48 protein-coding genes, 1 tRNA gene and 1 pseudogene (2 of these 50 only partly in view) are annotated in these 57,671 nt (G+C 50.7%); 28 read left to right on the forward strand and 22 right to left on the reverse strand.

The window, feature by feature from the left end:
* The 4 genes in view from OXN82_RS08400 to sepS are tightly spaced (at most 28 nt apart) and all read right to left on the reverse strand, a layout consistent with a single transcriptional unit that may run on beyond the window.
* A protein-coding gene (locus OXN82_RS08400; protein WP_013294922.1) for an ATPase domain-containing protein crosses the window boundary here: on the reverse strand, window positions 1–357 show its beginning. The gene continues 372 nt to the left of window position 1, outside the view; 357 of the gene's 729 nt are visible here — the first part of the coding sequence; the start codon lies at window positions 355–357; the stop codon falls past the left edge of the window.
* A gap of 11 nt (window positions 358–368) precedes the next feature.
* The gene (gene ribB / locus OXN82_RS08405) at window positions 369–1,043 is read right to left on the reverse strand and encodes a 3,4-dihydroxy-2-butanone-4-phosphate synthase (RefSeq protein ID WP_013294923.1); all 675 of its coding nucleotides are present in this window, start codon (window positions 1,041–1,043) and stop codon (window positions 369–371) included.
* Window positions 1,044–1,071: 28 nt separating this feature from the next.
* A complete protein-coding gene (locus OXN82_RS08410; RefSeq protein WP_013294924.1) occupies window positions 1,072–1,458 on the reverse strand; it encodes a DUF120 domain-containing protein in 387 nt (128 codons plus the stop codon).
* A gap of 4 nt (window positions 1,459–1,462) precedes the next feature.
* A complete protein-coding gene (gene sepS, locus OXN82_RS08415) occupies window positions 1,463–3,058 on the reverse strand; it encodes an O-phosphoserine--tRNA ligase (RefSeq protein ID WP_013294925.1) in 1,596 nt (531 codons plus the stop codon).
* 228 nt (window positions 3,059–3,286) lie between these two features.
* Between sepS and tfrA the strand changes: the two genes are divergently transcribed.
* Window positions 3,287–4,930: a fumarate reductase (CoM/CoB) subunit TfrA gene (gene tfrA / locus OXN82_RS08420; protein ID WP_321211384.1), complete on the forward strand. Its 1,644-nt coding sequence runs from the start codon at window positions 3,287–3,289 to the stop codon at window positions 4,928–4,930.
* A 59-nt stretch (window positions 4,931–4,989) separates the two neighbouring features.
* On the opposite strand, the gene OXN82_RS08425 is transcribed toward tfrA, so the two are convergent.
* Window positions 4,990–5,661, reverse strand: a complete 672-nt coding sequence (locus OXN82_RS08425) for an HAD family hydrolase (RefSeq protein WP_321211385.1) — start codon at window positions 5,659–5,661, stop codon at window positions 4,990–4,992.
* Window positions 5,662–5,672: 11 nt separating this feature from the next.
* A complete protein-coding gene (locus OXN82_RS08430) occupies window positions 5,673–6,962 on the reverse strand; it encodes an amidohydrolase family protein (RefSeq protein WP_321211386.1) in 1,290 nt (429 codons plus the stop codon).
* A gap of 159 nt (window positions 6,963–7,121) precedes the next feature.
* On the opposite strand from OXN82_RS08430, the gene hisG reads away from it, so the two are divergent.
* Entirely contained in the window at window positions 7,122–7,985 is an 864-nt protein-coding gene (gene hisG / locus OXN82_RS08435; protein ID WP_013294930.1) for an ATP phosphoribosyltransferase, read from the forward strand.
* Between the two features lie 10 nt (window positions 7,986–7,995).
* Complete coding sequence (locus tag OXN82_RS08440) at window positions 7,996–8,769, forward strand: fumarylacetoacetate hydrolase family protein (protein ID WP_321211387.1); 774 nt, start codon at window positions 7,996–7,998, stop codon at window positions 8,767–8,769.
* 112 nt (window positions 8,770–8,881) lie between these two features.
* On the opposite strand, the gene leuS is transcribed toward OXN82_RS08440, so the two are convergent.
* From leuS to OXN82_RS08455, 3 genes are read right to left on the reverse strand one after another with little or no spacing between them, the layout of a single operon-like run.
* A complete protein-coding gene (gene leuS, locus OXN82_RS08445; protein ID WP_321211388.1) occupies window positions 8,882–11,731 on the reverse strand; it encodes a leucine--tRNA ligase in 2,850 nt (949 codons plus the stop codon).
* On the reverse strand, window positions 11,712–12,032 hold the full coding sequence (gene cutA, locus OXN82_RS08450; protein ID WP_013294933.1) for a divalent-cation tolerance protein CutA: 321 nt from the start codon (window positions 12,030–12,032) through the stop codon (window positions 11,712–11,714). Before cutA ends, leuS begins: the two co-directional genes overlap by 20 nt.
* Complete coding sequence (locus OXN82_RS08455) at window positions 12,032–12,817, reverse strand: NAD+ synthase (protein ID WP_321211389.1); 786 nt, start codon at window positions 12,815–12,817, stop codon at window positions 12,032–12,034. The genes cutA and OXN82_RS08455 overlap by 1 nt, the downstream gene beginning before the upstream one ends.
* 129 nt (window positions 12,818–12,946) lie before the next feature.
* Between OXN82_RS08455 and OXN82_RS08460 the strand changes: the two genes are divergently transcribed.
* Both OXN82_RS08460 and OXN82_RS08465 read left to right on the forward strand, forming a co-directional pair.
* Window positions 12,947–13,921, forward strand: a complete 975-nt coding sequence (locus OXN82_RS08460; RefSeq protein ID WP_013294935.1) for a TRC40/GET3/ArsA family transport-energizing ATPase — start codon at window positions 12,947–12,949, stop codon at window positions 13,919–13,921.
* Window positions 13,922–14,181: 260 nt separating this feature from the next.
* A complete protein-coding gene (locus OXN82_RS08465; RefSeq protein WP_321211390.1) occupies window positions 14,182–15,207 on the forward strand; it encodes a H(2)-dependent methylenetetrahydromethanopterin dehydrogenase-related protein in 1,026 nt (341 codons plus the stop codon).
* A gap of 242 nt (window positions 15,208–15,449) precedes the next feature.
* Here the strand turns inward: OXN82_RS08465 and OXN82_RS08470 are convergent, their stop codons facing one another.
* Both OXN82_RS08470 and OXN82_RS08475 read right to left on the reverse strand, forming a co-directional pair.
* On the reverse strand, window positions 15,450–19,565 hold the full coding sequence (locus tag OXN82_RS08470) for an SBBP repeat-containing protein (protein WP_321211391.1): 4,116 nt from the start codon (window positions 19,563–19,565) through the stop codon (window positions 15,450–15,452).
* A gap of 546 nt (window positions 19,566–20,111) precedes the next feature.
* On the reverse strand, window positions 20,112–20,735 hold the full coding sequence (locus OXN82_RS08475; RefSeq protein WP_013294938.1) for a cobalt-precorrin-7 (C(5))-methyltransferase: 624 nt from the start codon (window positions 20,733–20,735) through the stop codon (window positions 20,112–20,114).
* Between the two features lie 92 nt (window positions 20,736–20,827).
* Between OXN82_RS08475 and OXN82_RS08480 the strand changes: the two genes are divergently transcribed.
* From OXN82_RS08480 to OXN82_RS08500, 5 genes are all read left to right on the forward strand, one after another.
* The gene (locus OXN82_RS08480; protein ID WP_013294939.1) at window positions 20,828–22,018 is read left to right on the forward strand and encodes a redox-regulated ATPase YchF; all 1,191 of its coding nucleotides are present in this window, start codon (window positions 20,828–20,830) and stop codon (window positions 22,016–22,018) included.
* A gap of 139 nt (window positions 22,019–22,157) precedes the next feature.
* Window positions 22,158–24,893 carry a cation-transporting P-type ATPase gene (locus tag OXN82_RS08485; protein ID WP_321212181.1) on the forward strand — a complete coding sequence of 912 codons (2,736 nt, stop codon included), beginning with the start codon at window positions 22,158–22,160 and terminating at the stop codon, window positions 24,891–24,893.
* 116 nt (window positions 24,894–25,009) lie between these two features.
* On the forward strand, window positions 25,010–25,282 hold the full coding sequence (locus tag OXN82_RS08490; RefSeq protein WP_321211392.1) for a hypothetical protein: 273 nt from the start codon (window positions 25,010–25,012) through the stop codon (window positions 25,280–25,282).
* Between the two features lie 17 nt (window positions 25,283–25,299).
* The gene (locus OXN82_RS08495; protein WP_321211393.1) at window positions 25,300–25,692 is read left to right on the forward strand and encodes a potassium channel family protein; all 393 of its coding nucleotides are present in this window, start codon (window positions 25,300–25,302) and stop codon (window positions 25,690–25,692) included.
* Window positions 25,659–26,309, forward strand: a complete 651-nt coding sequence (locus OXN82_RS08500) for a potassium channel family protein (RefSeq protein ID WP_321211394.1) — start codon at window positions 25,659–25,661, stop codon at window positions 26,307–26,309. Before OXN82_RS08495 ends, OXN82_RS08500 begins: the two co-directional genes overlap by 34 nt.
* A gap of 9 nt (window positions 26,310–26,318) precedes the next feature.
* Here OXN82_RS08500 and sfsA read toward each other — a convergent pair whose 3' ends face one another.
* Window positions 26,319–27,017 carry a DNA/RNA nuclease SfsA gene (gene sfsA / locus OXN82_RS08505; protein WP_321211395.1) on the reverse strand — a complete coding sequence of 233 codons (699 nt, stop codon included), beginning with the start codon at window positions 27,015–27,017 and terminating at the stop codon, window positions 26,319–26,321.
* Between the two features lie 245 nt (window positions 27,018–27,262).
* Here sfsA and cfbD point away from each other — a divergent pair, with 245 nt between their 5' ends.
* From cfbD to OXN82_RS08550, 9 genes are all read left to right on the forward strand, one after another.
* On the forward strand, window positions 27,263–28,342 hold the full coding sequence (cfbD, locus tag OXN82_RS08510; RefSeq protein ID WP_321211396.1) for a Ni-sirohydrochlorin a,c-diamide reductive cyclase catalytic subunit: 1,080 nt from the start codon (window positions 27,263–27,265) through the stop codon (window positions 28,340–28,342).
* The gene (locus OXN82_RS08515; RefSeq protein WP_321211397.1) at window positions 28,343–29,347 is read left to right on the forward strand and encodes a sugar phosphate nucleotidyltransferase; all 1,005 of its coding nucleotides are present in this window, start codon (window positions 28,343–28,345) and stop codon (window positions 29,345–29,347) included. It abuts the gene before it with no gap.
* Between the two features lie 4 nt (window positions 29,348–29,351).
* The gene (hisH, locus tag OXN82_RS08520) at window positions 29,352–29,948 is read left to right on the forward strand and encodes an imidazole glycerol phosphate synthase subunit HisH (protein ID WP_321211398.1); all 597 of its coding nucleotides are present in this window, start codon (window positions 29,352–29,354) and stop codon (window positions 29,946–29,948) included.
* Between the two features lie 6 nt (window positions 29,949–29,954).
* Window positions 29,955–31,310 (forward strand): AIR synthase-related protein, encoded by a 1,356-nt coding sequence (locus tag OXN82_RS08525; protein WP_321211399.1) that lies wholly within the window; start codon window positions 29,955–29,957, stop codon window positions 31,308–31,310.
* 11 nt (window positions 31,311–31,321) lie between these two features.
* Window positions 31,322–31,699 carry a hypothetical protein gene (locus OXN82_RS08530; protein ID WP_321211400.1) on the forward strand — a complete coding sequence of 126 codons (378 nt, stop codon included), beginning with the start codon at window positions 31,322–31,324 and terminating at the stop codon, window positions 31,697–31,699.
* 58 nt (window positions 31,700–31,757) lie between these two features.
* Window positions 31,758–31,829: transfer RNA gene (locus tag OXN82_RS08535), tRNA-Arg, on the forward strand.
* Between the two features lie 168 nt (window positions 31,830–31,997).
* Window positions 31,998–33,347, forward strand: coding sequence for a coenzyme F390 synthetase (ftsA, locus tag OXN82_RS08540; protein ID WP_321211401.1), 1,350 nt, complete (start codon window positions 31,998–32,000; stop codon window positions 33,345–33,347).
* Between the two features lie 44 nt (window positions 33,348–33,391).
* Window positions 33,392–34,639: a tRNA pseudouridine(13) synthase TruD gene (gene truD, locus OXN82_RS08545; protein WP_321211402.1), complete on the forward strand. Its 1,248-nt coding sequence runs from the start codon at window positions 33,392–33,394 to the stop codon at window positions 34,637–34,639.
* Between the two features lie 19 nt (window positions 34,640–34,658).
* Window positions 34,659–35,063, forward strand: coding sequence for a DUF126 domain-containing protein (locus tag OXN82_RS08550; protein ID WP_321211403.1), 405 nt, complete (start codon window positions 34,659–34,661; stop codon window positions 35,061–35,063).
* Between the two features lie 22 nt (window positions 35,064–35,085).
* Here the strand turns inward: OXN82_RS08550 and OXN82_RS08555 are convergent, their stop codons facing one another.
* Together OXN82_RS08555 and OXN82_RS08560 are read right to left on the reverse strand one after the other, a co-directional pair.
* Window positions 35,086–35,436 (reverse strand): DUF5518 domain-containing protein, encoded by a 351-nt coding sequence (locus OXN82_RS08555; RefSeq protein ID WP_321211404.1) that lies wholly within the window; start codon window positions 35,434–35,436, stop codon window positions 35,086–35,088.
* Window positions 35,437–35,663: 227 nt separating this feature from the next.
* A pseudogene (locus OXN82_RS08560) lies at window positions 35,664–35,852 on the reverse strand (class III signal peptide-containing protein); the annotation flags it as partial.
* 85 nt (window positions 35,853–35,937) lie between these two features.
* Between OXN82_RS08560 and OXN82_RS08565 the strand changes: the two are divergent.
* Complete coding sequence (locus OXN82_RS08565) at window positions 35,938–37,146, forward strand: amidohydrolase family protein (RefSeq protein WP_321211405.1); 1,209 nt, start codon at window positions 35,938–35,940, stop codon at window positions 37,144–37,146.
* 27 nt (window positions 37,147–37,173) lie between these two features.
* Entirely contained in the window at window positions 37,174–39,537 is a 2,364-nt protein-coding gene (locus tag OXN82_RS08570; RefSeq protein ID WP_321211406.1) for a heavy metal translocating P-type ATPase, read from the forward strand.
* Between the two features lie 6 nt (window positions 39,538–39,543).
* Here the strand turns inward: OXN82_RS08570 and polC are convergent, their stop codons facing one another.
* Window positions 39,544–42,822 (reverse strand): DNA polymerase II large subunit, encoded by a 3,279-nt coding sequence (polC, locus tag OXN82_RS08575; RefSeq protein ID WP_321212182.1) that lies wholly within the window; start codon window positions 42,820–42,822, stop codon window positions 39,544–39,546.
* A gap of 123 nt (window positions 42,823–42,945) precedes the next feature.
* Here polC and OXN82_RS08580 point away from each other — a divergent pair, with 123 nt between their 5' ends.
* From OXN82_RS08580 to nrdD, 4 genes are all read left to right on the forward strand, one after another.
* Window positions 42,946–43,104: a preprotein translocase subunit Sec61beta gene (locus OXN82_RS08580; RefSeq protein WP_013294958.1), complete on the forward strand. Its 159-nt coding sequence runs from the start codon at window positions 42,946–42,948 to the stop codon at window positions 43,102–43,104.
* A gap of 11 nt (window positions 43,105–43,115) precedes the next feature.
* Window positions 43,116–44,465 carry an adenylosuccinate lyase gene (gene purB / locus OXN82_RS08585; RefSeq protein ID WP_321211407.1) on the forward strand — a complete coding sequence of 450 codons (1,350 nt, stop codon included), beginning with the start codon at window positions 43,116–43,118 and terminating at the stop codon, window positions 44,463–44,465.
* Between the two features lie 105 nt (window positions 44,466–44,570).
* The gene (locus OXN82_RS08590) at window positions 44,571–45,473 is read left to right on the forward strand and encodes a hypothetical protein (RefSeq protein WP_321211408.1); all 903 of its coding nucleotides are present in this window, start codon (window positions 44,571–44,573) and stop codon (window positions 45,471–45,473) included.
* A gap of 186 nt (window positions 45,474–45,659) precedes the next feature.
* Window positions 45,660–47,975 carry an anaerobic ribonucleoside-triphosphate reductase gene (gene nrdD, locus OXN82_RS08595; protein WP_321211409.1) on the forward strand — a complete coding sequence of 772 codons (2,316 nt, stop codon included), beginning with the start codon at window positions 45,660–45,662 and terminating at the stop codon, window positions 47,973–47,975.
* Window positions 47,976–48,262: 287 nt separating this feature from the next.
* Here the strand turns inward: nrdD and OXN82_RS08600 are convergent, their stop codons facing one another.
* The 6 genes from OXN82_RS08600 to OXN82_RS08625 all read right to left on the reverse strand — a co-directional run bounded on the left by OXN82_RS08600 (window position 48,263) and on the right by OXN82_RS08625 (window position 55,069).
* Window positions 48,263–49,366 (reverse strand): hypothetical protein, encoded by a 1,104-nt coding sequence (locus OXN82_RS08600; RefSeq protein ID WP_321211410.1) that lies wholly within the window; start codon window positions 49,364–49,366, stop codon window positions 48,263–48,265.
* Window positions 49,367–49,370: 4 nt separating this feature from the next.
* Window positions 49,371–49,880: a UGSC family (seleno)protein gene (locus OXN82_RS08605; protein WP_321211411.1), complete on the reverse strand. Its 510-nt coding sequence runs from the start codon at window positions 49,878–49,880 to the stop codon at window positions 49,371–49,373.
* Between the two features lie 15 nt (window positions 49,881–49,895).
* Entirely contained in the window at window positions 49,896–51,470 is a 1,575-nt protein-coding gene (gene lysS, locus OXN82_RS08610; protein ID WP_321211412.1) for a lysine--tRNA ligase, read from the reverse strand.
* A gap of 95 nt (window positions 51,471–51,565) precedes the next feature.
* Window positions 51,566–52,867 carry a phosphomethylpyrimidine synthase gene (gene thiC / locus OXN82_RS08615; protein ID WP_321211413.1) on the reverse strand — a complete coding sequence of 434 codons (1,302 nt, stop codon included), beginning with the start codon at window positions 52,865–52,867 and terminating at the stop codon, window positions 51,566–51,568.
* Between the two features lie 347 nt (window positions 52,868–53,214).
* On the reverse strand, window positions 53,215–54,144 hold the full coding sequence (locus OXN82_RS08620) for a carbohydrate kinase family protein (protein ID WP_321211414.1): 930 nt from the start codon (window positions 54,142–54,144) through the stop codon (window positions 53,215–53,217).
* 70 nt (window positions 54,145–54,214) lie between these two features.
* Window positions 54,215–55,069 carry a LysR family transcriptional regulator gene (locus tag OXN82_RS08625; RefSeq protein ID WP_321211415.1) on the reverse strand — a complete coding sequence of 285 codons (855 nt, stop codon included), beginning with the start codon at window positions 55,067–55,069 and terminating at the stop codon, window positions 54,215–54,217.
* Window positions 55,070–55,200: 131 nt separating this feature from the next.
* Here OXN82_RS08625 and hxlB point away from each other — a divergent pair, with 131 nt between their 5' ends.
* Window positions 55,201–55,785 (forward strand): 6-phospho-3-hexuloisomerase, encoded by a 585-nt coding sequence (gene hxlB / locus OXN82_RS08630; protein ID WP_321211416.1) that lies wholly within the window; start codon window positions 55,201–55,203, stop codon window positions 55,783–55,785.
* 48 nt (window positions 55,786–55,833) lie between these two features.
* Here the strand turns inward: hxlB and fdhD are convergent, their stop codons facing one another.
* Window positions 55,834–56,586, reverse strand: a complete 753-nt coding sequence (fdhD, locus tag OXN82_RS08635) for a formate dehydrogenase accessory sulfurtransferase FdhD (RefSeq protein WP_321211417.1) — start codon at window positions 56,584–56,586, stop codon at window positions 55,834–55,836.
* 130 nt (window positions 56,587–56,716) lie between these two features.
* Between fdhD and nuoE the strand changes: the two genes are divergently transcribed.
* A complete protein-coding gene (gene nuoE / locus OXN82_RS08640) occupies window positions 56,717–57,166 on the forward strand; it encodes an NADH-quinone oxidoreductase subunit NuoE (RefSeq protein WP_147671257.1) in 450 nt (149 codons plus the stop codon).
* A gap of 10 nt (window positions 57,167–57,176) precedes the next feature.
* Window positions 57,177–57,671, forward strand: partial view of an NADH-quinone oxidoreductase subunit NuoF gene (locus OXN82_RS08645; RefSeq protein WP_321211418.1) — the 5' portion only. It continues 1,368 nt past the right edge of the window; the window shows 495 of its 1,863 coding nt (coding positions 1–495); its start codon is at window positions 57,177–57,179; its stop codon lies off the right edge, out of view.

Below are 57,671 nucleotides of genomic sequence, written 5' to 3' on the forward strand. Positions count from 1 at the left end.
GATGTCATGTATTATCTTGGTGAAGTTACCCTTCATGGGGTCCATGTCCATGCTGAGCTCGGCCTCTGTTATCCTGGCCCTTATGCCGGTCAGTTCAATGAAGTTGAGGAGTCCCCTCTCCTCAAGTTCCTGGGTGTTCCAGCCAAAGGAGTTTGCCTGGATGTGGAGGTCGTTGGCGTCCTCCTCGGCTGTGATATAGACCGTGTTGTATCCCTCCATGCAGCTGCTTATTGCAAAACGCAATCCAAAGATTGTCTTCCCGCATCCGGGTTCCCCGGTTATGAGGACGGATCTACCCATGGGGAAGCCGCCTATTGTGTCATCAAGTCCACTGATTCCTATCTTCAGCCTATCCATAAGAAACACCTCTAAGATCTGAATTCCATGTATGAGTCAATGAGGTCTGCTCCGCTCATGAATATGAGGTCGTGTTCCTCCGCATATTTCATGGCATCATCCGTTGAAAGCGCATTACCGGTCCTGTCATCCATCATCTCACAGCAGACCGCAACTCCCTCAAGTCCAGCCATCTCCATGAGTGCTATGCTCATCTCGGTGTGGCCCCTCCTCCTGGTCACATGGCCATCAGCGGCCCTCAGGAGGGTGACATGGCCCGGTGACCTGAAAAGATCCCCGAACTCATGGTGTTTTTTGTTTTTACAGAGCTCTGCAAGCTCCCTTATGGTAAGGGCCCTGTCATTGTCAGTTATTCCTGTAAATGTCCTCCGGTGGTTCACTGTTATGGAGAACGCCGACTTTTCATCGTAGGGTATATCGTGGGGTGAGAGCCTGCTGAGTACCGGGTAGCGGCCTGAGGCCTCATTCATTATATCGGTCATGTAGGGTATCCCGAGACTTTCTGAATTCTCCCAGGATACAGGTACACAGATGAGGCCACCTGCATCGTTCCTCATGACCCTGATATGGTCAGGGGTTGTTTTTTCAGCAGCAACAATCATATCTGTTTCCCGTTCACGGTTGTCCGCGTCGAATACAAGGACCATTTCTCCCTTTCTGAGTGCTTTAAGGGCTTCCTGAATCATATGATCACGACTCTGTTGTATCACTCAATTAATCTGATGATTCATCATCCATTATCTTTAGGCTAACAGTATCTCCATCTCTTAATTTAAGGGTTTTTCTGAGGTTTACAGGGGCAACAAATTCAAGGCACACATCCCTGTGATGGGTTTTAACAGGGAACAGAAGGGCGCCATCAACCTCATTGTTCAGCACGGCCCTCACATAGAGCACATCCCCGAAACCGCCACCACCATGTATTTTATCAGCCTTAAGCCGCAGTTCTCTGACGATTTCAGGGTTACCGGTTTCTATGTTAAGGGTGCCTGGGAATGGCTCGAAACCCAGTTTCTCCCTGAACTGTTCAAGGTAGACGTCCCTTGTCATGAAGTATGCGCCCTCACCGAAACCTGAACTGACCCTTCCGGTTATTATCATCCTCTCACTCCAGCATGCCCCTTACAGTTGAGAAGAGGGGGCCCCTCAGGTCTATCTCACGGTTTCTGCTCGTTATGTACCTCATGGCCACATCATCCAGGATGAGGTTCAGGTCAGAGAGGGACCTTGCTATCGTGCTCCTCACCTCAACCTCATCGGCGCCACTCACAGCCATCTCCTCCACCCTGTAGGCGGCCTCGGCTGCAAGGGCATCCATGTAGGTTATCCCTGTGTTGAGGCCATCCCGCCGGGCGCTGGCTATGAGTTCGTTGTCCAGTTCCGTCCCGGGCGGAACACCCAGTATGTTGCCATCGTGGATGTAGATGGTGTTCCAGACCGCAGGTCCGAGGAGCCGTGTGTTCTCCTCATCCTCAACTGCCTCCACCCTGATCCTCCTGCCAAGGAATTCCCCACTGTAAACCTCAAAGCTGCAGGGTGACTCTGCATCCGCATGGGCCCTCCAGGTTTCAATTATCCTCTCCATGAGCATCCTGCCATCTGAGGTTACAGGGTGGAGGTTTATCCTGAGCATGCCGGCGATGTCCCTGTCGGTGAGCCTCCAGGGTCCATGGATCTGGGGGTAGACCATCTCCCGGACGTCATCCACCTGGTTGAGTATCATGGCCACACGCTCAACACCCACCCCAAGGTTCATGACCTCCTCGTCTATACCGTACATTGAGAGTGCTATGGGGGAGTATAACCCGAAGGTTGCAATCTCAACCCAGTCCCTGAGGCCCGGGTGGTAGGCGTAGACCTCTGTCTGGGTCCCGGGAATGTAGTACTTGGATTTCTTCTCATCAGGCAGAAACTTGAACCTTGAGAAGCCGAAGTGCTCAAGCAGGCCCTCGGCCACTGCCTTCCCAACGTCGAGGGGAACCTCATCATCCACAACGACGCATGAGGCTGAGTGATAGGTCATGAGGTGACTTGAATCCTCCCTCTGTTCCCTCCTGAAGCAGCGGTCAATTGAGAATAGTTTCAGGGGGAGGGGGTACCTGTCATGTATGTTCTGCAGGGATATGAACCACCCGGAGGTCATATGGGACCTCAGGGTTGTCCTACCTGCAACTGGTTTGAGGTCCCTTATCTCAGGGAACACCCTCTCGATGATCCTCAGGGCGTCATGGCTTTCAACCTCAAGGGCCCCGGATACCTCAAGGACGAGGTCGTCCCCTGAGATGTCACCCTTCTTGTAGGACCTGAAGACCTCCTTGAGGCCCTGGATCCTGTCCTCTGTCACCTCAACTCCCATTTCCTCTATCATCCGGATCTTATCAAGGCCAAGGCCTATGTCTGGCCTTGGAAGCCCCCCCAGGTAGAAGCACCTGTCGAGGACCGCCGGGGCCTCGGGGCCGAACTGCCTGTATATGTGTTCCTCGTCTATGAATACCGGGTTCACCATCTCACTGAAACCCAGCCGGAGGTAGGCCTCCCTTATCATCCAGATGGTGTCATAGAGGACGTGGGATTTTCCCACACCAAACCTCAGGCGTGGATACTGCAGGTCATGGTGGGGCTTTTTAAGGAGCTTCCCGCTCTCAAGCCATGCCCTCTCAAAGTCCCTCCTTGATAGTTTAACAATATCCTTCTTCTTCAAATGGAACCCCCGTGATCTTTATGGTATATGTAATCGGGATCATCAGTGTGATGAGCCGGGTTATCACCCCTCAGGAGATACTTCGGTTCTATTAACTTAGCCAGTTAAAGGGCCTCAGTTTTCCCATCATCACCTTCAACAGGAAGGGTGATCTTTCACTTCCCATATTCATCACCTTAACATATTGACTGCCAAACCTTATAATAATGAATGTTGAAAATAATCTCCATGGAAAGCGAGCTTTACGAATGTGATGTTCTCATAATAGGCTCAGGCGGAGCCGGCTGCAGGGCAGCAATTGAGGTTTCTGAACACAAACTGACACCAATCATAGTTTCAAAGGGTTTATCATTCAAATCAGGATGCACAGGAATGGCTGAGGGCGGATACAACGCCGCATTCGCATGTGTTGATCCAGAGGACAGTCCCGATGTCCACTTTGAGGATACAATGAGGGGCGGGGGATTCATCAACGACCCCAGACTTGTCCGTATACTTGTGGACGAGGCCCCTGACAGGCTGAGGGACCTTGAAGAATATGGCGCACTCTTTGACCGCCAGGAGTCAGGCCTCCTGGATCAGAGGCCCTTCGGAGGCCAGACCTACAGGAGAACCTGCTACCATGGGGACAGGACAGGCCATGAGATGATCACGGCCCTCAAGGAGGAGGTTATAAGGAGGGACATAGAGACCATCGATGAGGTGATGATAACCTCACTCCTTGTTGAGGATGGCAGCGTCCTTGGCGCCATGGGCGTATCCATCAGGAATTCAGAGCCTGTGGCCTTCAGGGCCTCCTCCACCATACTGGCATCCGGGGGGGCAGGCCACATATACCCTGTGACCTCCAACACCATGCAGAAGGGTGGTGATGGCTTTGCAATCGCCTGGAAGGCGGGGGCTGACCTCATAGACATGGAACAGGTCCAGTTCCACCCCACAGGCATGGTCTACCCTGAGTCACGGAGGGGGGTCCTTGTGACGGAGGCCGTGAGGGGTGAGGGCGGCATACTCCTCAACAGTGAGGGTGAACGGTTCATGGGCCGCTATGACCCCCGCGGGGAACTTGCAACAAGGGACGTGGTTGCAAGGGCCATCTACACCGAGATAATGGAGGGTCGGGGGACAGAGAACGGCGGCGTCTACCTCGATGTGAGCCACCTCCCTGATGAGGTTATAGAGGAGAAACTTGAGACCATGCTACTCCAGTTCCTGGATGTGGGTGTGGATATAAGGTCCGAGCCAATGGAGGTTGCACCCACAGCACACCACTTCATGGGGGGTGTAAGGATAGATGAGTGGGGCAGGACCAGCCTCAGGAACCTCTTCGCAGCAGGTGAGGTTTCAGGAGGCGTACATGGTGCCAACAGGCTCGGAGGAAATGCCCTAGCTGATACCCAGGTATTCGGGAGGAGGGCAGGTATATCGGCTGCAAAAAACGCCATGAATTCATCCAATAAAAATGTCAGGTCACTCATTGAGGATGAGGAACAGCGGATAAAGGGCATGGTCCGTGATGGATCCATAAGGCCGGCTGAGATAAGGGATGAACTCCATGAGGCCATGTGGAGTGATGTTGCAATTGTAAGGAGCCGGAGGTCACTTGAATCTGCAATGTCCAGGATTTCCACCCTGATGGATAAACTGGGGGACCTTGATGTCCCTGAAAGAGGAGGATTTAACAGCAACCTCCTGGAGGCCCTTGAACTTGAGAACATGCTCATAACAGCTTCACTGGTGACCCGATCAGCTCTTATACGGGAGGAGAGCAGGGGATCTCATTACAGGGAGGATTTCCCTGAAACACGCCCAGAATGGAAAAGGAGCATATTACTGAACAGGAAGGGAGAGCCGCAGTTCATAAAGAGGTGAGCAGTTAAGTTAAAACCACTCAAAGGTCACCATATATTTGAAGAGATAATCAGGTAAAGCTAAAACTGTTCAGAAGTCACTATACTCATTATCTCGGGGTTGAGGTAGTCCCTGAAGACATGGTCAGCCCCCGCCCGTCTGAGCTCTGCCTCCCCGTACCTCCCGGCTGCTATTCCAATCTTAAGGGCACCCACGTGGGCTCCAGCCATCATATCGTGGGGGGTGTCACCAAAGAGGACGATTCTTCCTGAGGCGCCCCTTTCAGTTCCCCTTTTAACCGCGATTTCTGTGAGTTCCTCCCTTATGGGGCTGTCACTCCCAAAGCCCCCAAATGAGAAGTAACCTGCAATTCCAGCCCTTTCAAGCTTCATGAAGGCTATCTCCTCAAGGTTCCCTGTGACAATTCCCATCCAGGCATTGATGGATCTGAGCGCCTCAAGAAACCCCATAACACCATCTATGAGCCTGATATCATCGTACTGGATGTTTTTCTCCACATAAACTGCCAGTTCATGGAGGAAGTCATCCATGCCCTCATTTATATCCTCTGATTCCAGGCCCAGGAGGCCGAGGACCTCCCTGGCTATTGCGGGGTCTGTTTTTCCGTGGTAATCTATGAGGTCAACGGTGGCATCAACACCGTAGACCTCCCTGAAAGCATAGCTGAATGCCTCCTCATGGACCTCTGAGCGGTGTATGAGGGTTTTGTCTATGTCGAATAGTGCAATCATCTTCCCAGATCCTACTGTTTTGAGGCAAGCTCCTCTGCAGCACACTCTGCAAGTTCCATGACGTATTCCTCATCCAGCACCTTCAGTTCACCTTCAAGTAGCAGGATCCTCCCGTCACATATCACAGCATCAACATCAGCGCCACCGGCAGAGTAGACGAGGTGTGAGGCCGGGTTCCTCCAGGGTGTGAGGTGGGGCCTGCGGGTGTTTAAGACCACGAGATCCGCCAGCCTGCCCTCCTCTATGAGGCCAGAATTAACTCCCAGGGCCTCAGCACCGTTCACTGTTGCCATCCGGAATACATCCATTGCCGGGAGTGCTGTCGGGTCATGGAGGCTGACCTTCTGGAGCAGTGAGGCGGTCTTCATCTCCTCAAACATATCCAGGTTATTGTTTGAGGCGGCCCCGTCTGTCCCGATGGAGACGTTGACGCCCCGCCCCATGAGTTCAGGTACAGGTGAGATGCCTGATGCCAGTTTCATATTGCTTGAGGGGTTGTGTGAGACCTTCACCCCCCTCTCTGAGAGGATCTCCATTTCATTTTCTTTCAGCCAGACGCAGTGGGCGGCCACGGTCCCCGGACCAAGTACACCTGTGGCATCCAGGTACTCAACAGGAGACATTCCACGGGCCTCTGAGACCTCCCTCACCTCATCTTCTGTTTCAGATACATGGATATGGATACCAACACCGTGTTCAGCTGCCAGGCGGGCAGTTTCTCTGAGGAGTTCCTCTGAACAGGTGTATGGGCTGTGGGGCCCAAGGGCAACCTTTATGCGTCCATCTGCCATTCCATGGCATTCACGGATTATCCTGAGGCTCTCCCTCATCTCAGCCCGCCTCCTATCATCATCCCCCAGGTCTATCATCCCGTGACTTAGAACGCATCTCAGTCCCGTATCATCCACTGCACAGGCCACTTCATCCATGTAGAAGTACATGTCATTGAAGGTGGTTGTACCTGACCTTATCATCTCCAAGCATCCAAGCAGGGCCCCTGCATAGCAGTATTCACCGTTGAGGTGGGCTTCGGCTGGCCAGATGTGATCGTTCAGCCACCTGTCAAGGGGGAGGTCATCCGCCATCCCCCTGAATAGTGTCATTGAGAGGTGGGTGTGGGTATTCACAAGACCCGGGATGAGGAGTTTCCCGTGGCCATCAATGACGGTGTCAGCGTCACCGGGACTCAGGCTGTCTGAAACCTCCTCTATGGTGTTACCCTCCATCAGAACGGATCCTCTGCGAAGGCCCGCCGCATCAAGGATCTGGGCGCCATGTACCAGTATGCTCTCATTCTCCATAGGATCACCTTATAACTTATAAGTTTTAACTTATAATCCAGATGAATCTAAAGCTATTATATAGGTTCCTTTAAAAGAGATATAAGTGATGTGATTCTGCAGATGAGATACTGATGTGTACGGCATTCACAGTAAATATTTGAGTCATCGAGGGATTGAATGAAGATAAGAATAGCGGTTCCCTCAAAGGGAAGGATAAGCGAACCTGCAATAAGGCTACTTGAAAATGCAGGTGTGGGGCTGAAGGATACAATTAACAGGAAGCTATTTTCAAAGACGCAGCACCCCCAGATCGATGTCATGTTCAGCAGGGCAGCCGATATACCCGAATTCGTTGCAGATGGGGCGGCTGACCTTGGTATCACAGGGTACGACCTCATAGTGGAGAGGGGGAGTGAGGTTGAAATCCTTGAGGACCTCAACTATGGGAGGGCCAGCCTGGTCCTGGCAGCACCTGAGGACTCCCCCATCGATAAACCAGAGGACATACCCGACGGTGCGGTCATAGCAACAGAGTTTCCCAGAATAACAGAGGACTACGTCAGGAAAAGGAACATAGGGGCCGAGATAGTTGAACTCACAGGTTCCACAGAGATAGCACCCTTCATAGGGGTGGCGGACCTCATAACTGACCTCAGCAGCACCGGCACCACACTCCGGATGAACCACCTCAAGGTCATTGACACACTCCTTGAGAGTTCAGTGAAACTCATAGCAAACCCTGAAAGTTACAGACGCAAGGGGCAGCTGATAGAGGAGCTCAGAACAGGTATACGGGGAGTTATAGATGCAGAGGGCCGTAGGCTCGTAATGCTGAACATAGACCGGGAAAACCTGGATCGTGTGAGGGCACTCATGCCAGGGATGACGGGACCCACGGTCTCTGAGGTGCTCTCGGATAACGGTGTTGTGGCTGTCCATGCGGTTGTGGATGAGAAGGAGGTCTTCAACCTGGTGAACAGGCTCAAGTCCGTGGGGGCAAGGGACATACTGGTTGTGCCAATTGAGAGGATAATCCCCTGAGGTGTTATCAATGAAGTTCCTCCGGTTTTCAGATGGCGGAAGGGTTCTCTGCGGCTTTACAGATGGAGAGAAGGTGTTTCAGGTTGAAAGTGATCGCTACCTCCTTGAAGACCCTGAGGTCATCTCGGAATATCATATGGGGGACGTTAGGATCCTCCCACCGGTTTCACCCTCAAAGGTTATATGTGTGGGTCTTAACTACAGGGACCACGCAGCTGAACTTGGAATGGACATACCTGATGAACCCGTTATATTCCTCAAGCCACCAACAGCGGTCATAGGCCATGGAGATGCAATAGTCTACCCTGCAATGTCCTCGGAGGTTGACCATGAGGTTGAACTTGCAGCGGTTATATCAGAAAGGGTGAGGTGCGTTGATGCAGGGGAGGCGGATGAATTCATAGCAGGTTACACGGTCCTCAATGATGTAACTGCAAGGGACCTCCAGAGGCGTGACGGCCAGTGGACCCGTGCAAAAAGCTTTGACACCTTCTGTCCAGTGGGGCCATTCATAGAAACTGATATCAGACCCAGCAACCTTGATATATCCCTTGAACTCAATGGGGTACTCAGGCAGTCATCCAGCACATCCAACATGATATTCACCGTCCAGGAACTGGTTGAGTTCATATCAGAGATCATGACACTGGAGCCCGGCGATATCATTGCAACCGGCACACCACCCGGCGTTGGAGAGATGAAACCAGGAGACACCGTAAGGGCCACCGTTGAGGGCGTGGGGACACTTGAAAACAGGGTTGAATCTTCAGATAACATCCAGTGAAAGCCAGCATCTGATAAAATAAGCGTTATAATCCCCAAGCCAGTATATTAATTTTTTCAATAAAAGGGTCAGGTATTGAATAAACAAAAAAATTAAAATGTCCCCTTTAACCTCATGTCTCAAGATATATTGCGGGTTTAAGGGGAACAGCATTTTTGGCCTTGTTTTCAGGGTCGTAGTCCGCATCACGGTGGATCACCACATCGGCCCCCACCTCTGATTTTATGTAGTCACTGGCATCAACCAGTACACTGTACTCGTCCACCTCAACAACCTCAGATTTACCTGCATCCCGGTGGATCCTCCTCACGAATTCTGAGACCTCCTTCATGTTGCTGTGGACTTTGGAGGCTGAAACCCGCCCCATTATGGCACCCATATCTGGTTTTCCAACCTCAGATGCTATTCTCAGGACATCCCACTTCCAGGGTGGCGATATGTAGAGGTGCACCCTCTCAGGCCGGGCGTCCAGTATCTTCATGATCTCCTGAATATCCCTGACGGTGTTCTGGACCATCTCCTCTGCAACCTGGACCTCCCTGCTTATGGCGTCCTCCCTGAACCTGGGCCAGGGAGCCTCCGATACGAAACCCTCACCACCGTATCTCTCCCACATCTCCTCGGCTGTGTAGGGAGTGAATGGTGCCATGAGCCTTATCCAGGCGCTCAGAACATGTGCAAGCACCATTTTAACCTCCATGTCGGCACGGCCATCAACACGGGCCATGTAGTGGTCCACATCCTTTTTGAGGAGATATAGTGCCTCCTGCACTGCCTTACGGGTCTGGAATGACTCAAGGGCATCTGTGGCCTCGCGTATCCTGTGGTTAAGCTGGCAGATCATCCACTTACCAGCGAAACTTTCAGGCTCAAATTCAGGAAGCTCAGACAGGGCCAGTTTGCCATCCCAGATCTCAGAGACCCTTTCACCGAATTCCCTGAACCACTCGATGCGCCTCCTGGTTCCTATAACCTCCTTCTCCCTCCAGTCAAAGTCCTGCCAGGGCTCTGCAGATGACATGAGGAACAGGCGCACAACATCTGCTCCGTGCCTCTCTATTGCATCCCGCAGCAGTATCACGTTACCCTTGGATGAGGACATCTTGTTACCCTCAAGGAGGCCCATTCCAAATACAACAACACCACGGGGCCAGCGGGATTCAGGGAATATGGCGGAGTGATGGAATATATGGAATGTGAGGTGGTTGCCTATGAGGTCCTTGGCAGACAGCCTCCAGTCAAGGGGGTACCAGTAGCTGAATTCCTCCCTGAGTTCATCCCCCGCTATGGATTCACCAAGGAAGACATTGTCAAAGAACTCATCATCCAGTTTCTCAGGGTCCATCTCCCTCAGTTTATGGGCGATGGTGTAGTAGGCCATGTAGATGGTTGAATCGGTGAGGGGCTCTATTATCCACCTCTCATCCCAGGGGAGCCTTGTACCGAGACCGATCCTCCTGGAGCATGCCCAGTCATTCAGCCAGTCAATGTAGTACTGGAAGTTGGCCCTCACCTCCTCGGGTATTATCTTCATGCTGGAAAGGCACCTGTGGGCCAGTTCCTTCCACTCCTCATCGGAGTACTTCATGAACCACTGGTCCTCCATGAGCCTCACAACGCACCTTCCACCGCAGCGGCATATCACAGGGCGCTCTGCAAACTCGTACATCTCATCGGCCAGGCCCTCAGACTTCAGTTCATCTGCTATGACCTCACGGGCCTCTGAAACCTTCATCCCACCGTAAACAGGGATGTGGCTGCTCATCACACCCTTGGCATGTTCAATCTTGTAGAGTTCCCCTGTGGCGTCCTCCAGGCGTTCATCCTCCTGACTCTCAACCCCGAATTTCTGGATTGCCTCTGTGGCAGGGAACATTCCGTAACCCTCAACGGTGATAACATTGATGGGTTCGAGGCCCTTAATCACATCACCGAGACCATACCTCTCCAGCAGTTCAGAGTTCTTCCTGAGGTCCTCAAGGGCTATGAAGTCTGCAGGGGCATGGGCAGGTACAGAGAATACCACTCCAGTGGCGTATTCAGGGTCAACGAATGAGGCTGGAAGTATGGGGTGCATTTTGCCTGTTACGGGGTTTTCAACTTCCCTTCCAATGAGTTCCTCAGGGTCCACTTCACCCTCAACCTCAAGGTCAAGCTTCTGATGGGAGAGGTTATCAAGGGATGCACGGCTTACTATCCACTCTTCACCGCCTGTCCGCACCCTCACATACTCCTCCTCCGGGTTCAACCAGAGGTTGGTTGCACCGTAGATTGTTTCGGGCCTGAAGGTGGCCGCAACAAGGTATGAATCATCCATTCTGAACTTGAGGAGTGTGAGCTGGTTTATGGCCACACCCTCCCCCTCAAGGAGGTCATGGTCACCCACAGGGTTTTCACAGTCAGGGCAGTACTTCACTGGATGGGCACCCTTCCTCACAAGGCCCATGTCACGGAGCTTTCCTATCTGCCACTGTATGAACCTGCTGTAGGTGGGGTCCGTGGTCTTGAATTCACGCCTCCAGTCTATGGAGTAACCCATATCCTCCATCACAGAACGGTACTCCCTGCTGAAGTATTCAACGATGTATTCAGGGTCACTGAAGAGTTCAAGTTCCTCCTCGGGTACCTTGTGGACCTCCCTGTAAATCTTGAGGGTCCAGGGGTCCTGTCTCTGTATCCTCCTGGCTATCCCTATTACCGGGGCCCCTGTGACGTGCCAGGCCATTGGAAATAGGACGTTGTATCCCTGCATCCTCTTGAAACGTGCATAGACATCCGGGACCGTGTAGGTCCTTCCGTGTCCTATGTGCATGGCACCGCTGGGGTATGGATAGGCAACTGTCAGGAAGATCTTCTCTCTGTCATCGGGGTCAGCATGAAATATTCCTGCATCTCTCCACTTATCGCGCCATTTACTCTCAATATCCACTGAATCACCGCCATCATGGCTTTTTGACTTCATTATTTAACCATTCAAGGTAATCACGGGATCCCCCTGCTGTTATGGGAATTGAAATTATGCATGGATTATCATAACTATGTAGTTCCCTAACTCTTTTAATTATTTGCTGGGTTAGTTCACTGGTTGTTTTAACAATAAGGACCGACTCCTCATCCTCCTCAAGGGAGCCCTCCCAGTGGTAGAATGATTTTATGGAGGGTATGATGTTCACACATGCTGCGAGCATCTCCTCAACAAGTCTACGCCCGATCCTTGCCGATTCCTCCTGGCCGGAGGTCGTTATGTATATCAGCGTGAACATCAGATCACCCAGGGATCGGCTATTTCAGGGGGCCTGAGCTTGTGCCCTGCCGCATTTATCATACCCTGTATCCTCTTAACCTCTTCAACAGGCACTCCAAGTTCAGATGCGACCTCAGGAACCCCCATTTTTTTATCAACCAGCAGAAAGAGGATCTCATCCAGGACATCGTAACTTATCCCCAGTTCCTCCTCATCGGTCTGGCCGGGCCAGAGGCCGGCTGAAGGAGCCTTGGATATTATCTCGGATGGAACACCAAGCTCCTCTGCAAGCATACGGACCTGTTTCTTGTAGAGGCCCCCAATTGGAAGTATGTCGACTCCCCCATCACCGTATTTTGTGAAGTAACCCACAAGGAGCTCTGTACGGTTACCGGTACCTGCCACAAGCCGGTTCATGGAGTTTGCATGGTAGTAGAGGACCATCATCCTTGCCCTTGGCTTGAGGTTTGCCAGAGCGATTTTGCTGGCCCGGTGACCGCATATACCACTGAATGACTCCAGAATGGGTTCAATGTCCACGGTCTCATATTCTATACCGGTTTCCTCTGCAACCAGCTCCGCATGTTTGAGGTCCTCGGGGGGTGTTGTGGCAGACGGCATGATTATGCCAAGGACCCTATCCGGGCCAAGGGCATCTGCTGCAAGGTAGGCGACAGTTGAAGAGTCCACACCCCCACTGAGACCCAGTACAACACCATCTGTCCTGCTATCATCCACCCTGGCCTTTATGAACTCCTCTATCCTCTCCCTCACGTGGGGACCAAGCCCTGGAACATGTCTCATGGAATCACCCTTTCCAAAGTAGCAATGGTTAAAAGTAAGTAGGGTATATTTTATATAACCATATAAATCAATGTAAGGTAACATGTGAAGGTGTTCATCAGCATCACGGATTCTTACAGGAGGAGTACAATGGCATTTAAGGATCTTTTCAAGTTCAATAAGGGCAAAACAACATTCGTGTTCATAGGCGGAAAGGGAGGGGTTGGCAAAACAACCATATCAGCTGCAACAGCACTCTGGATGGCCAGATCAGGTAAGAAGACACTGGTTATCTCAACCGACCCTGCACACTCACTTTCAGATTCCCTTGAGAGGGAAATAGGTCACACACCAACCCTGATAACAGATAACCTCTACGCGGTTGAAATAGACCCTGAGGTTGCAATGGAGGAGTATCAGGCGAAGCTGAGGGAACAGGCGTCAATGAACCCTGGAATGGGACTTGACATGCTCCAGGACCAGATGGACATGGCTTCAATGTCCCCGGGTATCGATGAGGCCGCGGCCTTCGACCAGTTCCTGCGGTACATGACAACCGATGAGTACGATATTGTGATATTTGACACTGCACCCACAGGCCACACACTCCGTCTGCTCTCATTCCCTGAACTCATGGACTCATGGGTTGGGAAGATGATCAAGATAAGGAGGCAGATCGGCAGCATGGCAAAGGCCTTCAAGAATATACTCCCATTCATGGGTGACGAGGAAGAGGAGGACAGGGCCCTCCAGGACATGGAGGCCACCAAGAAGCAGATAAACGCTGCAAGGGAGGTCATGTCAGACCCTGAGAGGACCTCCTTCAAGATGGTTGTGATCCCTGAGGAGATGTCCATATACGAGTCCGAGAGGGCCATGAAGGCCCTTGAGAAGTACAGCATACATGCAGATGGTGTCATTGTCAACCAGGTGCTGCCAGAGGACAGTGACTGTGAGTTCTGCAATGCCAGGAGGAAACTGCAGCAGGAGAGGCTGAAGCAGATACGTGAGAAGTTCAGCGACCAGGTGGTTGCAGAGGTTCCACTCCTCAAGGAGGAGGCCAAGGGTATCGACACCCTTGAGAAGATCGCCAGGCAGCTCTATGGTGAACCTGAGCCAGCCTGATTGGAATATAATATGTTTGGGGCTTATAATATTAAAAAATAATTAACCTCAAACACCATTATTTTTAGATAAAACATGTCTGAAGGCTTTAAAAATCCATAAAATTTTTAATCCATGATTTATCAGATTTCCAGGTTATATTGATACATTAATTTCATTTTAAAGTTATGCCAGGTCTTATTTTTTTTAAAGAATCAAATGCCAAAATTTATAATATTCCTTCAAATTACTTAACAATATATTAACGTTAGGTGAGCACTATGAAAGTTGCAGTTTATGGCGCGGGTAATCAGAAACTTTATGTGGACCAGCTGAACTTGCCTGAAAAATACGGGGGTGAGGCACCCTACGGTGGAAGCAGGATGGCAATTGAATTTGCAGAGGCAGGTCATGATGTTGTGCTAGCAGAGCCAGCAAGGGAAATGCTGGATGATGCACACTGGAAGGTGGTTGAGGATGCAGGTGTAACCGTAACAGACAGCGATGCTGAGGCAGCCAGCGAGGCAGAGGTGGCAGTTCTCTTCACACCATTCGGTAAAAAGACCTTTGATATAGCCAAGGACATAACAAAGCACCTTCCAGAGGGTGCTGTGATAGCCAACACCTGTACTGTATCTCCGGTGGTTCTCTACTACGTCCTTGAAAGGGAACTTCGAAGGGACCGTCAGGACCTGGGTATAGCATCAATGCACCCTGCAGCTGTCCCTGGAACACCACAGCACGGCCACTACGTCATAGGTGGACACTCAAGCAGTGAACTGGACATAGCCACCGATGAACAGATTTCAAGGTGTGTTGAACTTGCAGAAAGCTGTGGTAAGACAGCATACGTTGTACCTGCAGACGTATCAAGTGCAGTTGCTGATATGGGGTCCCTTGTAACTGCCGTAACACTTTCAGGTGTCCTTGACTACTACTACGTTGGTACCCAGATAATCAAGGCACCTGTGGAGATGGTTGAGAAGCAGATCCTCATGACACTCCAGACAATAGCATCCCTTGTTGAAACATCAGGTGTTAATGGAATGCTCAAGGCCATGAACCCTGAGCTCCTTGTGAGAAGTGCAAGGTCAATGCACCTCCTTGAGGAGCAGGAGGAACTGGATGCTGCAATCAACACACTCTCTGACCTCGATGATGAGGTTATCCAGTGGATAAATAAGGGTGAGATCAGGCACACGGATCTCGTTGCAGCCCAGGCCCTTGCAAAGGAACTCAAGAACCTCATGGGTGGAAAGGCAGCAGAGGGTACCATAAGAAGGTGCATGAGGAAGATGTTCGAATAAAACCTTTATTTTTAACTATTTTAAGAGAAATTAAGAAGTGATTGCTTTTTAGATGGACTAAAATCAGTTTTAAAGGTTATTCGCATTATTAAGAAGTGATTGCTTTTTAGATGGACTAAAATCGGTTTTAAAGGTTATTCGCATTATTAAGAAGTGATTGCTTTTTAGATGGACTAAAATCGGTTTTAAAGTTACACATATTTAAGAAGTGATTGCTTTTCAAATAAAAAAATAAATAAAAATCAGGTCACGGTTATTCGCGTATCAACCGCCCTGAATGTTCTGCTTATGTACACGTAACTGTAACCCCTGATTGTCTTTGTGTGGCTGAGGGTTGCTGACAGTGTATCCGCCCTGAAGGTCTCAGATAACCTTATGGTCCTTGTGTACCTGCTTGGGTTGTAGATCTTCCTTGTTGTAACGATTCTTGCATTGTACGGGTAGTATCCGATGGTTGCAGTGTAGGAGCCTCTGGGTTTCAGTGTAAATCTGTAGGTCTTGTATGCCAGTTTCGAACCGCCTGATGAGTAAACTGTGACATAGTAGGTCACCGTTGCAGTGTAACTTCCGGTGTTTTTGAATGTGAATCTGTAGGTCCTTTTGGGGGGGTTCACGTAAACCGTTGCGGTTTTCAGGTTGTTGATGCTGAATGTGTACGTACCTGGGGATGAGATGTACCTCTGGAATCTCAGGACTGCACCCTCATGGGGCCCCACTTTCACCGTGTAGGTACCGATGAGATTGCCGTTGAGGTAGACTGGAACTGTGAAGTCACCCTCAACATCACCGGTGTTCTGGATTTCTGCTTCAACCTCGACGGTGGCTGATCCCACGGCACTGGATGGTGTCACATTGATGAACCCTATTTCAAGTGTGGCCGGTTTCAGTGCATTGACGTTTGCAGCCGGTAGCGTGTCAACGGTAACGGTATGGTTGCCCCGCTGTGTTATGGGGTATCTGAATGTTACGGTGGTCTCTCCACCGGCAGCCACGTTCACGGTCCTTGATGCAACAGGTACCCCGTCTATGTAAAGCCTTGCGGTGTAGTTACCTGGAACGTCACCAACATTGGAGATCCTTGCAGATGCCTCAATGGTCAGGGGAAGAACCCCCTCGTGTGGTGAAACCAGCAGGTTGTCCACTACGAATGTGGCAGGCCTCAGGACCCTCACAGTCACAGGTGCAAGGTCATTAACCGTGACATCATGGATTCCAGGATCACTGAGCTCCACCCTGAAGAGTACCGTGGAGGCACCGGGTCCGGTAAGCTGCACGGTCTTATTCTGAACATTCACTCCGTCTATGTAGAGCCTTGCGGTGTAGTTGCCGCTTCCAGTCTCAGCAGTGCTGATTCTTGCTGTAACGTTGAATATGAGTGGTGAAACACCTGAAGCTGGAGTTACGTTGAGGTTTGAGACTAATGGTTCATTGAGTACCCTCACGGTTATGGGTGCAAGTGCCCCTATGCTGGCAAGGTAGGTTCCTGGAGCATTAAGGGTGTGGTTGAACCTGACCTGAGATGTTCCGCCTGCAGGAACTGTCACCGTTCTTGTATCAACAGCTGCACCATTTATGTAGAGGGTTGCGGTGTACTCTCCATCAACTTCCCCTGTATTTCTGAGTTTAGCGGATGCTGCAAGGTCAAGGGGACTGAATCCTGATGTTGGGGTGACGGTTAAATCTGAGGCGGTTATATTTGCCGGTTTAAGGACCCTGACATTCCCTGTGAATCCATTGATTCCAACACTGTAGTTCCCGGGTAAGAGTGTTGTTTTCATTGATATTTCCTTTGTTTCACCAGGGTTTAGGCTGACCGTGTTCTCCTGTACGGTCTGGTTGTTGATGTGGAGCCTTGCTGTGAACCCTATGACCATATCATAGGGGTTTGTCACGTTTAGGAGTGCTGTGACATTCAGTGTACCCACGCCGGTTCCAGGGGTAACCGCGAAGCCCCCGAAAACGGGGTCAGGGTCAAGCACCCTGATTTTAACCTCTTCACCGGAGTTAACACGGAGATTGTACTCCCCGGGAACAATGATCTGGTTCTTAATTGAAACCTTAACACTTGACCTTCCAGGGACGGTAACCGTCCGGCTGTCCCATGCAACACCGTCAAGGTAGACGGTGACGGTGAAATCCCCTGGAAGGTCTCCCTGGTTCCTGACTGTGGCGTTCACAGTGACATTGAGGGGTGACTTACCCTCCAGTGGCGTTACTGTTACATTGGTGAGAGTGAAGCTGGCTGCACTGAGGGCCCTGACTGTGCCTGAAGTGGCGTTATTGAGTGCTATGGTGTAAATTCCACTTTCGGGGAGTGTTATCATGGCAGAGAACGGTACCGTGCTTCCTGCGGGAACATCAAATGTCTGTTCATGGACATCCACTCCATTGACATAGATTATGGCTGTGTAACTCCTTGTCTTTGAGTCTATGTTGGTGATATTCGCGGTGACCATGACATTCAGTGGTGCAAGACCACTTTCAGGTGTCAGCCTGAAACCGTCCACAAGGAACTTTTCACCCTCCATCACATTGACGGTGAGGGGTTCAAGGTCATTGATGGTTATTTCATGCACACCGGCGGCAAGGGTGCTGTTGAAGGATACCCTGACCCTTGATTTTGCATCAACAGTCACACTCTTGCTATCAACGAGAATCCCATCGACGTAGAGGCCAGCGGTGTATGTGTCAGGCAGATCACCGTAGTTCACAATATCAGCAGTCACGTTAACCCTGAGGGGTTCTGTGCCGGCACGCGGTAGTACTGTGAGATTTTCAGGGATTATGAGCGGGCCGCTGAATGCCCTCACAGTGAATGGCTGGAAGTTGTTCACGGTAACAGAATATGTTCTGCTGTTCCTGAGAAGGTATTCGAAGCTAAAGTCCCTTGTTGCTTTTGAGGCCACCTCTATCCACTGCCATAAGACCTCGTATCCGTTAACGTAGAGCCCGAGGCGGTACCATCCGCTGGCATCCCCGTAGTTGGTGATTTTACCGTTAACTGTAATTGATAGGGGTGCTGTTCCATTCACCGGTGTTACACTGAGGTTACTTATGAAGAAGGGTGTGAACCTTGTTAGGAAACCATCTGATAGTCCTGTGAGTTTCATTTTGATGGCATCTGATGTCACAGGGAAATTGTTTGACCAGGTCTTCCCGGCAACATAGACGTTCTGGTAGGGGTCAACAGCAACAGCATAGCCATGATCTGCTTCGATCCCACCGAGATAGGAACTGTAGAGGACGCTTCGTGGGATGCTGAATTTTGTGATGAAGGCATCCACACCGTTCAGTGACCTGTCAAATGCTCCCTCTGTGAGGGGGAAGTCAGATGAGGATGTTGTACCTGTCAGGTAGAGGTTCCCATACTTGTCTGCTGTGATTCCATATATTGCGTCATCACCGCTTCCACCGAAGTAGGTTGAGTATGTTACGTCCTCTCCATCGAATGCCACGACGAATCCATCAGAAAGGCCCTTCTTTGTCCTCTGGTATGCAGTCACCGGGGTTACGGGGAAGTCCGTGGAGTTGGTTTTACCTGCAATGTAGATAAGGCCACCGTAGGAGGTAATGGCGTGGCACATGTCCTGTCCTGAGCCTCCAAGGTAGGTTGAGTAGTCAAAGCTCATCTGTGGGGTGAATCTTGATATGAAGATATCATTCGTACCCCTCTTATACTGTGAAACCGCATCGAAGGTTACCGGAAAATCATCAGAGTAGGTGTACCCTGCAATGTAGATGTTCCCGTTGTTGTCAAGGGCAAGTCCCTGGCAGTAGTCGTCCCAGGACCCTCCAAGGTAGCTAAGGTACGTAACGGTGAGGTTCCGGTCAAGTTTGGCGATGAATGCATCATAACCACCCTTATTGATTTTCTGGTAGGCGTCATCTGTCGCCTGAAGGTCCTCTGAGATGGTGTATCCGCTCACATAGAGGGTCCCCGACCCGTCCATTGCAATCCCCTTTGCAACGTCATACTTGGATCCACCAATGTGTCTGATCATTTCGATTTTTCCAAGGGGGTCTATCCGTGCCACGAATGCATCCTTAGCCTCAACGCCTGCACTACTTATTTCGCCTGCAACATAGGCGTATCCATCTGCATCTGCGATTATCCTGTGTCCCCAGTCGTCTCCAGCTCCGCCGAAGGTCGTGTAGTATATGATCTTTCTTAATGTGTTGAATCTGGCCACGAAGACGTCCTTGGATCCATTGACGTGCGTTGAACCGGTTACATAGATATAGCCTGATTCATCAACGTAAACGTCACGGGCCTCATCAACCACATCACCACCGAGGTAGGTTGAGTAGTCCACGGTGTAATTTGATTCAGCAAAGGCTGAGCCCTGAAGGACGAGCATGAGAAGGAGCCCGCAGATCAGAGCAGAAAACTTTTTATATGGATCAATGATTATCACCTCCCGAAAACATTACAGTTTATATTCTACTTACAATGAATATAGTTTACTATTTAATTTTAAAACTGAAAAAAGAGATCTATAATGAAATATATTTATTTAGAACTGTTAGAATCTATTAAACATTGAAATATAAGTTTAAAGCGCGAATTTTTGTTAAAAGAATACTCATGTATATTATATGCTTATTATCATGATAAAAGCGAACTTATTTGATTTTTTCAAGAATTTAAGTCATCTTATCAGCTATTAAATAACTTTCTGACTGAAATCTGAATAAAATAGAGTTAGGGCGCGCTCTGACTTACTGGAGTACTCTGGTCTCAATGGATAGGTGTTTGAACTGTGGTGGGGGTACGGTTATCTGTGATCAGTAAGCGCAGAAAAGTTGCGGCCATTCTACACCAATATCAGTGTAGTGTCTGTCCATTATAGCTAATTTTAAAAGATTCGGTTGGTAGAAGGTTCAATATCAGAAGAAAGCTATTATTAGAATACAACAATGACTGACATGTAACTGAATTCAGAGACCGCCACTTCCCTGAGCTTCAGTTTAACAACCCTTTCATCGGGATAGCTGAGCCTTTCACAGACAGCAGCACACCTTTCTGGATCCACACCATTTTCAATAAGAAACCGGGCGGTCTCAGAGGGAGTCCTTGATGGGAGAATTATTGTTGGCCTCCCGTTATCAATTATATCCACTATATTCTCCTCACTGCGGCCGTGAAATGTGACTATGTCAGCTTCATCCCAGGGGATAAGGAGCCTTGCAGCGCAGAGCTGGACGGAACTCACACCGGGAATAACTTGGACTTCAACATCAAGCTTCTTTTCTGATATTATCCTCTTAATTGGTTTCAGAACACCTGAAAACCCGGGGTCACCTGTTGAGAGCACCGAAACCTTACCTGAAACTGCAAGATCGGCTGCCATTTCAAGCTTTTCATCCATATCCCCAGCACCCAGCACGACAGCTTCATTCACATCAGGAAACAGTTCAAGGGCCCTTTTACTCCCAAATACAGTCTCAGAATTCCCCACAGCGGTAGCCGCGGCAGGTGTGATGTAATCAGATGAACCGGGACCTATCCCCACTATATAGAGCACCATGACTATCCACAACCAGCGCATTCAGTTCAACTGGATCTTATTCAGGACCAACATATATAATTGTTCCATGACCATTTATTAATGTGGTAACAATGATTCAGATTGCAGTCACAGGAAAACCCAACGTTGGAAAATCATCCTTCTTCAATGCAGCCACACTCTCCGAGGCAGAGGTGGCATCATACCCATTCACCACAATCGACGCCAATCATGCAGTTGCCTATGCATCCTGCAGGTGCCCCTGCCAGGAGCTTGGAGTTCAGTGCAACCCCAAAAACTCACGATGCATTGATGGCACCAGACTGATCCCGGTGGAACTCATCGATGTGGCGGGTCTTGTCCCGGGGGCCCATGAGGGCAGGGGCCTTGGAAATAAGTTCCTGGATGATCTCAGACAGGCCAGGGCATTCCTGCATGTAATAGACGCATCAGGTTCAACAGACGAGGAGGGAAGGCCTGTTGAGCCAGGGAGCCATGACCCTCTGGAGGATGTGCAGTTCCTTGAGGAAGAAATAACCATGTGGCTCTACGGCATCCTTGAGAAGAACTGGGACCGACTTTTAAGGAAGGCAGCATCAGAGAAGCTTGATATGAATCGTATAATCCATGAACAGCTCTCAGGTACAGGGATAACTCCTGAGGATATCATTGAGGCATCAAGGAAGGTGGAGGCAGATATCTACTCATGGGGTAAGGATGAACTCCTGGAATTTCTCGATGAGCTCCTCAGGATAGCGAAGCCAATGCTGATAGTTGCAAACAAGGCCGATATTCCCGTGGCGCGGAAAAACATTGAACGCCTCATGGATTCTTACCCCCATGTGGTGCCGGCATCTGCAGAGGCTGAACTTGCCCTTAGGAGGGCAGCAGAGGCCGGACTTATTAATTACACTCCAGGTGCAGGGGAATTTGAGATCATCGATGCATCAGGTCTCACCGACAGGCAGAGGGCGGCCCTTGATTATATCCGTGAAAACGTCCTCGAGGTCTATGGAAGCACCGGTGTTCAGGAGGCAATCAACCGGGCGGTATTTGATCTCCTGGACATGATAGTTGTCTTCCCTGTTGAGGATGAACACCACTTCACGGATCAGAGGGGCAACGTTCTCCCTGATGCACTCCTGGTGCCCCGTGGTTCAGGTCCTAGGGACCTCGCCTACCTGATACACACCGAGATAGGGGATTCCTTCATGCACGCGGTGGATGCAAGGAAGGGGATGAGGGTTGCTGCGGACCATGAACTTGAGGATGGTGACATAATAAGCATAATATGCAGCAGATAGTATTACATAAAGTTAATAACATGGGTGGTTAGTTTCAAGTGTAAGTGGTGTGGTATTTACTGCCATGAATAGTATGCTGCAGGAAATCATGGTATTACTGAAAGTTATTAAATTGAGTGGTCAGTTTCAAGTGTAATTGATGGTGAGGACGATGGGGGGTATACACGAGCTTCATGAGGAAGAGGTTTTCAGGAGACTTGAGACGTCACCCTCTGGCCTTGACCCCCCGGAGGCTGAAAGACGCCTTAAGGAATATGGCCCCAACGAACTTGAGGAGGTCAGGGGTAAACCACACATACTTCTCTTTCTCTCCAACCTTTACAATGTCCTGGCCATCCTTCTATGGGTATCAGCTGCCCTGTCACTCATCACAGGCAACACCCAGCTTGCAGCTGCGATTGTACTTGTAATAATCATAAACGCGGTCTTCAGTTTCTGGCAGGAATATGAGGCCGAGAAGGCTGCAGAGGCCCTAAGGGATATTCTGCCGGTTATGGTTAAGGTTCTGAGGGGTTCAGATGAAACTGTGATCCCGGCGGCTGAGGTGGTCCCCGGTGACCTCATCCTTCTGGAGGAGGGTGACACGGTCCCTGCAGATGCAAGGCTTGTTGAATCCAGCCAGCTTAAGATTGACGCATCCACCCTCACAGGCGAATCAAAGCCTGTCAGAAAGGTATCCCATCCAGTTGAAAAATTCGATAATTACATAGACATCGATAACATCGTATTTGCAGGTACACAGGTGGTATCAGGGACAGGAAGGGCCATAGTATTTGCAACAGGAGGGGATACAGAATTCAGCAGGATAGCATCCCTGACACAGGAGGTAAGGGAGGAGCCAAGTCCACTCCAGAGGCAGATATCCCGGGCTGCCAGTATCATAAGCATTCTCGCAGTTTCAATGGGCATCGTTCTTTTTGCAGTCAACCTCTACATTGTTAAACTCCCCCTCGAGACTGCGCTGATCTTTGCAATAGGGCTCATGGTTGCAAATGTACCTGAAGGTCTTCTACCAAGCGTAACCCTGGCGCTTGCAGCATCAGCAAGGAAGATGGCTAGGGAGAACGCCCTTGTGAAGAGACTCTCCAGTGTAGAGACCCTGGGATCCACAACAATAATCTGCACAGATAAGACAGGGACCCTGACAAGGGGTGAGATGACAGTAAGGAAGATCTGGATACCCTACAGGGTCGTTGAGGTCACAGGTTCAGGCTACACTCCAGAGGGGGAATTTCTCTGCAATGGAAAACCCGTAACCCACCGGGAGGTAAGGGAGATAAGGCTCCTCATGAGGGCGGCGTCATTCTGCAACGATGCAAAACTTGTTAGAGACGAAAAGGGCTGGCACGTGATTGGGGACACAACAGAGGGCGCACTCCTCGTGGCCGCAGAGAAGATAGGCTTTGACCTTGAGGGTGAACTTGAAAGGATGCCCAGGGTAATGGAGCTCCCCTTTGATTCAAAGCGAAAGTCGATGACCTCCATCCATCAAAAATCAGGTAAAAGGGTGGCCTACGTCAAGGGGGCCCCGAAAAAGATAATAGATTTATCAGAGAGGATATCAGTGGATGGGAGACCCAGACCACTGGACGATGATGAAAAAAGGAAGATCATAGAGATACATGACAGAATGGCCTCTGAGGGTCTCAGGGTACTTGCATTCGCTTACAGGGAACTCCCGGAGGATCTTGAGGATTACACGCCAGAGAATGTTGAAAGGGAACTGACACTGGTTGGAATGGCTGCAATGCATGACCCGCCCAGGGAGGGTGTGAAGGAGGCTGTGAGGCAGTGCAGAACTGCAGGTATAAGGATAATAATGATAACCGGGGATTATGGGTTAACAGCAGCAGCCATAGCAAGGGAGCTTGGAATCATAGAGGGCGACAGTTACAGGGTGATAAAGGGAAGGGAACTTGATGAAATGGAAGACCCTGAACTTTTAAGGATACTTTCTGAGGAGGAGAACATAATATTTGCCCGGGCAGTCCCTGAACACAAGATGAGGATAGCATCGGTCCTTGAGGGCGCCGAGGAGATAGTTGCAATGACAGGGGATGGGGTAAACGACGCCCCTGCCCTCAGAAAGGCGGATATTGGCGTTGCAATGGGTAGCGGCACCGACGTTGCAAAGGAGGCCGCTGACATAGTACTCGCCGATGACAACTTTGCAAGCATTGTAACTGCGGTGAGGGAGGGCAGAACGGTATATGAGAACATAAGGAAATTCATAACCTACATATTTTCACATGAAACCGCGGAGATAGTCCCGTTTGTCCTTATGGTGCTCTTTGGAATACCCCTACCCATAACAATAATGCAGATACTTGCAATAGACCTCGGTACCGATACACTACCTGCCCTTGCCCTGGGAAGATCCCCACCTGAATCTGATGTGATGCAGAGGCCACCAAGACCGGTTAGGGAGAGACTACTTAACCTTGAGGTCCTCCTCAGGGGGTACCTGTTCACTGGATCCATCGAGGCATTCCTTGTGATGATGGCATACTTCCTTGTGCTCTCAGGAGGGGGATGGGTGCCAGGCCAGAGCCTCCCAGCAGATGACCCCCTCTACATGAGGGCCACAACTGTGGTCTTTGCGGGTATAGTGATGGCCCAGATGGGCAATCTCCTCTCATCACAGACCACCCGCTCCTCAGCACTGAAGGTGGGGCTTCTGAGGAACAGGTGGATACCCGCTGGCATGATATTTGCGGTCATTGTGATGCTGATGGTCATATACCTGCCCCCACTGCAGCCGGTTTTCGGGACACAGCCACTGAAACCGGTTGAATGGCTGATGATAATCCTCTTTGCGCCACTGGTTTTTCTTACAGATGAGGCAAGGAAGTTAATTCAGAGGAGGTTTGGTTGATCAGACATTTTCTCAGAGATGAGACTGGGAACTTAATCATAATCTGGCCTATCCGGACTCTTTCAGAAATTTTTTAATAATGCAAATTAGAAACGTATTGCAGAGGAGGTGCCTGAATGAGATGGATTGCACTTATGCTTTTGATGGTATTTCTTGCCGGCGCCCTTGAAGCATGCGCTGCACACGACTCAGATTCCATGAAACCCACAATCAAGAGGGGTGGATTCAGCGGATTTAAGGGTTCATCAAAGAAACTCAAAACCGATCTTGACGATGATGACGATGATGGGGGCTCCGGTGGCTGGTGGCTGCTTGCAGCTATTGTGATTGTTCTGATTGTTGTGGTGGTTCTGGCATACATATTCTTCACAAGGCGTGGAACCCCATAAGGGGCAGGGTAATGTAAATGGTGCTCATAGTTGAGATAATAAGGAAACACCTCCCACGGGTTATGAGGGTCCCGGCTGCGCGGATATTCCTTCTTGCAGCAGCTGTCATCGCCTACGGAACCCTAGGTTTCCACTTCATTGAGGGCGAATCATGGACGGTCTCATTCTACTGGACCTTTGTAACCATAGGGACCGTGGGTTATGGGGACTACAGCCCATCAACACCACTGGGGATGTACTTCACCGTGACCCTCATAGTCCTGGGTATAGGGACATTTGCCATTGCAGTTGAGACACTCCTTGAATTCCTGATAAAGAGACAGCAGATGAGGCTTATGGGGCTGATAGACGTGGTTAAATCAAAACATGTGGTTATATGCGGTGGAGTGAGAGCACACTCGAGTGCCTGAGGGAACTCGGCGGAAGCGAGGTCTTTGTGCTCGCTGAGGATGAGGGTGTCAGGAAGACGGTCATCAAGAATGGTGCCAACTTTGTGCATGGGGACCCAACAAGGATATCCGACCTTGAAAAGGCCAATGTGAAGGGTGCACGGGCGGTTATAGTGGACATGGGGTCTGATTCAGAGACCATACACTGCATACTGGGGATAAGGAAAATCGACTCCACTGTTAGGATAATAGCCGAGGCCGAACGCTATGAGAACATCGAGCAGATACGGATGGCCGGTGCCGACCAGGTAATCTCTCCATTTGTTATATCGGGCAGGCTCATGTCAAAGAGCATCGACGATGGCTATGAGGCAATGTTTGTACAGGATGTACTTGCAGAGGGATCCACAAGGAGGATGGTTGAGGTCCCGGTGCCCCCTGAAAGCCCCATTGAGGGCATTTCGGTCCTTGAAGCGGACATCCATGAGAGGACAGGTGTGATAGTAATTGGTGTGGGACGGGGCGATGAACTCATAATAGACCCGCCCAGGGATTACGTATTCCAGAAGGGCGATATAATCCTGGGGATAGGGAAAACCCATGAGATAGATCGCCTGATGGAATACATCGGGTCATAATCACTGGAATTATGGCCATATAACAGGGATCCGCCTCAGGGGCTCAACACGCACAGAATCGTCAAGAACTGTGCGGAAGGAATATGCTATCACATTCACACTTTTAACATGGGCTTCTTTCAGTGCATATGAAAATTCAGGGTCCATTTCAATATTTGGTGAGAAATAACGTGCATTTTCACCAAAAACCAGAAAAAGGACGCTGCTTTTATAGCCCATGGGGAGCGCAGATGCAAGCTCCTCAACATGCCTCCTTCCCCTCACTGTGGGGGCATCAGGGAAGAGTGCCATCTCACCATTTACAAGGGTACACCCCTTAACCTCAACAAGCATTTCTTCAGTTTCTGATGCGAGAAGGAAGTCAATTCTGCTTTTTCCGAATTTGTACTCCCTTTTTTTCACCCTGAAACCACGGAATTCGTCAACAAGGCCTGATTGTATAAGGCTGGCTGCGATGTCACTGTGGAAACCGGAATTCACAAGGACCCACTCATCCCCCCTTCTGAGTGCTATGACATCAAATTCGGTTTTCCTTTCTTTTCCAGTGGCTTTTCTAACGATAACATCATTTCCAGGTATAAGAAGTTCCCTGAGTCTACCTGGATCCTTAAGGTGGGCCAGCCTTCTCTCACCACCCACATCAACAATCATGGTGAACCTGTTGGGTCTTTCAAGGTATCTTCCCATAATGGGATTATCTATGATCATGGTAACCATCCTTATATACTAATTTGACTTAAATGAATATCAATCAGTCCATGGATATGAACTGTGGGGTGTGAGAACCCGGTGTGTTGATGGATATCAATCAGTCCATGGATATGAACTGTGGGGTGTGAGAACCCGGTGTGTTGATGGATATCAATCAGTCCATGGATATGAACTGTGGGGTGTGAGAACCCGGTGTGTTGATGGATATCAATCAGTCCATATGAACTATGAGGTGAGAGAATTTGCATCCAAGACCCAGCCCAATAGCAGCATCACTCTACACACTCAGAGACCTCGATGCTGACGTTATAATCCTCCACGGCCCACATGGGTGCTGCTTCAGAACAGGAAGGCTCCTTGAAACCGACGGGGTCAGGGTGCTGACCACTGCAATGTCAGAACAGGACTTCATATTCGGGGCCTCTGATAAACTGGCAGAGACACTCAGAAAGGCCCATGAGATGTTTTCACCTGAACTTGTGGGTGTTGTTGGAACCTGCGCCAGTATGATAATAGGCGAGGACCTCCGGGAGGCGGTCCAGAGGGCCGATATACCTGCAAGGGTCCTGACGGTTGAATCCCATGGGGGATTCGGTGAGGGTGACAACACCGAGGGGGCCATAATAGTCCTTGAGGCGGCTGCAGAGCAGGGAATAATCCCCCATGAGGAGGCCGAAAGGCAGATAGAGATGCTCAAACTTGCAACCGAGATTGAGAAGACAAGGGGAATGGCACAGGGCGAGTACATACGCCCATCCTATGGTGATGATAAGGATGAGGTGGCATTAAGGGTTATTGAGGCCATAAAAGACGGTGAAAGAGTTGCATTTGTGCTTAACGCCAAGAAGGAGACATCATACCTCTTCGCAGATCCCCTGACACTTCCATTTCACTCAGTAAACCCTGATAACCCTCCTCTTATAATTGCGAATCTTGACAGGAACACTGGTCTTCCAAGGATACGCAGACATGCAGCTAATATACTTGAAGGAATAGAGGATGCAGGCAATCATGTTGATTACATAACAGGGGGCCTCGACGAATACCCGGTAACAGGTGAAAGGGCAGCGGAGATACTGAGGGATGAGAAGATAGAATTCGCAGTAGTATCAGGTGTTCCCCATGCCCTGCCGGTTGAGGAACTGGAACTGGAATCAGTCGCCGTTACAGACGGGCCGAGGCTCGTGGAACCACTAAGAAAGCTAGGATACACCCATGTGGTGGCTGAACTGGATGCACATGCAAGGACCCTGGGACAGAGCACCACCGTCACATCAGACTTTGGAGATGCCCTGAGGCGAAACATTGAGAAGGTGATTTAATTGGCTGAAACCGTTGGAATGATACTCTGCGGAGGATTTGGAAAGAGACTAAGACCCCTAACCGAGAAGATACCCAAACCACTCATAGAAATAAAAGAGGGCTACACAATCCTGGATAAACAGCTCTTTGACCTTAAAAATGCAGGTATAAAGAAGACGTACCTCCTCACAGGGTTCCTTGGAGATAAGATAGAGGAGAGGTATGGTGATGAGTACAAGGGCCTTAAACTGGAATATGTGAGGGAGGAGAAACCCCTGGGAACACTCAACGCAATAAGGCTGGGTATGGAGGCCATCGATGGAGATAGACAGTGCATAATACGTAACGGGGATGTGGTGGCGGACCTGAACATAAGGAAGATGATACACCTTGGGGAGATGTCCGATTACCCCCTCACCATCTTCATAACCAAGATGCAGTCACCCTACGGTATAGTGGAACTCAGTGGGGACAAGATAATCAGCTTCAGGGAAAAACCCCTCCTTGACTATTACATAAATGCAGGCGTGTACTTCTCCAAGGGGCAGCTGGACTTCGGGGACTTCGAGTCAGGTGATATTGAGAAAACACTCTTCCCGCTCATGGCAAGTGAAAACAAACTCGGCTACTACCGGGAGGACGGCCTCTTCTGGATGGCAATAGACACATCCAAGGAGCTGGAGGAGATACGCAAGGAGTACCGCAACAGGGAGGACAAGCCCTGGGGCTATGAGAAGGTACTCATAAACACGGAGAAGTACCTCACAAAGGAGTTATTCATAAGGGAGGGCTACAGGACATCCTTCCACTACCATGAGAAGAAGGATGAGACCATGTACATAATATCTGGCTCAGGGTACATCGAATTCCAGGACAGGAAGGAGTACTTCAGCAAGAACGACACCATCAGAATTGAGCCCGGTGAGAGGCACTCCATTGTGGCAATGGAGAACACGGTACTCCATGAGGTATCAACGCCGCACCTTGATGACACCGTCAGGGTGAAGGATTACTATACCAGGTGATCCATTGATAGCCATCATAGATTATGGGAGCGGGAACCTCCGGAGCATATCCAACGCCTTCAGGAAGATAGGTGCCCATGTTCAGGTAACATCAAGTCCGGAATCCCTCAATGACTCAGATGCCCTTGTGCTTCCAGGGGTGGGGGCCTTTGGAAGTGCAATGGATAAACTTGAGAATTTAAGGGACCCAATAATCAGGAACATAGAGGATGGTAAACCCTTCCTGGGCATATGCCTGGGACTCCAGGTCCTCCTATCTGAAAGTCAGGAATCACCGGGTGTCAGGGGACTTGATGTGATACCCGGCAGGGTGGTGAGGATACCCCCCGGAAACAAGGTCCCCCATATGGGATGGAACCAGCTGGTTTCCAGGAGGGACTCCCCACTCCTTGAGGGGGTGGAGGATGAGTACTTCTACTTCGTCCACTCATACCATGCAGAACCGGCAGAGGACGTCGTGGCGGCAACAACCGAGTATGGTATTGAGATGACAGCGGCCATTGAGGCAGATAACGTATATGCAACCCAGTTCCACCCTGAAAAGAGCGGTGAGGCGGGGCTGGATATCCTGAGAAACTTCAGGGAAATAATCAGGGGGTAAATTTTAATGGACATAGAGGGATTTGTAAGGCGCAACATAGACCAGATGGACGAGGAATCCCTGCGAAGCATCCTGGCGGATCGTATACGGGAATTCAAGGATATCGACACCGAGAGGTCTCTGAGGATGGCCGATGCGGTGATATATGAGGTGAGAAATACACTTGGGACGGATGGCCTGGACGATGGATTGAGGGAGATAATATCGTATCCCCTCGCCGGTGTTGGAATGGGCGAGATGGGTGTGGGATCCCGTGGGGAGGGGGACTTCTTTGTCCACAGGAAAATCGCTGATATAGTATCAAGCACAGAAACCGGGGCATTCATAAATCCCGAGGCCCAGGATGATGGCGGTGTTGTAAGGACAGAAACAGGTAAGGGGGAGGTCTACATAACAACCGCCGTTGATGGCATCCACTCCAGGCTCAGCGAGTACCCCTTCCTGGGGGGCTTCCATGTTACAAGGGCCGCCCTCAGGGATGTCTGCGTCATGGGATCCAGGCCAGTTGCACTCATAAGTGACCTCCACCTTGCAGATGATGGGGATGTTGGCAAACTCTTTGACTTCACAGCAGGTGTCGCGGCGGTCTCCGAACTGGTTGATGTACCCGTGGTTGCAGGAAGCACACTGAGGGTCGGTGGCGACATGGTCCTCGGTGACAGGCTCGTGAGTGCGGTGGGCGCCATTGGGGTTTCAGGGACACCCCCAACGGCCAGGAAGAGGGCCGAGCCAGGTGACGTTATACTCCTCACAGAGGGCTCAGGAGGGGGCACCATCACAACAGCAGCCATTTACCATGGACTCTTTGATGTTGTATGGGAGACACTTGATGTGAACTTCATAAGGGCATCAGGGGCCATAATGGAGGCAGGGCTCCTTGAGGTGATCCATGCAATGACCGACGTCACAAATGGCGGGCTCAGGGGCGATGCCCATGAGATATCATCAACCACCGGCGTGGGCCTTGAATTCGATGCCGAGGCTGTGAGGTCAATGGTAAACCCAAGGGTACTTGAAATGCTTGAGGCTCTTGAAATTGACCCCCTCGGGGTTTCAATTGACTCCCTCATGATAATAGCACCTGAGGATGCCTCCAGGGATATCATAAGGGCAGTTGAAGGTGCAGGTGTCCCCATAGCCGAGGTGGGGAGGGTCACCGATTCCGGTATTCCACTCCTCATAGGGGATGGTGAGATGAAGGAGCTCAGACCCCTCTTCCGTGAGGCCGCCTACACACAGATAAAGAAGATGGTTGGTGACGAAACACCCCAGGACTTTGATGAGATGAAGAGGAAGGTTGAGGAGGCCGCAAGGAGGGCCATAGAGAAGAAGGACATGGTCGTTAAACTCATAGGGAAGTGAATGGTGTCCATATGGATGATGGGGGCTACATATCAACCCTGGACGCGGTCCTTGGACTTGCAGTGGTCTTCATACTGACGGCATCAGTTCTCAACACCGGCACAGCTCCCTTTGATGATTCCTCGGAAGCTTCAGATGTCCTTGATGCAATGGCATCCTACCCTGCAGATAAACCGCTGCTTGAGGAACTTGCAGAGTCCCCCAATGCTACAGCTGCATCAGGGTTCCTCAACGGGACCCTTGAGGGGATGAACTACAATCTGACCATGGATAACGGTTCAGGAGAGGTTACAGTTGCCTCCCGCGGTTCAATGGGGGATGCAGAAAACATAGATACCGCTGTGGCCTGCAGGGGCACTGTGATCTTCAGGCTTTATGTGTGGAGATGACTGCTGGCATGGAAAAATATTAATAGTTGATTGCCCAATCTTTTATTGATCTCATTTTGCCCTGATAGTGTAGCGGATATCACGTAGGACTGCGGATCCTATTACCCGGGTTCAAGTCCCGGTCAGGGCATCCATTTTCAGTTTTGAAGGGATTTAGGGGCCTTCAGATATTTTTCATCATGTCATGATGGTCCACTGACACTTTAACTGCAGTATGGCTTCCCCATGATTCAGCATCATGAACACATTAAAACTTTATCCCATGCACTCCAATCTAATAACTGGAGGTGTGCTTGTCATGGGGAACTACTTCAACCCTGAAATAGAGACCATGGAACGGGAGGACCTGGATGCCCTCGTGGAGGAGAGGATAAGGTATACCGTGAACTATGCCTACGAGAACTCCCCATTCTACAGTAAATGGTTCAGGAAAAACGGTATCAGGCCTTCAGATATAAGGAGCCATGAGGACCTCAGGGAACTCCCGATAATAACTGGTGAAACCGTTAGGGAAAATCAGCCCCCTGAAAGGGATGACTTCGAATTCAGATGCGCCCCATGGGAGGATATATACACCATACATGAGACCAGCGGTACCAGTGGAAGGCCGAAGTCATTTTTCCTCACATGGGGGGACTGGCAGAGGTACGCAGAGAAGTACGCAAGGTCATTCGTATCCCAGGGATTTGAGAGGGGTGACCGGGTGGTTGTATGTGCCTCCTACGGCATGAATGTGGGTGCAAATACCATGACCCTCGCAGCACAGAAGATAGGGATGACCATAATCCCTGAGGGCAAATGCACATTTCCTGTGAGGATAATAGAGAGCTACCGTCCCACAGGTATAGTTGCAAGCATATTCAAACTGCTGAGGCTTGCGAGGCGCATGAAGGAACAGGGCCTTGACCCCAGGGAGTCAAGTATAAGGAGACTGGTTGCAGGCGGCGAAAGTTTCGCACCCGAATCAAGGGAGTACGTGGAGGAATTATGGGGCGTTGAAGTCTACAACACCTATGGAAGCACCGAGGGGACAATGTGTGGAGAATGCCACATCAAGGAGGGCCTGCATGTCCCTGAGGACCTGGTGCACCTTGACGTCTATGATCCAGCCATGAGGGACTTTGTTGATGATGGGGAGTGCGGCAGAATAGTTCTCACAACACTCCTGCCCGTCGGTGAGAAAACTGGGACCCTCCTCCTCAACTATGACACCGAGGACACCACGGTTGTAATCTCGAGGGATAGGTGCAAATGTGGAAGGACCCATATGAGGATAATGAACCCTGAAAGGGAGGCCGAGACCTTCTGGGTTGCAGGACACCCCTTCAACAGGGTCGATGTTGAGGCCGCGGTGTTCCAGAGGGAAAATATGGATTATCTAACAGGTGAATACGAGGCCTTCCTCTATGGCGATGAGGATGAGGGGCCAATAACAATGAGGGTGTCACTGGAGTGTGAGGACCCTGAAAACTGTGCCATGGATATAGTAAGGGAGAACTTTATAAGGGCCTTCTTCAAATATAAGAGAGAACTCTACGAGGCATATACAGAGGGCCTTTTTGAGATACTGTTCAACTTCACAGGGCCCGGGGAGCTTGAATTCTACAGGGTCAAGGGAAGACCAAAACGCATAGTTGATAGAAGATAACGCTGGATAGAAGTCAATTTCAGCCTAGGCTTTGGGGTACAATCATGCTTAACGCAGAAACCTACGTCACATCAACAGAGGGGATCGGTGGAAGGATCCGGGTGCATAACAGGGACTTCCAGGTTGAGGAATTACCTCTCATGGAGCCAAGCGGAAGCGGACCCAACACCTGGATATGGATGGAGAAGGAGGACAGGACAACCCTGGACGTCCTTCTGGACATTGCAAGGGAACTCCACCTGGACAGGAGGAGAATGGGGTTCGCAGGGATGAAGGACAGGAACGCGGTCACCAGGCAGTGGATATGCGTCAGCAACACAGACCCCGGGGATGTTAAGAGAATAGAGGATAGAATAAGGAATGTCAGGTTCCTGAAGGTCACATCCAATGAAAAAAAGCTCAGGATGGGCCAGCTAAGGGGTAACAGATTCAGGATTCTCATAAGGGGCCCTGAAGCTGATGACCCCCTTGAGAAGACCCGGGAGACCCTGGCTGAGCTTCAGGAGAGGGGTGTTCCAAATTACTATGGATGGCAGCGGTTCGGAAGCCCCAGGGCAATCACACACCTGGTTGGCAGGGCACTGGTGCATGGTGATGTGAAGGGTGCGGTGGACACCTATATTGGAAACCCAATTGAGGGGGAATCCGAGCTTGTATCCCGGGCGAGACGGGCATATGATATGGGGGACCTTGAGGGTGCATATGAACTCATGCCGGCCTCCCTCAGGTATGAGAGGATGATGCTCAGGGTCCTCATCAGGGATCTCAGAAAGGGAGAAATCTCTGAAAAATCCTATATAAATGCAGTGCATGCACTCCCCAAGCCCCTCAAGAGGATGTTCGTCCATGCATACCAGTCCTACCTATTCAACAGGGTGGTCAGTGAGAGGGCGGCTCTTGGCATAAACAGCTACCTTGAGGGTGACATCATAATAGACAATGAGCAGCACATAATCCATGACCCGGATCCAGGGGAGGTGGAGGAGATGATCATCAACTTTGAGGCACACCCAACAGCTCCACTCTACGGTAGCAAGGTGCCACTGGCAGATGGAAAACCCGGTGAGATCGAGAGGAGGATACTGGAGGAGGAGGGTGTTTCACTCCCTGACTTCAACTCCATAGAGGTCCCTAAGCTTGGGAGTCACGGCATGAGGAGGGCCATAAGGTTCAGAATATGGGATGTTTCGGCCAGCAGTAACCCTGAGGGAATCAAAGTTGAGTTTTCAATACCGAAGGGATGCTATGCAACCTCTGTTTTAAGGGAGATAATGAAGAAGGACGTTGCATGAAGTGTTAGATCTTATGGAGATGGTTAATTTGGAGATCAGCTGCAGAATCATTTCAAGGGGAAGGGGAAAGGGTCCTGTGATCATTTCAGATAAGCCCCTGAGTTTCCTTGGCGGTGTTGACCCAGGGACAGGTACTGTTATTGACCCCCGGCACCCCCTGCACGGCAGAAGCATGAGCGGAAAGGTCCTTGTGATACCTGGTGGTAAGGGTTCAACGGTTGGATCCTATGTCATATTCCAGATGTCAAAGAATGGTACAGCACCAGAGGCCATAATATGCTCAAATGCAGAGCCAATAATCGCCACTGGGGCCATAATGGCAGGGATACCCATGGTTGACAGGCCAGAGGCCGATCTTTTTCAAATGCTAGAAGATTCATTGGAGGTTGAGGTGGACGCGGTTGAGGGGAAAATCAGGGTCTAGGGGTTACACCCACCATACAGGATCATGATTCAATGGCGGATCTCAGGACGCTACCTGAAGCCCCGCCGAGTATCCCGAGACTCACATCCCCTGCAAGGGCGTAGATGAGTATTGAGAGGATGGCCGCATTCATTGACCCGGTTTTAAGGTAAACAATCAGGATATTTATCAATCCCACGGCGGCCCCCATGATGGCCCCATTGAGGGCACCTCCTGGATACTCACTATCTGCAATGTAACCACATACCACTGCCGCCACGATTATTGAGAGTATACCTGTGAATGATGGAATCACAAATCTGAATACGGGTCCAAGGGCTGCCGTTAGTAATATGCCTGCAGCAACTGCCTTCCAGCTGAATCTCAATTCCATTACTGATCACCCACAGATAATTAAATTTGCAGCGATATAATAGCAATAGCAGGATGTATTCTGATGATGACTCTCCTGCTTCATCTTCAATCAATATAACACACCTATATTGTTGGGTTGGGTTCAACAGGCGGAACAACTGGTGGCTTTATGGGTTTGCCCGGTGGTTCTATGGGTTCAGGAACAGGCCCAGGAGATGTTGAATTATTTGCACTGGCATTTTTAGCTGCATCTGAGCCATTAATATTTTTTCTGACATCCTGAATATCCTGTGCAGAGTTCAGGGCGCTTCTCTGGAAGTATGACCTGTAAATCAGTATCGCCACAATTGAAATAACGATCACACCCCCAAAGAGGAGGATGTACTCGGCTGCACCCTGCCCTTCTTCATCAACAAGGAATGAGATAAGACCCATAGTATCACACCCTGTCATATATTAATAAGTTCCAATCAAAATATATAATTTTCTCGAGGTTCATATTATTATAACAGGTGTTCCAATGAGATTCGCGGTAAAGGGGGAACTTTTAGACCTTGAATCAGGGGATCATGAGAGAAGATACATTCTTGTTGAAAATGGAAGAATAGCGTCTGTTGAGAGACATGTAAAAGGCGTTGATGTGGTTGACGCCTCAGACAGATTCATTCTACCGGGCTTCATAGACCTCCATGTGCATATCATGGAGGATGGATTCAGGGTGGAGAGCAAACTTGAGGATCCCCTCTCACTCTACTTTTACAGGGCACTTGAGAACATGAGGAAAACACTCCATGCGGGTGTTACAACGGTAAGGGATGCAGGAATGGCTGATCTGGGCGTCAGAATGGCCTCTGAATCCCACCTGATCCAGTCACCCCGCATGCAGATAAGTGTCACACCCCTATCGGTGACTGGAGGACACTTTGACTTCCACACCCGCTCGGGAATGAACATTGAGCGAACATACCCCGGTCTTCCCTCGGGTATCTGTGATGGTGTTCCTGAGGTGAGGAGGAAGACCCGGGAGGTCCTCAGGGCAGGTGCAGATGTCGTGAAGGTCATGGCAACGGGGGGTGTCATGAGCAGCACCGACTCCCCATCGGATACACAGTTCACGGTTAAGGAACTTGCTGCGGTGGTGGAGGAGGCATCATTCAGAGGAAAAAGGGTGATGGTCCATGCACATGGACTCCAGGGGATAAGGAACTCCCTGAGGGCGGGTGTGCATTCTGTTGAACATGGTACATACATCGATGGAAGAACAGCAGCTGAGATGTCTGAAAGGGGTGTCTATCTTGTACCAACATTCCTTGTGACCCGCCTTAACTGCAGAAGGGCAATGCGTGGTGAACTCCCGGAATACAGCAGAAAGGACGCCATTGAAGTCGCCAGGGCCCACAGGGACAACATGGAAACAGCCCATGAAAAGGGGGTTAGGATGGTCATGGGAACCGATTCAGGGGTTATTGAACATGGAATGAATCTCATGGAACTCTCTTATCTCACAGAAATCGGAATGGAGCCGCTTGAAGCATTGAGGGCTGGAACTGTGCATGCAGCAGAGTGCATGGGTTGGAAAGACCGTATAGGAACTTTGGATAGGGGTAAGATCGCGGATATTGTTATAACCGGCGTCGATCCGGTGGATGAGATTGAAAAACTTTCAGACCCGGGGAATATTCAGTGGGTTATACGGAATGGTGTAATCTACAGGTCCCCTGACGACTGATATGTGCTTACTGTGAAGGTGTCCTGGATGAAGAGGATAACGATAAGGATAGGTGGAATGGGGTGCGCAGCATGCGCCCTCAAGATAGAGGACTCACTTAAAAAGCTTGAGGGAGTATCTGATGCCGTGGTTAACCTTGTGGAGGGCAGGGTCTCTGTTGAATATGACCCTGAAACTGTGGGGCTCCCATCAATGGAGGCCGCCATAGAAGAAGCGGGTTACAGCGTCATCAATGAACACCTGACTGTTCTCATAGGGGGTATGAGCTGTGCAATGTGTGCACAGAGGATAGAATCAGCCCTGAAGGAACTCGAGGGTGTAAGTGATGCAACGGTCAACCTTGCAGCTGAAAAGGCATACATAGCCTACAACCCATCCCTTGCATCAGCAGAGGATTTCAAAAGAACCATTGAGGACCTCGGCTATGAATTCATGGGAACCGAGGGTGATGGGGAGATTCATGAGGACCAGGGCCCAAAGTTGAGAAGAATAGCTGTGGGGTTTGGTGTTTCACTGCCACTCATGGCCATGATGTACCTTGGCATACATCCACCGGTAAATGAGGGCCTCTTCATGCTCCTGGTCTCTGTGATACCATTTGCATATGTATCAGGACCAATATTTCGGGGTGCAATGCGGTCCCTGAGATCAGGAACACTTGACATGGATGTTATGTACTCCATGGGTATAGGGGTGGCTTTCCTTTCAAGTTTACTTGGCACGGTGGGGGTTCTCCCATCAAGTTTCATGTTCTATGAGACAGCCCTGATGCTGGCATCCTTCCTCACACTTGGAAGGTACCTTGAGGCAAGGGCAAAGGGAAAGACATCAGGGGCGATAAGGAGGCTCATGGAACTCCAGCCCGACACCGCCACCATCCTAAGGGATGGAGAGGAGGTTGAGGTCAGGGCTGATGAGCTGGTTGAAGGTGACGAGGTTGTTGTGAGGCCAGGTGACAGGATACCCGCGGATGGCCGGGTTCTGGATGGAGAATCATATGTTGATGAATCCATGATCACAGGGGAACCGCTCCCTGTACTTAAAACCAGGGGATCTGAGGTTATCGCAGGGACCATAAACACCGATGGGGCGCTGAGATTCAGGGTTGAGCGAACAGGTGATGAGACATTCCTTTCCAGGATCATAGGGCTGGTTGATGAGGCCCAGGCATCAAAGCCACCGGTTCAGAGGATCGCCGACAGGGCAGTGTCCTATTTCATACCATCTGTCCTCATGGTTGCACTGGCAGCATTTCTATTCTGGTACCTTGTTGAGGGGGCCGGTCTTTTAATATCGGTCACGGTCCTGATCTCGGTACTCGTTGTGGCCTGTCCCTGCGCCCTTGGACTTGCAACACCAACTGCGGTGACTGTTGGCATAGGAAGGGGGGCTGAACTTGGAATACTCATAAAGAAGGGCGAGGCACTTGAGGTTGCAGGTAGAATATCCTGCGTACTCTTTGATAAGACAGGCACACTTACAGAGGGTAAACCCGAGGTCACAGACATCATTGGGGACGCTCTGGGGTATGCAGCTGCCCTTGAGGCCAGATCAAGGCACCCCATCGCAGTTGCGGTAACAGAGAGGGCCATGAGGGAGGGTCTGGAGATACCTGAGGTTGAGGAGTTCAGGGCCATTCCAGGAAAGGGCCTTGAGGGTAAAATCAACTCCCAACATGTGATTGCAGGTAACAGGGCCCTCATGGATGAATTCGGGGTGGAGATTCCAGCAGATGCCGAGAAATTTGAGTCAGAGGGGAAGACAGTGGTCATGGTTGCAGTTGATGGAGAATTTAGGGGGGTTATAGCGGTCTCTGACAGGATAAAACCCGGCGCAGCAGCCGCTGTAGGGGAACTTGAAAGGATGGGGATCAGAACGGCAATGATCACCGGGGATAACAGGAGGACGGCTGAGAAGGTGGCACGGGAGGTGGGAATCAGCACCGTTATCGCGGAGGTCCTGCCTGAGGATAAGGCATCAAGGGTCTCGGAGCTCAGATCACGTGGTGTGGGAGTTGCCTTTGTGGGTGATGGTATAAATGATGCCCCAGCCCTCTCAGAGGCAGATCTCGGGATTGCACTGGGAGGGGGAACAGATGTTGCAAAGGAGGCCGGTGAGGTGGTCCTTGTTGGTGATGACCCGCTTGATACCGCAGCCGCCCTTCAGCTTGCAGGTAAGGTCATCTCAAGGATAAAGCAGAACCTCTTCTGGGCCTTCGCCTACAACGTGATACTCATACCTGTGGCTGCCGGCGCCCTTTACCCTCTGGGGGTGGTGTTCAGGCCAGAGTATGCCGGCCTTGCAATGGCCCTCAGCTCAGTCACCGTGGTTTCACTTTCACTTTCACTCAGGGGGTACACCCCACCTGCAAGAAGGTTGCGGGAGCTTTAAAAGAAATTAGAGGAATACGTCCAGGGAGCTCTGCTTTGACCTGTCACTCTCAAAGAGGGAGTTCACACCGTACTCCAGTATCTCTATCCTCTGCATGAGGTAGGGGTCTATGGGGTACCTTGATGCGAGGTTCTTTGATATTTCAAGGTACTTTATAACCGAGCCCTTTGAGACAGTGAGGACGAGGTTACCACCGCACCGGCACTCCCCGCTGAGGGGTATGCGGCGGTACTTGCGGTTACACTTGGTGCACCTCACCTTCTGCCTTGAGAATGCCCTGATGTTACCCATCATATCAGGGAGGAAGTGGGACATGAGAACACCCTCAACCACAGCCCTCTGGTCCACGGCCCTTATCTTCTCTGCTAGGCTTATCTGGGATTCCACCTTCTCCTTCATGGTGGGGAGTAACTTGTAGAGGCACACCTTGGGACCTGCGTGTATGCTGGAGGTGTTATGGGAGAACATGAGTCCACTGTACTGTTCAGGCTTTCCGAGGCGCTTTTCAACGTTATCTATAACATCAAGCACATCTGTCGGTTTAGCATGCTCAAAACTTTTCTCATAGACCTCAAGGGGTATCATGTCCATTGCATCTATGTTGTGGGATTCATCATCGATCTCCTCGGGGTCTATCCTTGTTGAGAGAACGAGGGGGGCATCCATGCTACCCCCACGGGTGCTTGGGAGGTAGGACTTTGAGAAGTTGAGGAGGGCGTCCAGGAGGAGCATGACCGAGTCCTCGTCGCTGTCACAGTTCCTCCTCTTGGCTGAGTGGAAGTAGGGGTGGGCGTAGCATGCAGAGGCCTCTGTGAATCCTATAATCCTTCCAAGAACAGCAGCAGATGTATGGGGGGCGAGACCAGCTATTAAGTGCCCCACAAGGTCATCCCTTGTTTTAACGTTGTAGAAACTTTCAAGGCCATAGAACCTTTCAAGGAGGTCATCAACGAAACCCGCGACCCTTACAAGGTAATCAGCGCAGTTCTCTGATATGACCACGTCCTGGACCTTGAGTTCAAGTATCTGGTCCTCCCTCTCAAGTTCCTCCCCGTAGCAGTCGTGGGTGTATCCGAGTTCACGCAGTTTACCGACAGGTACGCCAACCTCCCTGGGGGTGAAGTGTGTGAGGGGAAGATCGGTGGAGTCATGGCGGATTGTCGCATCCTTGAATGTGTATACGTCGTTCTTGGCCCTCAGTATGCCCTTCTCAAGGGGCTCAGGGAATTTATCGGCGGATATCATCCCCTCAACCCCCTTTATCTCATCCATTTTACGGACAGATACATTTTCACCTGCCCTTTTAAGGAGGGATGCAAGGTTTATCTTCCTCTTTCCGGGTTCACCTATCACTGTCCTTGAACCACAGCTGGGGCATATGGACTGCATTGAACTGACCCTGCATGATGGACAGGTGGCCCTCCCCACCTCAACCACAATGGAGCCCCTCTTTGCTGCATCAGGTATGTTACGCCGGCTTCCACCATACTTTCCTATTGGGAAGAGCACATGGGGCGCGGGCCTCATCTTGCGTTCCTTGGTCTTCTCTGGCCGACCAACACGTGTACCTATGTAGGTGGGGGCCTTCTTCATTATCCTGACACCTGAAACCATGTTAAGGGCCTCCAGAGTGTCATCTGAATCTTCAAGGGGTCTTCTGAGGGTGTTGAGGAGTGTGAAGGCGTCATCGTATCCAATGATAACCCCTGCATTCTTCTGCCTGTGGGGCACACCAAGGATCTCCAGTATTCGCTTCTCTGGTTTAAGGTCCAGGACCAGTTCATCCTCTAATCTGCCGGTGTTTAACCATTCCCTGAGCCTGTTGAGTTCCTCAACAGTCACGTCATGGTAGAAGTAGGTGTAGCGTGGATGGAGGGGCACACCGTACTCCTCTGAAATCCTGAAGGCCTCCTCAGCCCCAACCCTGAGGTCATTCCAGCTGTATCTGTGGTGGGTGAGGTTCAGGGGGTCGCTCTCAGGGTAATCCTCTGATGAGAGCAGGGTCTGGATCCACCACTCCTCGCACCAGGCTGCGGGCATGAGGACGTGGTTGTTCCTGAGGAACTCCCCGAAGGCAACCAGCATGTCCCCCAGGAAGAGTATCTCCTCAACCTCGGGTCGCACCCGCCTGGCGGTCTCAACATCCTCAACCCTGATGACGTCGCCGTTCCTGAGTTTAACTATGGGGCCCTCTATTGTGTCAACCGGGACAACGCAGTTTCCCTTACCTGGCCTTTCAATTTTCATCTGGGTCCCCACCGCCAGAAACTCCAGCAGCTCCATGGTGGCGGGGTGAACCCCCATGGCTGCAAGCCCGGTGTTCCGTGATCTCCCATACCTTAACCTGAATGCCCCCTTCCTTGAGGGGTAAGCCAGAACGGGCCTGCCGCCAATTATATCCTCCACGTATTTGCTGTCGGCCTTCACAACAACCTTATCTTCACCTTCATCCTTCTTGGGGGCCTTTGAGAACTTTTCAAGCCAGTCCCAGCCCTCAAGTTTTAACTGCCTGGCATATTTGAGTACCTTTGGGGCCTTCTGTATGACCCCCTCAACCATGGCGAGGAGGGCCCCGCCACGTATGTTGTTTGTCTCAACCCTCTCAAGATCCCTGTGGGATACCTCCACCTTGTCTGTTGGCTCTCCTGTAACCTCCACAGGGATGTTGCTGGCTGCAAGGCGCACCTCATCTGGTTTGGGGCTGTACTGGAGGTTTGTAACCTCTGATTCGTAGAGTTCAACCTCCTCCACGTATCTCTCTATCTCCCTATCGATGGGTTTGTACCTGTCAAGGTTTATGGCGAGGCGTATGTAATCGGCTATGAGGACTGAAAGGGCTGCTGCGGTACCCCCGGCACTCCTTATGGGTCCTGCAAAGTAGACTGCGAGGTACCTTGAACGGTCGAAGTTCTCCTTTATCCTGACCTTAGCTATACCCTCAAGGGGGGCCGCCACCACACCCTCTGTCAGTATTGCAAGGGCGGTTCTGAGGGCCTGATCTGCAAGCCTCTCCCTTTCAGCAGGGTCATCATCAGGGACGGGCTGGGATGCTATCTCTGCAGCTATCTGGAACGCAACCTCTTCACGTCCCCTGTCCCTTTCAAGTTCCTTTATCCTCTCAGCTATACCTTCAGGACCCACGAGCCCCTCAACACGTTCAGCAAGGTCCTTGGCCAGGGGTATCTCAGGCTTTGTGCTAACATCAAGGCCCCTAGCCCTGGCTTTTCCTGCAATTTCATAGAGGCGTTCAGTCTCCCTTTCAAGCTCATTGAAGTAATCAATCATGGTCAATCACGCATCCACAGGGGTGCAGTTCCTCCTTGTTCTCCGACTGTAAACTTAAACTTATATTATATGGTACTGTCAGAGATATAATAGATTATCTATCGATACTCATGGTGATTTTTCATGGCAAAGAAGGATAAAAAGACACTTCCACCAAGTGGAGCAGGTCTTGTAAGGTACTTTGAAGAGGAAACGAAGGGACCGAAACTCACACCTGAACAGGTCGTCGTGATGAGCATAATACTGGCGGTATTCTGCCTTGTGCTCAGGTTCTCTGGTTGAGGAGTGTTAAAATGGCCATTCATCCTGTTGAGTTCAGGTACGGGACCCCTGAAATGAAGGCTATCTGGGAGGCCGAAAACAAACTCCAGCGAATGCTCGATGTGGAGGCCGCCCTTGCAAGGGCAGAGGGTGAACTGGGTATCATACCAGAGGAGGCTGCAGCCGAGATCGCAAGGAAGGCCAGCACAGCTTTTGTTACTCCTGAAAGGGTTAACGAAATCGAAAGGGAGACAAAACACGACATAGCATCCATTGTGAAGGCCCTGGCAGAGCAGTGCGAGGGGGATGCAGGTGAATATGTGCACTTCGGTGCAACATCCAATGACATTGTTGACACCTCCAACTCCCTCCTCCTGAGGGAATCCATAGATGTTCTGAGGGATAAACTGGTTGAGGTTTTAAGGGTACTCCTGAAACTGGCAGATGAGAACAGGGAACTGGTGTGCATGGGGAGAACCCACGGCCAGCATGCCCTCCCAACAACCTATGGCATGAAATTCGCCCTGTGGGCAGATGAGATACACAGACAGATTGAGAGACTTGACGCCTGCAGAAAAAGGCTCTGCGTGGGCATGATGACTGGTGCCGTTGGTACAACAGCCGCCCTGGGCGAGGATGGCCTCGAGGTCCATGAGAGGGTATCTGAGATCCTTGGACTTGAACCGGTCCTCATATCCAACCAGGTTGTCCAGAGGGACAACCATGCAGAGTTCATGATGGTCCTTGCAAACATAGCCACAACCCTTGATAAGATAGCCCTGGAGATAAGGAACCTCCAGCGGACGGAGATAATGGAAGTGGGTGAAAAATTCGACCCTGAGAAGCAGGTCGGAAGCAGCACAATGCCCCATAAGATGAACCCCATAACAGCTGAGAGGATCTGCGGTATAGCAAGAGTTATAAGATCCTACGTTGTGGCTGCACTCGAGAACAACCCCCTCTGGCATGAAAGGGACCTCACGAATTCGTCCTCTGAGAGGATAATCCTCCCTGAGGCCTGCATACTCACCGATTACATACTTAAACTGACACTTGACGTGCTCAATAACCTGGTGTTCTACCCTGAAAACATAAGAAGAAACCTTGAGCTCACAGGTGGTCTTATAATGGCTGAGAGGCTCATGGCGGAGCTCACAAGGAGGGGGATGGGTAGGCAGACAGCATACGCCGCTGTACGCCAATGTGCCATCGAGGCAAACCGGAAGGGAATGAACCTAAAGGACGTGGTCCTTGAAAGGCAGGATATCATGGAGCACCTTACAGAGGATGACCTTGAGGAGATAATGAACCCTGAAACCTACACCGGTTCAGCCTCAAGGATCGTCCAGAGGGTCCTTGAGGAGTCAGAGAACTGGTTCTGAGCCATGTAGGGACTACAGGCCCATGAAAGTGGTTAATAAAGGGGAATAAACTTTTCATAAGTTTTATATGTTCCTCAACCACATAATTAATTCAGGTGATACAATATGCAGCCAAGGGAAATAAAATCTGTAAGGGTTGTCCCCTATACCATTATGAACTCATCGATAGGGGCGGTGTGGGCATTCATATTCGCCCTCCTGATCCTGATCTTCGCCGGTGCAATAGGGTCAGCACTTCCAGCTGAAATGAAGGTACTGAAGGGGTTAATCACTGGGATATCAGTTGTTGGACTGGTTGTTTTGCCTGTTGGAGCGTTTCTGCTTGGCATAGTAGAGTCATTCCTGAGGGCATTCATTTACAACGGCCTCACACCTCGCCTGGGTGGTATCAGGCTCAGCTTCATTGACATGGAGCAGATAGAATCATTTGACATCGTGAATACAGCCCTCATACTCTCAGCTGTCAGCGCCGTCCTCGCATTCATATACCAGCTCCTCGTAGCCCCCCTTCAGTGGGTATTCTTCAACGTAATCGTCAGCATTGCAAGGACGGTTGAACCATCAGCAGCAGCGAGCATGGCCGCGGTCGGCTCTGCAACGGCACTCGGCACTGTAGTCAACATCATCATAACACCCATAATGACCTTCATAGTTGCCTTCATAGGAACAGCCATTGTACTCCTCCTCTACAACTTCCTCTCAGGGAAGATCACAGCGATAAAACTGAAACTCACAGAGACCGGCGATGGCTTTATGAGCATAGACAGGATAGAGGCCATACCACTTGGACTCATAACAGGGTCAATTTCTGCAGTTATAGGCCTCATCATAGGGATCATAACATTCATAGTTTCAGCCATAGGGGGAGACTACACCACAGGGTTAATTTTACTGGTGATTGTAACCATCGGGGCATTCCTGTATGCCTTCATAGCCTATGCACTGACAGCACTGTTCTACAATGTCCTGGCACCCAGGATCGGGGCCGTGCAGATAAGAATGGAGTAGGAACAGCCCTTTCTTTTTCTTTTATACGAACAGTTTCAAGGCTTTAATACTGAATTGAATACCTTAGAGTATTCGATGCCCGTAAAGGCCATTTTTTTTAGCCCTAATTGACACTCTTTTTTTATATGATGAGAAACATAATAACTAACCATCTGATTACTTCAAAAGGAGCTATATGGTGATCCTGTGATTGATGATTCACGTCTTCTGGCTGCCGTACCAACAAAGGCAGAAACATGCGTACTGAAAAATAATGGCATAAGGGAAAAATTCAGCCATGAAAAACTTGTAAAATCCCTCCTGAACCTGGGGGCCAGCCTATGGACCTCCGAAAATGTGGCCTCAGAGGTTGCAAGGTCAGTCTACAATGGAATAACCACAAAGGAGATAAAGATCCTGGTTTATGATGCCCTCAAGAAGGTTGATGAGGAACTGGCAGACAGGTATCTTGCAGCCAACAGAATGAGGGTGAGAACATCCAGGGACAGGATAGAGACATTCGACCAGAAAAAGATTGAGGACAACCTTGTAAGGGAGGCCGGGGCCTCTGAGGAAGTTGCAAGGGAAATCGCATCTGATGTCTGGAGGGAACTCAAGAAACTCAACGTAGAGTACCTCACAGCCCCAATGATAAGGGAGGTCGTGAACACCAAACTCATAGAACACGGCCTTGAAACCCTCCGAAGGAGGTACACACGTCTCGGTATCCCTGTCTACAACATAACAAACCTCATAGAGAATGGTTCCAGGGACAACGCCAACATGATCCACAATCCAGAGACCGTGCACAAGTATGTGGCTGACGAGGCCCTCAAGCAGTACGCACTCCTCCACATACTTCCATCCAGGCTTGCAGACGCCCACATGTCAGGGGACATACACATACATGACCTTGAATTCTTCGCTGCAAGGCCACTTAACTGTCTACAGCATGACCTCAGGCTCTTCATAAGGCACGGCCTCCGGGTTGACGGTACAGGTGACCATACATCTGTGGCAGGACCACCAAAGCACCTGGAGACACTCATGAACCATGCAGGGGAGATAATGCTGGCATCCCAGCAGAACATGTCAGGTGGCCAGGCAATGAGCCTCTGGAACGTCTTCGTGGCACCATTCGCCTCTGGACTTCCCTATGAGAAGATCAAACAGGCGGTCCAGATGTTCATATTCAACCTCAACATGGCATACGCTGCAAGGGGCAGCCAGGTGCCATTCACAAGTATAAATCTTGAGTTCGGGGTCCCTGAGTTCCTTGAGGACGAACCGGCCTACGGACCCAGGGGTGAGCACGTGGGTGTGTACGGTGACTTCACAGAGGAGGCGAGGCTACTGACAAGGGCGTTCACAGAGGTCCTCCTTGAGGGGGACGCAGACGGCAAACCCCACCTCTTCCCCAATACCATCTACACCATAAGGCGGGAGACACTGAAGGGTGAATTCCATGAGGAACTTGGACTGGTACATGAACTGGCATCCAAGTACGGGACAGCCTACTTCATAAACATGCTAGCAGATTACAGGGGCGAGATGGCCAACTACATGGGCTGCAGGACAAGCCTTGCAGATAACTGGACAGGTAACTGGGAGGAGGACTGCCTCAGGACAGGTAACCTTGCCTACATAACCCTGAACCTCCCAAGGGTGGCATACCAGTCCAGGGATGACGATGAACTCTTCGAGTACCTTGATGAGTACATTGACATGGCGGTGGAGGTTCTGAAGATAAGGAGGGAACAGGCACTCCACTGTCTGGATGATTACCATCTTCTACCATTCCTCTCCCAGGAGATAGATGGTGAGCGCTACTACAGGATAGAGAATGCCACAATGAGCTTTGGATTCACAGGACTCAATGAGATGCTGGAGTACCACCTAGGCTCCGGTATAGAGAACCCTGAATCGAACAGGTTCGGCCTAAGGGTTGTGGAGCACATAAATGAACGCGCAGCTGAACTCAAGAAGGAGACAGGCTGGAGGTGGAGCGTGCTCCAGACACCTGCTGAGTCCACTGCCCACAGATTCGCGATGCTGGACCATGAGCACTACCCTGAGGAGGCGGTGCTCCAGGGCACAAGTGGTGCGTACTATTACACCAATTCAAGCCACACCCCCGTGAATGCAGAGGTGGATATTGTACAGAAGATAAAGATCGAGGAGAAGTACCACCCCCTCACACCGGGAGGTCACATATTCAATGCCTGGCTCGGCGAGGCAAAACCCGACCCAGCTGCCCTTGAGGGCCTCACAAGGAAAATCTGCAGGAGTAGTGACATAGGATTCTGGGCCTACAGTAACGCCCTGAGTTTCTGTCTCAGGTGCAAGACCCTCATGAGGGGGCTTCAGGATTCCTGCGCCCGCTGCGGTGAAAGGGATGATGTTGAATGGTATGACCGGATCACAGGTTACGTGCAGCAGGTCGGAAGGGCCAAATCCTCAAGCGGCGGCTGGAACAGGGGTAAACAGCAGGAACTTCTGGATAGAAGGAGAATAAACATCTGAGCCTAACTTGCTCAGTTCTCTATCCAGAAATGTATTTCTATGTCTGTATTTTTTCTTTTAATTGATTTTCTTGCAACTTTGAAGGCTCTCTTTTTTAATCAAGCACCTAAAAGCTGTTCCTGAAGCTGGTACTGGAGTTTTCCAGTGTTCTGATATCTGTGATGAAGTATGGTTCTCCCTTCTGAGTATTTGATGGAGCAGAATGGAAACACCAATTCCCATAGGAACTGCTGGTTTAAATGCAGAAAAGTAAGTAGAATGGAGGTCCTGTCCTGAAATTGTACCAGTTAATCCCCACTGAACCTCACAGGCACCGTCTGGGACTCTGATGATCCTCCAAAACCGTGGGCTATCATGGTGTGTCTTCCGGGTCCACCGGCAACCACGAGGATTACATCTTCGGGACCTCTAGTTATATGGACCATACCATCGGTTATGAGGTCCTCATCCAGCTTCCTTCCCCCACGGTCTGCCAGGCGGGCTTCCACGGTTGTATTTTCATGTATATAATTTTTAACATCCTCCCTGGACCATCCATGGGATGCAACGGTCTCTGCATGCTCAGGGCTCATTATAACCAGTAGCTCCCCTGGAACGTGGCTGTTGTTGCAGCCGGCCGTCGATGCGGTGTGCACGATGGTGTCAAGGAGGTCCTCGGGGGTCCTGCTCCTGTGGTCATTCACATTGTGCGGCGCCTCAACTCCAATCACGGTCACCGTGCTCTCGTCAGCGCCGAAACCCCTCTCGACGTGTAGGGGCTCCCAGGGGCTTTCATCTTCATTCTCTGCGAAGCAGTAGCTGTACTTTGCAGGTGAACCCATTGTTGCATGGTCACCCACCCCGGGCACCGCACCTGCAATGTTGATGAGGGATAGCCTCAGGGCACGTCCAAGGGTGGCACAGGCAAGGTTGCCGGGCCCAAGGCACCCCACACCTGAGTTGAAGCCGAGTTCCTCTGCAGCGGGGCCGTTGACCAGGACCGCAACCGCCACGGGGTGTGTTGTGGCGTTTATACCTGCAAGGTTGAATTCGTCCCGTCCGATACCCTCTATGCATGCCTCTATGAGCGGCATCATTGGGGGTATGCAGCCGGCCATCACCGCATTCACTGCCACCTTCTCAACGGTGGCGATACCCATCCTTGGGGGGAGTGTGGCTATAACGTCCTCTGGTTTCCTGGGGGTGTATCTGTAGAATTTCCTGACACGGGCCTCTGTGGGCGGTATGATGGGGAGTCCATCGGTCATCCTCTTCTCATAGAACTCCAGGCTGATCCTATCGGGGTCAGGGTCGACCATGACCTTCATATCCTCGGGGGATGAGCTGCACAGTCTTTCATCCTCCAGGAGGTCCTCTATGAGGCATCCGCATGATTTATCGATTTTAACCAATCTATCACCTCAGATGGTCCAGTAGGGATGGTATTATTTTCTCAGCCTTTCTCCTTACAGCTCCGGGTTCCAGACCTGCTATGGGATGTTCCACCTCAACTATTCGAAGACCGGGCATGCCGTGGGCTGATGCCAGCCTCCTGGCGTATCCACTGAAGCGGTCTGAGCAGATGGAGATGGTGGGGACGCCCATACCCTCCAGACGGATGGCGTCAAGGATCACCCATGTGGTGCAGGAGCCACAGTCACCCAGGGCAAGGATGCAGAGGTCACCCCTGGCGGCCCTATCTATCTGCTCAGCCTCTGCAGGGGCACCCGCAGGTTTCTCTGACCAGATGAAGTTGAAGCCGGTGAGCTCTGATTCCACAGTTCTGAGGATGATATCGGCGCCGGGCTTTGTGTTGTCAAGGAGTGATATGGTTTCAGCATCACCTATACTGTTAACAGGGATCTCATCCATGCTGGTGTCTGCCAGGGGGTCCATAACCTCCCTTTCAATGATTTTCACCTTCATCTGACCACCATACTGTCAAGCCTTTAAGCGGAGCCTTTTTACCACGAAGTCCCTTTCAAGTGAAAGAAGGAATGATGCGGCCCTTGGGCCCATCTTCTTACCTATCAGGACCTTATATATGGCCTGGAATGCCTTCTGGGGTTTTAGGCCATGCTTCCTCAGTATACTGTACATTTCGTCGTGAAGCTCCTCCGGGCTCATATCCCCTGCCTCAAGGACGCCTGCAAGTTCCTCAAGGAACTTCCTCTGGGGCTCTGAGAGTTCAACAGGCGGGAGTTCGTCCTGGACATGGAACTTCACGAAGTCCGGGGCATAGAGTTTGAGCCAGTTTTTAACATTTTCAACCCGTTCCCTCAGCTGGGTTAACTGTTTGCCTGTTAAATCCCTGAGTTCCTTATCCATGAACTCATCTGGAAGCTGTGAGTTCCTTTTGAGGATACCGTAGAGCCTTTCAAGGTCTTCCCCCGCGATCTGGTAGGCCACGGTCATGAAGCGGTAGGATGGCCTCAACGGGAGATCCGGGCCATCTATCATTGAGACCCGGTAGATCCTCTTGAGTTTCTGCTCCTCCTTCTCTGAGGCAGCCTCCTCCATACCATAGTAGATCCTCTCTGTCCTGTCGAACTGGTCCATGAGGTCAAGGAATGGCATATCCGGGTTGAAGTCCTTGTGTTTCATGGGCTTACTCCGGAATATGAAGTAATTGAGACTCTCGGGGGGTCCTATCTCAAGCCACTGGCCTGGTGTGAAGAATACACCCCTTGACTTGGACATGGCCTCCCCCCTGAGGGTTATCCACTCATAGGGGACGGGGTAGGGGGCCGGGTAATCGAATATCTCCTCTGAGATTATGCTGCTCACGTCATATGAGCCGCCGCTTGCGGCATGGTCCTTACCGAAGGGTTCGCAGGTGACACCGAGGATCTTCCATCTCGCGGCCCACTCAACCCTCCAGGTGAGTTTACCCAGCCCTGACTTTATGTCCATCTCCCCATCGAATCCACATTCACAGCGGTACCTCACGGTGTCCCCGCTGAAATCATATGCCTCTGTGGTGTTCACACGGCCGCACCTCTCACAGATGGGGTTGTAGGGGAGCCAGTCATCCCTCAGGGGCCTTTCCCTGAACCTGTTGAATATCTCCCTTATCTCACCGGCCCTCCTCAGGGAGGTTCTTATGTAGTCGTTGTAGACCCCTTCGGTGTACATCCGGGCCCCTGAGTGGTGCTCGACCCTTATCCTGAACCTTTCAAGGGCGTCCAGGAAGGGTTTCTGGAAGTGTTCCACGAAGCTCTCGCAGCAGCCCTCAGGGCAGGGGATCATGGAGTAGGGAACTCCCAGGTACTTCTCGTAACTTTTGGGGAGGGGATAGGGGACCTTTCTGAGGGGGTCATGGTCGTCTGCTATCCAGACGGTACTTGATCTGAACCCATCCTTTTCAAGTGAATTTGATATTGAGCTTGCTATGAAAACGTCGCAGGAGTTTCCTATGTGTATCGAGCCTGATATGGATGTTCCGCTTGCAACAACGTGCTCATCAACATCCCTCTCCTTAAGTTTATCGGCTATCCTTTCAATCCAGTGCTTCAAGAAGATCACCTGTAAAAAGCGTGATAGAATCAGTGCAGTAAAAAAGTGTGTGAACTTCAAAATATATTAATTCTTCTCTAAAAAAGGAGTGGGGTTCAGTCGAAGATCCTGGTATCTGCACTGTCAAGCCACTCGTTGACAATCTTAACAGCGCAGTACTCACCACACATGGTGCAGGTGTCTGGATCCTCAGGTGGACGCTCGTCCCTTATGCGCCTTGCCTCTGCAGGGCACATGGCTGCATCGAACTGGGCCTCCCAGTTGAGCTTCTTACGGGCGTTGGCCATTTCAAGGTCCTTCTCTCCACTGTGGATTCCCTTTGCCATGTCACCCACGTAGGCCCCGATCCTTGTTGCAATGACCCCCTCCTTAACATCATCAGGGTAGGGGAGTGCAAGGTGTTCTGCAGGTGTAACATAGCAGATGAAGTCCGCACCTGCAGCCGCAGATGCAGCGGCGCCTATTGATGAGACTATGTGGTCATAGCCTGCCCCTATATCGGTGACTATCGGTCCCAGCATGTAGAATGGGGCTCCACGGCAGAGTTTCTTCTGGAGTATGACATTGGCCTTTATCTCATTGAGGGGTATGTGGCCCGGGCCCTCAACGATGGTCTGGACACCGGCCTCCCTGGCCCTGTCGATGAGTTCACCCAGCACTATGAGTTCCTGGACCTGGGCACGGTCGGTTGAGTCTGCAATGGCACCGGCCCTCATTGCGTTGGCCATTGACATGACAAAGTCGTGTTCCTTGGCTATCTCAAGTATGTAATCGAAGTTCTCATAGAGGGGGTTTTCCAGTCCGTTTTCAACCATCCAGGCCGATACGAAGGCTCCTCCCCTGCTCACAAGGCCACCCTCACGGCCCTGCCTCTTGAGCCTCCTGAGGGTTTCCCTGTTGACACTGCAGTGGATGGCCATGAAGTCTATACCATCCTTTGCCTGCTTCTCAATGGCTTTGAACATGACGTCCTCGTCCATGTAGATGGCAGCGCCCTCCTTCCTTATGGTCTCAATGGCTGCCTGATACACGGGCACACTTCCAACGGGTATGGGTGAAAGGTCCAGGATACGCCTCCTTATCTCATTGAGGTCCCCCCCCACTGATAGCTCCATGAGGGTGTCGGCCTTGTTTTCAATGGCAACACGGGCCTTCTCCTCCTCCATTTCGAAGTCCACGATGTCGGTGGATGTCCCTATGGTGGCGTTGACCTTGGTCCTTAAACCCTCACCTATACCTACCGGGGCAACATCGTCCCTGTTCAGGTTGCTGGGGATGGCTATTCTTCCACTGGCAACTCCTCTTCTTATGAATTCTGGGGTGACATTCTCCGCCTCTGCCACCGCCTTCATTTCTTCTGTTATAACACCTTTTTTAGCTTCATCCATTTGAGTCATACAATCACCGTCTGGTTTGACCCTTTAACCCGTGCGGGTATGATTGGGATCAGCTGGAATGAGATTCATGCGCATCTTATATTGGTCCAATCCAGTTATAAAAACTATGGGGTTTTAATTTTCTTAATAAAAATTCATGGCCTCCGATGTCAGGGGATCCAGAATATTGTAACATTCATACTTATCACTCATAATTATATTTGATAGCTCCGCCATGTGGGGATCCAGAATATTGTAACATTCATACTTATCAGTCATAATTATATTTGATAGCTCCGCCATGTGGGGATCCAGAATATTGTAACATTCATACTTTATATGAACCAAGGGGTGTCTGTTCTACTAGATTATATCGGGGGTTCATAGCCCCAGTGCCTCTTAAAGCGTCTCACAGCAGCTTCCAGATCTGGAATGTTTGTCTGGGTACCCTCCTCCTCGACTATGAAGGATGCAACTGCCGCTGCAAACCTGCCACAGTTCATGAGATCTGCACCGGCAAGGTAGGCCCTCATGAACCCTGCCCTGTAGGAGTCACCGGCACCTGTGGGATCGGCAGCCTCCCTGGGTATTGCATCGATTTCAATCACATCATCGGCATATATAACACTTCCATCCCTGCCGTAGGTCTTAACCACAACATCCGGGCCCATCTCTATGAGGCCATCAACATCAACCTCCAGTCTGGAGCATATGCGGTCTACCTCGTGGTGGTTGCCGAAGAGGATGTTGCATACCCCCACAGCCCTCTCAAGCTGGCTCCTGGAGTACATGTGGAGGTCCTGTCCCGGATCGAAGGATATGATCTTCCCCAGTGACCTTGCGAATTCACCGCACCTGCAGTTAAAGGAGGGGTCTCCGGTTGCAAGGTGGACCGCCCTGGCAGATTCTATGGCCCTCTGGGGGATCTCGCTCTCCCTGAAGTGCGCCGCGGCACCCCAGTAGAAGTAGCTTATCTGGTTGTGCTCGGCATCTGTCATCACAAAGGCGGTTGGTGTTGTTTCAGCTTTCACCACAATAATTGAACTTATATCTATGCCGCTGGCCTCAAGGAGCCTCCTGTACTCTGATCCCTCAAAGTCGCCTCCAACGGCTGATACAAGTGATGTTCTGAGCCCAAGCTTTGACCCAACAAGGGCGACGTTGGCGGCCGCTCCACCATGAAGGTTCCTCATCTTCCTTATGGCCGTTGATGAGTTGGGTTCGGGAAATTTATCAAGCTGTATTATGTAGTCAAAGGCGGTATGTCCAACAGCAAGAAGGTCTCTGTCTTCATTCATGGAATCACCCTGAATATAAATTAACTCTGCCACGGCGACTTATAACATCATTGATTATTCGTTAAACAGATCAGTGTAGCGGTTCAAAACCCGCCTCCAGCACAGCCTCCTGGCCCTCCCCCCTTATGAGATCCATGAATTCCTCAACCCTTTCACTTTCCCGGCAGACCACGGCGCTTATAACATGCCTGGTCTCATTCCTGAGGATTTCAGAGCCACTGAACTGGCTTGCACTGAGGAATGTCCTGAGTTCCTGCTCGCTCTTTACTATCCTGTGTGCATGGTATGGGGACCGGACCTCCCTCACAATTTCAAAACTGACACCGGAATCTGAGAGCACCTCCCAGGCCAGCCTCTGGGCTGAACCTTCAACGCCAACGAATAATGAGCCATCAAGTTCTCCCATGGTCATTGCATCGCCACCCACAAGCACCAGGTGATCATATGCAACCGGTAAGAAATCGAGACCCCTCTGGTAGGCCTGCAGGGGATCGTCAAGGAAGATCACATCAAGCATGCTTCTTTCCGCAAGGTGGAAGAGGTCATCATCACAGCATGAAAAGAGGGATGCCTCCACTCCGAACCTCTCAATGAGGACCTCGGCAAGGTTTGATGAGACATAACCCGCCGCGACCATGAGCCTCCCTGAACCACTGAGGACTTTCAGGTGATGCATGTAGGTTCTGAGGATCTCCATACCCTCTGGTGTGAGTTCTGATCCCGCACCACTGCTTTTTACGAGTTTAACACCCAGGAGAGATTCCGACCTCAGAATCCTCCTGTTTAAAACCTGTGGTGTCACACCAAGTATCCTTGCGGCCTTCCTCTGGGAGAAGGTTTTCCCGATTACACGGAGGGTCTCAAGGAATCTGTGATCCAGTTCATGGCCGTTGATCTTCATTCCAGGGAGGGGTTCAATATCCATGGGGATACCTCTAATCTGGGTGAATTTCCACCCCCTAACATCATCCGCCAGTAGCATGGGGGCAGCTAGGCTGGAATTATTTTTTACTCTTTTATATCTCATGATCCATATATTAGATTACAGGTGTTGCAATGATAATGAGAGAGGCCATCAGGGATATAGTGGATAATCTGGAGAAGATGGAAAGGGAGATTAACGCCGAAACAGTTGATAGATTCATAGACACCCTCACATCCGCAGGAAACGTCTTCGTGCTTGGACTGGGGAGGTCGGGACTCGTTGCAAAGGCCTTCGCCATGAGACTCATGCACCTTGAGATAAACGTCTTCGTGGTGGGTGAGACCATAACACCCGCAATAAATGAGGGTGATGCGCTGATTGCAATATCAGGTTCAGGGAGGACAAGCTACATAGTCAACGCTGCCAGGATAGCTAGGGAGAGGGGTGCCAGGGTCGTTGCTGTAACCTCACATCCAGAATCAGAACTTGGAGGGATAGCTGACCTCACTGTAACCGTGAGGGGCAGGACAAAGATTGATGGTGAGAAGAACTACATGAAGAGGCAGATAAGGGGTAACCATCACTCAAGGACACCACTGGGTACACTATTTGAGATATCAGCCCTCGTCTTTCTGGACGGCCTCATAGCTGAACTCATGCACAGGCTTGATAAGAGGGAGGAGGACCTCAACGAGAGGCACAGCGTGTTTGAATAAAATTATGTTTTTAGCATCCGAAAAGCTCAGAATTCAATGGAAAATGTCCTAATCAAGTATTATCCTCTCAGGGTGGCTGTATATGTTGAACCTTCTGCCCCTTACAAATCCCAGCATTGTAAGACCAGTCTTCCTTGCAGCCTCATACCCTGATGATGTTGGGGCGGCGTTCGATGCTATGATGGGAACCCCGGCACGCACAACCTTTATAAGCATATCCGCGGGCATCCTGCCACTGTAGACCATGAAGCTCCTGGAGAAGTTAACACCGTCCATGGCCCCGGAGCCCAGGACCTTATCAACCGCCACATGTCTGCTAACATCCTCAAACACCCTGAATTCATCCCCGGTCACAAGGGCGGCAACATGCGTACCTCCAGTCAGCCTCCACACGGTTGCTGCCTTCACCATACGCCTGAATGCATCGAATATGTCCTCAGCCCTCACCCTGAAGTCTGAGTCAACTGGTTCCACCATCTCAACCCTCTGCCTCCATCCACCGAAGCAATCAGAGCCCATAACAAGCTCACGCCTTATCTCAAGGTCCTCTGATTCTATCTCAACGTCGATGAGGTTCTCTGTGATATCCATGGATCTTATATCATCCACCGAGTCCACGAGTCCCTCGCCGAGAAGGTAACCTGTTGCGAATTCCTTAAGGGCAGCGGGACTTGCAGTGAAGCGCTGCTCCAGACCCCCATTTATCCTTATACGCACCTCAAGGTCATTCACGATTCTTTCAGGGACCCTCCGCATCTCGTCATCCACACGGAACGCCTCAACCTCTCTGTAAAGTGACATTCATCCACCACCTATCATCTAAAAACATATATTCCCCCTGGTTTAACAGTTAAACAGATGTTTAATCATTCATCCTAATTAATATGAATGCGACACTAAAATGGATCTCACATTTAAGTGGAGGTTTCTGATGGATAAGGAATTGGAGAGGATATTCTCTGGCTACACAGGCCATGCCTCAGAGATCATACCCATCCTCCAGGATATTCAGGATGTCTACGGCTATCTGCCGGAGCATGCCCTGGAGGAGGTTGCTGGTTTCACAGGGGTCAGTAAAACACATGTATACGGGGTTGCAACCTTTTATGCCCAGTTCAGGTTCAAACCAAAGGGAAGAAAACACATAATGGTCTGCACCGGAACAGCGTGCCATGTAAGCGGGGCCGAACAGGTTCTGGATGCCCTTGAGAGGCACCTTGGCATCGGTGAGGGGGACGTCACAGAGGATATGGAGTACTCCCTGGAATCTGTGGGATGCATCGGCTGCTGCTCCCTGGCTCCATGTGCCATGGTGAACGATGAGGTTGTATCACGCATAAAGCCATCAAGGGTAAGCAAAATTTTCCCAAAAAAGTCTTAGAGTGTTTAAAATGTTTGAAGATACTGCAGGAAGGGCACTGGATGAATACATGTCCCTCTTCAGGGACGAACCGGTGATATTCCTGGGTTCAGCAACCTGTGGAAGATCCGCGGGGGCTCATGAAATAGAGAGGGTATTGCTTGAGAGGGCTTCTGAGCTCTCAGTTGAATGCAGCATTGTACACACCGGATGCATGGGCCTCTGCTACGCCGAACCCATGGTTACCGTATTCAACGGTGATACCCGTGGCGCCATCTATGGACCAGTGAACAGGAGACTTGCAAAGAGGATAATTCAGGAGCTTGCTGATGGTGAGGAATTCTCAGCCATTGGCTCTCTTAATGTGGCCTTCAATGGTGACTCATTTGAACCCTCCTACAGCATTGACTTCATGGAGAAACAGTCAAGGAGGATACTCAGAAGATGCGGTCTCATAGACCCTGAGAACATCAATCATTACCTGGCGACAGGAGGATACCGGGGGCTCCTCAGGGCACTGGAGATG

This window comes from Methanothermobacter sp. DP (genome assembly GCF_026692625.1).
GTDB lineage: Archaea > Methanobacteriota > Methanobacteria > Methanobacteriales > Methanothermobacteraceae > Methanothermobacter > Methanothermobacter marburgensis.

Bases quoted from the DNA above. Each gene is read 5' to 3' on its own strand.
- ribB (WP_013294923.1), bottom strand. From the start codon at position 1,043: ATGATTCAGGAAGCCCTTAAAGCACTCAGAAAGGGAGAAATGGTCCTT.
- OXN82_RS08410 (WP_013294924.1), bottom strand. From the start codon at position 1,458: ATGATAATAACCGGAAGGGTCAGTTCAGGTTTCGGTGAGGGCGCATAC.
- tfrA (WP_321211384.1), top strand. From the start codon at position 3,287: ATGGAAAGCGAGCTTTACGAATGTGATGTTCTCATAATAGGCTCAGGC.
- OXN82_RS08425 (WP_321211385.1), bottom strand. From the start codon at position 5,661: ATGATTGCACTATTCGACATAGACAAAACCCTCATACACCGCTCAGAG.
- OXN82_RS08430 (WP_321211386.1), bottom strand. From the start codon at position 6,962: ATGGAGAATGAGAGCATACTGGTACATGGCGCCCAGATCCTTGATGCG.
- hisG (WP_013294930.1), top strand. From the start codon at position 7,122: ATGAAGATAAGAATAGCGGTTCCCTCAAAGGGAAGGATAAGCGAACCT.
- OXN82_RS08440 (WP_321211387.1), top strand. From the start codon at position 7,996: ATGAAGTTCCTCCGGTTTTCAGATGGCGGAAGGGTTCTCTGCGGCTTT.
- leuS (WP_321211388.1), bottom strand. From the start codon at position 11,731: ATGAAGTCAAAAAGCCATGATGGCGGTGATTCAGTGGATATTGAGAGT.
- cutA (WP_013294933.1), bottom strand. From the start codon at position 12,032: ATGTTCACGCTGATATACATAACGACCTCCGGCCAGGAGGAATCGGCA.
- OXN82_RS08455 (WP_321211389.1), bottom strand. From the start codon at position 12,817: ATGAGACATGTTCCAGGGCTTGGTCCCCACGTGAGGGAGAGGATAGAG.
- OXN82_RS08460 (WP_013294935.1), top strand. From the start codon at position 12,947: ATGGCATTTAAGGATCTTTTCAAGTTCAATAAGGGCAAAACAACATTC.
- OXN82_RS08465 (WP_321211390.1), top strand. From the start codon at position 14,182: ATGAAAGTTGCAGTTTATGGCGCGGGTAATCAGAAACTTTATGTGGAC.
- OXN82_RS08470 (WP_321211391.1), bottom strand. From the start codon at position 19,565: ATGCTCGTCCTTCAGGGCTCAGCCTTTGCTGAATCAAATTACACCGTG.
- OXN82_RS08475 (WP_013294938.1), bottom strand. From the start codon at position 20,735: ATGGTGCTCTATATAGTGGGGATAGGTCCCGGTTCATCTGATTACATC.
- OXN82_RS08480 (WP_013294939.1), top strand. From the start codon at position 20,828: ATGATTCAGATTGCAGTCACAGGAAAACCCAACGTTGGAAAATCATCC.
- OXN82_RS08485 (WP_321212181.1), top strand. From the start codon at position 22,158: ATGGTGAGGACGATGGGGGGTATACACGAGCTTCATGAGGAAGAGGTT.
- OXN82_RS08490 (WP_321211392.1), top strand. From the start codon at position 25,010: ATGAGATGGATTGCACTTATGCTTTTGATGGTATTTCTTGCCGGCGCC.
- OXN82_RS08495 (WP_321211393.1), top strand. From the start codon at position 25,300: ATGGTGCTCATAGTTGAGATAATAAGGAAACACCTCCCACGGGTTATG.
- OXN82_RS08500 (WP_321211394.1), top strand. From the start codon at position 25,659: ATGCGGTGGAGTGAGAGCACACTCGAGTGCCTGAGGGAACTCGGCGGA.
- sfsA (WP_321211395.1), bottom strand. From the start codon at position 27,017: ATGATCATAGATAATCCCATTATGGGAAGATACCTTGAAAGACCCAAC.
- OXN82_RS08525 (WP_321211399.1), top strand. From the start codon at position 29,955: ATGGACATAGAGGGATTTGTAAGGCGCAACATAGACCAGATGGACGAG.
- OXN82_RS08530 (WP_321211400.1), top strand. From the start codon at position 31,322: ATGGATGATGGGGGCTACATATCAACCCTGGACGCGGTCCTTGGACTT.
- ftsA (WP_321211401.1), top strand. From the start codon at position 31,998: ATGGGGAACTACTTCAACCCTGAAATAGAGACCATGGAACGGGAGGAC.
- truD (WP_321211402.1), top strand. From the start codon at position 33,392: ATGCTTAACGCAGAAACCTACGTCACATCAACAGAGGGGATCGGTGGA.
- OXN82_RS08550 (WP_321211403.1), top strand. From the start codon at position 34,659: ATGGTTAATTTGGAGATCAGCTGCAGAATCATTTCAAGGGGAAGGGGA.
- OXN82_RS08555 (WP_321211404.1), bottom strand. From the start codon at position 35,436: ATGGAATTGAGATTCAGCTGGAAGGCAGTTGCTGCAGGCATATTACTA.
- OXN82_RS08565 (WP_321211405.1), top strand. From the start codon at position 35,938: ATGAGATTCGCGGTAAAGGGGGAACTTTTAGACCTTGAATCAGGGGAT.
- OXN82_RS08570 (WP_321211406.1), top strand. From the start codon at position 37,174: ATGAAGAGGATAACGATAAGGATAGGTGGAATGGGGTGCGCAGCATGC.
- polC (WP_321212182.1), bottom strand. From the start codon at position 42,822: ATGATTGATTACTTCAATGAGCTTGAAAGGGAGACTGAACGCCTCTAT.
- OXN82_RS08580 (WP_013294958.1), top strand. From the start codon at position 42,946: ATGGCAAAGAAGGATAAAAAGACACTTCCACCAAGTGGAGCAGGTCTT.
- purB (WP_321211407.1), top strand. From the start codon at position 43,116: ATGGCCATTCATCCTGTTGAGTTCAGGTACGGGACCCCTGAAATGAAG.
- OXN82_RS08590 (WP_321211408.1), top strand. From the start codon at position 44,571: ATGCAGCCAAGGGAAATAAAATCTGTAAGGGTTGTCCCCTATACCATT.
- OXN82_RS08605 (WP_321211411.1), bottom strand. From the start codon at position 49,880: ATGAAGGTGAAAATCATTGAAAGGGAGGTTATGGACCCCCTGGCAGAC.
- thiC (WP_321211413.1), bottom strand. From the start codon at position 52,867: ATGACTCAAATGGATGAAGCTAAAAAAGGTGTTATAACAGAAGAAATG.
- OXN82_RS08620 (WP_321211414.1), bottom strand. From the start codon at position 54,144: ATGAATGAAGACAGAGACCTTCTTGCTGTTGGACATACCGCCTTTGAC.
- OXN82_RS08625 (WP_321211415.1), bottom strand. From the start codon at position 55,069: ATGGATATTGAACCCCTCCCTGGAATGAAGATCAACGGCCATGAACTG.
- hxlB (WP_321211416.1), top strand. From the start codon at position 55,201: ATGATAATGAGAGAGGCCATCAGGGATATAGTGGATAATCTGGAGAAG.
- fdhD (WP_321211417.1), bottom strand. From the start codon at position 56,586: ATGTCACTTTACAGAGAGGTTGAGGCGTTCCGTGTGGATGACGAGATG.
- nuoE (WP_147671257.1), top strand. From the start codon at position 56,717: ATGGATAAGGAATTGGAGAGGATATTCTCTGGCTACACAGGCCATGCC.